This is a genomic window from Streptomyces sp. MMG1121 (assembly GCF_001280015.1).
Classification (GTDB): domain Bacteria; phylum Actinomycetota; class Actinomycetes; order Streptomycetales; family Streptomycetaceae; genus Streptomyces.
Genome location: NZ_LGDV01000118.1, coordinates 281,971 through 335,481 on the forward strand (window position 1 = coordinate 281,971; position 53,511 = coordinate 335,481).

Consider the following 53,511-nt stretch of genomic DNA (forward strand, 5'->3'; position numbering starts at 1 on the left):
TTGCGGACGCCCATGAAGTAGCGGGAGGTTGCCTTGGCCCCGCCGTAGGGCTTCTTGCCCTCGTCCACGGCCGGGCACATGAACGCCACCTGTGCCTCGTCCACGATGCCGATGAGCGGATCGAACACCGCACCGGGGTTGCTGCGGCGGACCTCGATCCGGCGGTTCATCTCCTCAACCAGACCCTCAACCATCTCGGTGGCCTCGATCACCTGCTCATCGGCCGGACCCTGAATGAGCACCGTGGCCAGGCCGTCGAACATGGCCCAGTCGCCGGCGCCCTTGAGGTCAGCGATCCGGAACTCGACGGTCTTGTCGAGAGCGGCCCACAGGGCGAGCGCACGCAGAGCGGCAGTCTTGCCCTGGTTCGACAGACCCGTCACCAGCAGGTGGCGCTGATACAGGCTCAGGCTCGCGGCGTCACCGCGCAGGTCCTGACCCCACGGGGCCTTGCCGGTCTTGTAGTTGGCGGTCATCGTCTCGTCGGTGACCAGCGGGGACGGGCCGATCGGCTCGTCCAGCGCTCCGGAGTCGGCGACCCACAGCCGCACCGTGCGGGCCGCCTGCGGGATGGTGATGAACACCTCGTGCTCGTGCCGGGAGAGGTTCTCGGCGAGCTTGCGGCGGCGCTGCTGCACCTCGTTCGTGGACACCCCGGAGGGCAGGGTGACGTCCACCTCGACCCCGCACCCGGCAATGGTGATCGGCCCGAGCATGGACGCGCCGGCGTCGCCCATCTCCGTGATGGCCTTCCGCAGCGCCGGGACACCGAGGTCGCGCAGGGCCTTGACCACGATGGACGGGGTGATCGGCTCGCCCTCACCGTTGCGGACGCTGGCGGGCAGCGCCCACTGAGGGGCGGCGTGCTGGTGGGCGCCGACCGACCACAGCGCGAGCAGCGCAAGGAGCGGGCCGATCGTGATCGCGGGCCCCCACACCACCTGGACGATGGTGATCATCAGGTTGATGAACTTGATGACCGCCATCAGCGGCGTGACCACCTCGGTGGCGTCCTTGGTGGCGATCGCCATCACGACACCGAGCAGCACCAGGCCACCGACGCCCATACCGGCGCTGACGGCCGCGCCCTTGGCGGCGTCGAGGGGGGAGTGGAGCAGGTCCATGCGGCGGCGGTGGCGTGCCTCGCGGAAGCGCTGCCCGCGCTCTTCCCACTCGGCAGCCCCCTCGTGGTTCCCCGCGGCTTCCGCCGCACGAAGCATCCGCTCATAGCGGGCGGCGGTACGGCCGTCCCAGGTACGGCGGGCCGCGATCCGGGCCCCGCCGGCCACGTAGAGGGTGTGCCGGGCGAGGGCGCGGGCGGTGGTCCGGGTGGTCTCGTGGGTGACAACCGTTTTGATGGCGCGGCCGGAGCGCACCCACAACGGCAGTACCTGCGCCGGGGGTTCGGCCGACGGGTCGGTGACGAGGGTTAGAGTCGACCCCTCACCAGCCACGGAACCGGCGGGCTCGCGGTCGGGGTCGGTGGCCTTGTAGAGGTGAACGACGTTCTCAGACATGCTGGGACTGCTCCAGACTGCCCCGATCGGGGCGGGAGTTGAGAGAGAAGCGCCGGGGTGGCCGGGACCTGGCAGGGACGGCCGCCCCGGCTGTCGAGGCGTACAGGCCGCGCGTCAGCCGGCGGGAAGAGCGCGCGGCGCGGGAGTCGTCACCACCAGCGGGACGGCTTCTTGGGCACGATGTACGGGCAGCCGTTGACCATGTGGTCCACGCACTGCGGGCAGTCCTCGCGGGGCCGCAGCTTGCGGTGAATGCTCCGGTCGTAGGCGTGCTGCCAGCACTGCGGGCACTGGCCCGGAGGCGTCGCCTTGGCGGCCATGGTCACCACCACCCCGAGGACTTCTTCGCAGCCTTGTCCCTGGCGGCCTCGGTCACCAGACGCTGACGCTCGGCCTTGAACGCGGCGATCTCCGTGATGAGCCGGGTCTCGGCCGAACTGAACAGGTTGTCGATTTTGTTGTCGGCGCGGGCGGTGCCGTTGCCCCGGTGCAGGCTGTAGGCGCCGCCGGCGGCGGCCCGCAGGACCGCGCGCCGCTCGTGACCCTCCAGCGGCCACATCTCCTGGTTGCGCACCGCCTGGAGCTTGCGTTCGGCGTTGTGGATCGCCTTGTCCAAGCGGCGGATGTCGGACTTGCTCACGGTCAGGCACTCCTTACGGCAGAGGAGGGTTCGGGGAAAGCACAGGGCGCACACGTGCCGAGCGAGGGCGGGATGACGTATCCGGCATCCGCGCGGCACTGCGGGCAGATGCGGCGGGCGGCGTTGGCCTTGGCCAGGGCCGCCCACTTCGCCGGCGTCATCGGCCGCACGGGCTTGGCCAGGTCGACCCGGTACAGGTAGGCGACCAGTGGTCCACGCCGACGCCGCGGGCGTTCGAGCTGAGCGGCCACCGGCTGACCGCCGGGGCGCAGTCCGCGCGCCCGAAGCTGGCGGGAGGTGGCGTATCCGTCCGGAGCCAGACGCCACCGGAACACCGGCAGCGCCGCCATCACACGACGCGCTTCCAGGCGGCCCGCAGGCGGACCTCGGACGCAGAGTGACCGGCGGCCCGGAAGCGGGAGGACATCTCCCGGTACGACAGGGCCGGGTCTTCGCTGTGACGGATGTCGTCCACCAGCGAGTCGAGCGCGTCATCAGTGAGCACGGGCCCTTCCAGCGCGGGCACCACAACTGGCTCCAGCGGGCCCCACACGGGCAGTTCCCAGTGAGGCGTGACACCGGGTGTGACGCAGGCCGTCACGCTGGTCAGCGCCCTGCCGGTCTCCTCACCAGCGCGGGCTGCCTCCAGCGTCGACCACGCCCCCGCGAGGGTCTTGGCGGTCTTGGCCGTGACGCGTGCGACGCGGGCCCCAGCTCCCGTCACGGCCTCAAGCCGGGTCGCCTCGGTGGCCGCTTCAGCCCGCAAGCGGGCGCGGGCCACGGCCGCCTCGTCGCGGGCTTCCTGCTGGATGCCCCGGATCGCGTCCAGCGCGGTCGGAGTGAGCGCGGTGCGCTCCCACAGCCCGTGGACCAGCCAGAGTGCCTTGGCCGCGATGGGGAGCCAGGACACGGCCAGCCACGCGGTGGCGGAGCCGTCGGCGGTGAGCGCGTGCGCCACCAGGACGCCGGCCGCGATGACGCCGAAGGACCAGCCGACGGCGGTCACGCCGTTGCTGTGGTCGCCCTGCGCGGCGAGACGGCGTTCGTAGGCGAGAGTGGCCAGCCATCCACCGTCGATCCCGAGACCGACGACGAGCGCGACCGGCCACGGCACCGTCCGGCCCAGCCACATCACAACCACGGCCAGCGTGAGGACCATCGAGACCGCCGTCATCGCGACGGCGGGCAGCACGGTCTTCGCCTTCACGCCGCGCCGCCCTGCGTGCTCGCCGTGGCCGTGCGGTTGGCCAGCGTCGCCCGCTCCGTCAGCACCCGGCGGCGGGCCCGGCGGATCCGGCGGACGTCCAACTCGTTCGGGGTGCGGTCCAGGGCGATGATCTGCGCGTCCAACAGGTCGACGTCCGCCAGGATCAGCGGCATCTCCTGCTCGATCGCGTCCAACTCCGCATCCGTCGGCTCGTTCCAGTCCGCGAACGCGGTAACAGCATCCTGAACAGTGACGATGTGGTTCATTGGGTTGTGGTTCCTCTCAGGTGGAACGGCCCGAAAAGCACCCCCGGAGTAGCCGCTCCGGGGGTGCGCGCCGTTTCGGTTGGATGGGTTGGTCTTGCCTGTCAGATCAGTTCGGCCGCCGCGCAGACGAGGCGGTCTGCCGCGCTGATCGCCGCTTCACGGCGGGCGGTCAGTACGTCGTTGTCGGCCACCGCCCGCAGGGCGTAGCAAGCACGTGCCGCGTCCTCGGCCGCCTCGGTGAGCGACGGAGCGAGGATCTTCACGGCAGTGAGCGGCGCCGTGATCGCGGCGCGTGTGGTATGGCTCTGTGCCCGCGCTTCCGCATAGGCGTCGGACGGAGCATCAGCGAGGCGTAAGTCTTCCCGGACCCACATCGCGCGGCGATGCTCGCTCAGCGCGGCGACCAGGCTCGTCACGGCCGAGAGCCGCTCACGGCGCAGTGCCTGATCCTGCGTGTCCCGCCGGTCCAGGCGGGAGACGCGGTGCTGAAGCAGCCCGGCGACCACCGCGCCAAGGAGTGTTCCGACTACAGCGATCACACTGCTCACCAGCGAATCCATGCTGACGTCTTCCTTTCGGTTAGCGGCCGTTGGTCTTGGCGGCCTTGTGCTTCTCGCCCATCTGCTTGGCGCGGGTGTAACTGCCGCTCACCCAGCCCGTGGCGCCGCAGCTGCACGAGTACTGGTAGCCACGGCCGCGCGGGCCGTGCATGACGACGATGCTGTGCCTGGTACCGAACATGCGGTGTCCCTTCCAAGGCGACCTGTGGAGTCGAGATCCGGCTCCCCGCACTCCCGCCCGTACAGCCCCGCTCACGGCAGGTCCGGACGGACGGGAGAGGCAACCGGCGCAGCAGACGAGCTGCGAAGAGGTCGATGCGCGGCGTAGCTGCGCGGTCCGCCTTTTCGACTCGGGGAGGCGGGGCCCACCTATGCAGTTCTCAAGCAACCACCAGCGCGGGGCCCCTAGTTGCGGGAGCCATCCCGATCCAGAACCACCCCTCACGAAGCAGGAGCGGCGTTGCATGTACAGACTGGACCGGTGGACCGGTCCAGTCAAGCGGTGAAAATGGAGTTGAGTGACGCACTGGATGATTTCCGCAGGTCAGATGACATGACGGGGCATCAAAAAAGCTGGACCGGCGGACCGGTCCAGCTTGAGATTTGAAGACCCTACATGGCGTAGGTGTCCACCTGCTCGAAGAGCGAGGACGGGGTTACGCCTTCCTCGCAAACCAAGGGGCGACCGTCCTCGTCGTATGCCGTGTGAAGGAGCACGGCGACCGCAGTGACAGGTGCCACCTGCAAGCGGTCCGCTTCCGCATCCGTAGCGAGCCGAACAGAGGTGACGTCTACGCCCTCGACCGGGAACCGACCGGTCTGCCTACGGACGTAGCGAGTCGTGCCCTCGGCGATGGGGGCGGTGTCGGCGAGGCGAGGTGCTGCCTCCGCGATCTCTGGAGGGAACCACGCCTCCACGCAGCTATTCGGGGTTCCGTCCGGAAGCTGGAGAACGCGTATGCGTCGGAGCGCCAGTACTCCGGGGGAGATCCCGAGCGCATTGGCGACCCGGGTGGGAGGTTCTGCCCAGTCGGGCGCACCGATCCGGAGGAACGGCATCCCGCCCAAGATGCGCGCCGACCCGGCTCGGCGGGCGCCGGCGGGGCGCGCCACGGGCGTCTCCGTGACGACGAAACCGGTACCTTGCTTGGCCACCACCACACCGTCGTTGCGCAGCACGTCCACGGCTTTGATGGCAGTGGCCCGCGAGACGTCCCACTGCTCGGCAAGATCGCGCCCGGATGGGATGGTGGCCCCAGGGGCGAACTCGCCAGCGGCGATGCGGGCGCGCAGAGACTCGGCGATCTCCTCGTACTTCAGAACGGCCATGGCTTCCCCTACTCCGCGCTGGACTGGTCCACCGGTACACAGGATACTGCGACCATGTCGAATCTCGAATTGGCTCCCTCCGTGATGCGGTTCTACGGCGAGACCGTGAACGAGGACAGCCGCCTGCGTAGCTCGGCAGACGGACGTATGGAGTTGGTCAGGACTCAAGAGCTTCTCCGACGGTTCTTGCCCCCCGCGCCGGCGCGCGTGCTCGACGTGGGAGGGGGAACCGGGATTCACGCTGAATGGCTCGTGAAGGACGGCTACGAGGTGACACTTGTGGACCCCGTGCCCCGTCATGTCGAGCGTGCAGAGGCCGTATGCTCAGCGATTTTGGGAGACGCCCGTGAGCTGCACGAGCCGGACGACAGCTTCGACGTGGTACAGCTTCTTGGGCCGCTGTACCACCTGCCCGACCTCGATGATCGACGCAAGGCGCTGGCGGAAGCTCAGCGAGTGGTGAAGCCGGGCGGATTGGTTGCGGCGGCAGCAATCAACCGTTATGCGTCGCTTTTTGAGCACGTCGCGTACGCCCACCTGCACACCGAGCGGATTCGTGACTCCGTCTCCAAGATTCTTGAGACGGCTGTCTATGACGGTGTACGAGGATTCACCTTGTCCTACTTCCACCGGGCAGAAGAACTTGCGGCAGAGATGGTGGCCTCGGGGTTGTCGGACGTGCAGGTCTTCGGGATCGAGGGGCCTGCATGGTCACTCGCGAAGGCGGCTGAGCAGCAGCCGGGCGAGGGGCCCACGGACGAGCTGATTGCCTCCGCCATGGAGGCGGCGCGCATGGCAGAGCCGTACCCGGAATTGCTTGCCGCCAGTTCGCATCTACTGGCCGTGGGCAGGGCTCCCGCTGACATCAAGGCCTGACATCAACGATGGCGAACGCTGACGTACGCGCCCAGCCATTCCACGGGCCGTAGGCGTCGTTACAGGTAAGCGGGGCAGGGTGCGCATCCTCAGCGCACCCGCCTACGGATCAGAAGATTGTCCGTTCGAATTCTGTCGAGTGACGCTGCTCCTCTTCGTCAGTGAGGGTCCGGGTGATACATCGCCGGGCCCCCACTGGGCCCTCCGAGCACGACCGACAACGACCAGCGACGACCGACAACGACCACCCGACCGCAGGTCAGTTGGGGTGCACGCCCCGCTGACCAGGACCGAAAAACGGGCCCCCCAGACCCAGGGCAAGAAGAAGTAACCCGGCACGATCAGGCCCCCTGCCGGCGGTTCGCCGCCGGCAGGGGGCCTGTTGCTGCGCCGGGCCGTCTCCGGGCCGCGCCGAGCGGAAGGAGAAGGTGGCGGCCGTCACACTCGGTCATGTCACATTCCGGCGGATCCCGCCGTCAGGAAGGTGAAGCAGCACCGAACGCACAGGAGCACATCATGGAAGCTCGTCTCAACCTCCACGCCAGCCCCCTCGCCGCCAAGGTGATCAAGCACTTCAACGCGGCGGGGCAGGCGATCGCCGAGGCGGGGGTGCCGGCCGCCACGCAGGAGCTGGTGAAGATCCGGGCCAGCCAGATCAACGGCTGCGGGTTCTGCACCGACATGCACACCAAGGACGCGGCCGCCGCCGGCGAGACCGGGCAGCGGCTGCACCTGGTGGCGGCCTGGCGGGAGGCCAAGGTGTTCACCGAGGCCGAGCGGGCCGCGCTGGAGCTGGCCGAGCAGGGCACCCGGATCGCCGACGCGGCCGGCGGCGTACCGGACGACGTGTGGGACAACGCCCGCAAGCACTACGACGACGACCAGCTCTTCGGGCTGGTGGCGCTGATCGCCCTCATCAACGCCTACAACCGCGCGAACGTCATCGTCCAGATGCCCGCCGGGGACTACCAGCCGGGCATGTTCCAGCACTGACCCGGCCGAGGGGGCGCGGTGTCCTCACGGGTGCATCCGCGCCCCCTTCAACACCTTGTCCACGCCGTTGCGGGGCCCGTACACGGCCAGCCCCACCAGATCCAGCTCGGCCGTCGGCACGGCGCGTACCGCCGCGCGGTTGTCGCGGTCGTTGCCCGTCGTGAAGAGGTCCGCGGTGAAGACCGCGCGGGGCAGGGCCCGGCTCAGGGTCCTGGTGTGTGCCGCCTTCAGGGTCTCCTTCGTGCCCTCGAAGATCAGCACCGGCTGGCGGAACATGGGCAGGTACGCCACCCCGTCCGCGTCCTCGTACGGGGCGCCGATCACCTCCGGCAGCTCACTGCCCAGGCCGCTGACCAGGAACGCCGTCACATTGAGGCGCTGCCAGGGCTCCAGGTCCTCGCGGAGCAGTACGGCGATCTTGGTGTCGAAACGCACCGGCTCGGTGTTCTCGCTGTTCATGGGGTGAGACTGCCGATCGCCGTACGCCGTCGTCTTGTACGTTTTTAGCGTGGCCGCCGCAGCTCAGCCGGAAGTCTCCGCCTGGCGCCCCCGTATCGCGGGGGTCGTGGAGGTATTCCACGCCCACTTCACCGAGTACGCGTATCCGATGCACGTGCACGACGCCTGGACGCTGCTCATCGTGGACGAAGGGGCCGTACGGTACGACCTCGACCGGCATGAGCACGGGACCCCGCACGACACCGTCTCGCTGCTGCCGCCCCACGTGCCGCACAACGGCTCCCCCGCCACTCCGCACGGCTTTCGCAAACGCGTGCTCTACCTCGACGGCAGCATCCTCGGGGACGAGCTGATCGGTCCGGCGGTCGACGGGCCCGACCTCAGGGATCCGGTGCTCAGGCTGCGGGTCGGGCAGGTGCACGGCGCGCTCGGGCGGCCCGGTGACGAACTGGAGGCGGAGAGCCGGCTGGCTCTCGTCGGGGAGCGGCTGCGGGACCATCTGCGGCGCCGGGAGAGCGGCGCCGGCCGCCCCGACCCGGACCTGGCGCGCTCGCTGCGCGAGCTGCTCGACGCACACGTCACCGAGGGGCTCGCGCTCGCCGACGCCGCGCGGCTGCTGCACGCCCATCCCGCCCATCTGGTCAGGGCGTTCAGCCGCGCGTACGGCATCCCGCCGCATCAGTACCTCATGTCGCGTCGGGTCGGGCGGGCCCGGCGGCTGCTGCTGGACGGGCTGGCGCCGGGCGAGGTGGCGGTCGCCACCGGGTTCTGCGATCAGGCCCATCTCACCCGGCACTTCAAGCGGCTGGTCGGGGTCACTCCGGGGCGTTACCGGCTCAGTTCGCGCTGAGCGTCGTACAGGTTGCGCGGGCGTACGACGTCCGTGGTGCCGTACAGCTCCAGGCGGGAGTGCAGGTCGCCGGTGAAGTCGGGCACGTCGATCTGGTCGAACTCCGTCACCGTGTTGAGGCCGACCGTCGCCGAGTACGGTGCCAGGCCGTCGATCCTCATCAGGCCGGCGCGGCCGTTGGTCACGCGGACGTTCCAGTGGGTGAAGCGGGCGCCGAAGAGCGGGCCGGCGTTGGCGTCGCCGCCGTGGCGGCCGTTGTTGTTCACCGTGATGTCGGTGCGGACGTTCGCGAACGGCAGGCCGCGGTGGCTGTCGAAGGTGCCCATCCGCATCTCGCCGCGCGACCAGACGTTGTGCGAGGACAGGCCCTCGACGTTGATGCCGTGCAGTTGGGTGTTCGCCGGGGCCGGGACCGTGCGCTGTTCGATCGTGAAGTCCTCGATCAGGTTGTCGTGCGAGCCCTCGCGGCAGAAGTACGGGTGGTGCGAGCCGCGACCTCCGACGCGGGTACGGCGCAGGGTGCAGGCGGAGGCGGCGACCAGGCCGAAGCCGTTGTCGACGTTGCGGACCGTCACGTCGTCCAGCCAGCAGTCGTACGCGCACTGGAGCACGACCCCGTTGTAGCCCTTGTCCAGGAGGTGCGGCGACATCGGGGTCTCCTGCACCTGAAGGGTCAGGCCCTCGACTCCCGATCCGGTCAACTCCGTTACATGTGTGGTCAGTTGAGGGTTCCACTCGGGGCGCAGATCGAGCGGGAGCGGGCGTTCGAGGGTGATGCGGCGGCCGTGGACGCGGGTGACGCGGACCGGCCACTCGTAGGGGACGTAGGACAGCAGCTTGGTCTTGTCGTCCCAGTAGTACGCCGCCGGGCCGGGGCCGCCGCCCGCCAGGTGCTGGAGGAGGGTGTGCCCCGCGTCGTCGGCGACGCGGAGGAGGACCAGCTGGCCGGGCCTCAGCCCGTGCGCGTCGGCCACGGTCACCGTCCGGTCGCCCCGGCGGGCCGGGCCGGCCACCGTGAGCGGGGTCCACTCGTCGCGCCTGTTGCCGGTCCAGCCCTCGAAGGGCCAGGCCCCTGCCTCGATGGCGGCGGTCAGGGAGTCCCAACGGGCCCGCGGGGCGAGCCAGATGAGGCCGCCGGCCCAGGACCAGGCCGACTTGTCGCCGCCGTAGCGGGAGCCGTAGACGCCGATCAGCTCCGTGAGGCTCTTCGTCGCGTAGAGGGTCGTACGGCCGCTGCCGGCGCCGCGCAGGACGACGTTCGAGTCGCCGATACGGATCAGTCCGTCGATGCGGAACGTGCCGGGCGGGATGGTGACCGTGCCACCGCCGGCCCTTCCGGCGGCGGCGATGGCACGGTTGATCGCGGGGGCGCAGTCCGTGCTGCCGTCGGGCACGGCGCCGTGGTCGGTGACGTCGGTGACGGTGCGGGGGCGGGGGAAACGCGTCGCTCCACCGCGGTAGCCGGCCCGGCCGACGTAGGGGATCTGCGGGTGGGTGAAGGGGGAGCGGGTGAACTCCCGCCAGAGGGAGGGGTCTTCGGCCGCACGGGCGGTGCCGGTCGCGGCGCCGAGGGCCACCGCCGTGGCACCGGCCAGCAGGGTCCGTCTCGTGAGGTGTGCGCTGCTCATCTCCACCCGCCCCTTCATATTCATGAATATGAACGTCGTTCAGGAATGCGTTGGCGGTGAGCATGCCACTGGTGGGATGTGGGCGGAAGGGGTTGTACCTGGGTCAGTCTGTCGGGCGGTCGATCAAGTGCCTGAACGCGTCCAGGTTCCGCGTCGACTCGCCCCGGGACACCCGCCAGGCGTACTCCTTGCGGATCGAGGAGGCGAAGCCCAGCTCCAGGAGGGTGTTGAAGGCGCCGTCGGCCGCTTCCAGGACCTGGCCGAGGAGGCGGTCGATCTCGTCGGGGGTGACCGAGGCGAGGGCCAGCCGGGCGGTGACGTAGACGTCGCCGAGGCGGTCGACGGCGTAACCGACGCCGTAGAGCTTGAGGTTGCGCTCCAGGAGCCAGCGGTGGACGCCCGCCTCGTTCTCGTCGGGGTGACGGATGACGAAGGCGTTCAGCGACAGGGAGTGGCGGCCGACGCGGAAGGAGACCGTCGTGGACAGCTTGCGGGTGCCGGGGAGCTTGACCACGTAGGAGCCGGGCTCGGGGCTCTCCCACTCCAGTTCGGTGTCCTTGAGGACGCCTTCGAGGATCCGCCCCGCCTTCTCCACATCACCCATGGGGGGAGCGTACGCGACGGCGGTGGGACTGGGTCGCGGCCGTGTAGACCTCGGCGGTGGCGGCGGCCGAGGCGTCCCAGCCGAAGGACTGCGCGTGCCGGGCGGCGGCCTCGCCCATGGTGTCCGCGAGGGCGGGCTCGTCGGCGAACCGGCGCAGCACGCGCGCGTAGTCGGCCGGGTCGTGGCCCTGGACCAGGAAGCCGGTGGAGCCGTCGCGCACGGCCACCGGCAGCCCGCCGACCGAGGCGGCGAGCACCGGCGTGCCGGCCGCCTGCGCCTCGATGGCGACCAGCCCGAAGGACTCGCTGTACGACGGCATGACGAGCAGGGACGCGGCCCGGAACCAGTCCGCGAGCTGTTCCTGGCCGACCGGCGGCCGGAACCGTACGACGTCCGCGATGCCGAGCCGCGCGGCGAGCTTCTGCAGCCCCTCCGGTTTGGCGAGCCCGCTGCCGCTGGGGCCGCCGACGACCGGGACGACGATGCGCGAGCGCAGCTCGGGGCGCTCGTCCAGCAGGACGGCGACGGAGCGCAGCAGCACGTCCGGGGCCTTCAGGGGCTGTATGCGGCCCGCGAAGAGCGGGATCAGGGCGTCCTGCGGCAGGCCCAGGCGGGCGCGGGCGGCGGCGCGGCCGTCCGCCGGGCGGAAGCGGTCGAGGTTGACGCCGGGGTGGACGACGGCGACCTTGGCCGGGTCGGCCGTGTAGTGCCGCACCAGTTCGTCGGCCTCCTCCGCCGTGTTGGCGATGAGCCGGTCGGCGGCGGCCACGATCTGGGTCTCGCCGATGACGCGGGCGGCGGGCTCGGGGGTGTCGCCGGCGGCCAGGCTGGCGTTCTTGACCTTGGCCATGGTGTGCATGGCGTGCACCAACGGCACGCCCCAGCGCTCGGCGGCGAGCCAGCCGACGTGGCCGGAGAGCCAGTAGTGGGAGTGGACGAGGTCGTAGTAGCCGGGGCGGTGGCCGGCCCAGGCCTGCATCACGCCGTGCGTGAAGGCGCACAGCTGGGCGGGCAGCTCCTCCTTGGCGAGGCCCTCGTAGGGACCCGCGTCGACGTGCCGGACGAGGACGCCGGGGGCCAGCTGGACGGTGGGCGCGAGGCCGCCGGAGGTGGCCCGGGTGAAGATCTCGACCTCGATGCCCAGCGCGGCGAGCCGCTGGGCCAGCTCCACGATGTAGACGTTCATGCCGCCGGCGTCACCGGTGCCGGGCTGGTGGAGCGGGGACGTGTGCACGGAGAGCATGGCGACCCGGCGGGGCCTGCGGTGCAGCCTGAGCCGGGGGGCGGCCGCCGGAGAGCGTCGCCCGAGCCTGCTGACGTACTGGCTCACGTGGCGGTCCTCCTCGCTGCGGGCATGCCGGACGGAGGACCTGCCTCGCCCTCCACGGGGGTCCAACAGCGACCGGGTGCCCTGCCATTTCCCGATCAAGCAGCTTTACTCAATCATGACCCTGACTCGATCAACCGTTCGGGTGGCTGTCGTGTCGCCGGACAGCCTCGCCCGGCGGGTCCGCGGGTGTGCTTGACCGGCCGCAGGGATCCCTTTGGGGCAGCCTTGGCCTGCGGTGATACAACCTTTGACAGCGCGCGCACGAGCCCTGTACACGCTTCTCGTCGGACCTCCCCGTCGAACCCGAGGACAAGCGTGCCCCGTTCCCGTCGCCTCACCAGGGCAGCTCGTGTCATAGGCACGTCAGCCGCCGCAGCCGCTCTCTCCGTCGCCGCCGCCCAGACGGCGCTCGCCTGCAGCATCGGCGACTTCTCCGCCGCGCCCGCCTGTGACAGCGCGGGCAAGCCCGTCATCCGCGTCACCGACAAGGACGGCTCCGGCACGCCGGCCACCGTCACCCTGCTGGTGCAGCTGAACACGCCCGGCCAGCAGCGGAACACCGACACCCAGAAGATCGACCACCCGACCGCGCAGGGCGTCGGCGTCGACCTGCACCCCCTGGACTGGTACGCCGGAGAGACCTTCGTGGTCCACGTCAAGGCGGGCGACCGCGTCGACGAGGACCTTCAGCCCGCGGTGGTCGTACCGGACGACTTCACCTGCGAGCCCGCCGGCAGCCCCTCCCCCTCGGTTTCCGCGACGCCGTCCGCCCACCCGTCCTCGACGCCGTCCGCCGTCCCGAGCCCGGCCGCGAGCGGCAGCGCGGCCCCCACGCCGGCCGCGAGCAGCGCTCCCTCGCCCGCGGGCGGCGGCACCCGCCTCGCCGAGACCGGCGCCTCGTCGGACACCCCGGTGCTCGCGGGCGCGGCGGTGGCGCTGGTCGTCGTGGGCGGCGGCCTCGTCGTCGCGCTGCGCCGCAGGTCGGCGCAGCGCTCCCGCTGACCTGCGGAACACGGCCCGGCCGCCCTCCAGCGACCGGGCCGATACCGGACTGTCGCCCGCTTACCCTCGTAGACATGACAGCCCGCGCCGCCTCCCTCCCCCGCTCTCGGCTTCGCTCGAGCGGGGGGACCCCCATCGTGGGAACGGTGACGCGCGGGACGACCAACCCCAACCGGCTGCGTCGCATGGACCGCTGGATCGCCGCCACGCACGGCGTCGAACTGCGCCGCGCCGCCGACCCGCTGGCGATCGACCTCGGCTACGGCGCCGCGCCCTGGACCGCCGTCGAACTGCTCGGCCGGCTGCGGACCGTCGCGCCACACGCGCGCGTGGTCGGCATCGAGATCGAACCGGAGCGGGTCGCGGCGGCCCGGCCGTACGAGCGGGACGGGCTGGTCTTCCGGCACGGCGGGTTCGAGATCCCCGTCGCCGGGCGCCCGCTGCTCATCCGGGCCGCCAACGTGCTGCGCCAGTACGACGAGGACCAGGTCGCCGCCGTCTGGGAGCGGCTGTGCGCGCGGCTCGCCCCGGAAGGCGCCGGTTCGCGCGGCGGACTGCTGGTCGAGGGGACGTGCGACGAGATCGGGCGGCGGCACGTATGGGTGGCGCTCGGTCCGCAGGGGCCGCGCACCGTGACCTTCGCCACCCGGCTGGGCTCGCTGGAGCGGCCCTCCGATCTCGCCGAGCGGTTGCCGAAGGCACTCATCCACCGCAACGTACCCGGCGAGCCGGTGCACTCCTTCCTGCGCGACTTCGACCGCGCCTGGGCCGCCGCCGCGCCCTACGCCTCCTACGGCGCCCGCCAGCGCTGGCTGCGCGCGGTACGGGACCTGACGGCCGACTGGCCGGTGACGGACTCCCCGGCGCGCTGGCGGCAGGGCGAAGTGACGGTGGCGTGGAGGGCGTTGGCCCCGCGCGGCTGAGAACACCCCTTCTGGGGCCGCCGGGACGGAACGATCTCGCTGCGTCGTTCGTCACACCGATGGGGAGATCGTCTTGCGGGGCGGGTGCGGGGGGACCAATGAGTGCGGGGGGACTGACACCTGTGGCTGTGTCATTTTCCGCGCCTCTGTCGCTTTGCGCCGTGACGTGGCACGATCCCCCAGGCGCGTAAGTTACTGACGGTAAATCAGTTTGGGGGACGTGTGATGGGCTGGGGCAAGCGCGGCATCCTGACAGCCGCCGTGACCGTGGTCTGCGCGGCGACCGTGCTGACGGCACCCGGCACGGCGTTCGCCGACCCGGCACCCACGACGAGCGCGTCCCCGACGCCGTCCACGACTCCCGTGCCCGGCAAGGACCTTGAGAAGGTCCGCGAGAAGCTGGACAAGCTCTACCACGACGCGGCCGTCGCCACCGACGCCTACAACGCGGCCGAGGAGAAGGCCAAGCAGCAGTCCGCCGAGATCGTCTCGCTGGCGAAGAAGATCGCCGAGGGGCAGTCGAGGCTCGACCGGCTCAAGGACCAGGCGGGCGCGGCGGCCCGGCAGCAGTACCGCACCGGCGGCCTGCCGCCCACCGCCCAGTTCCTGCTCAGCGACGACCCGGGCCAGTTCCTGGACGGCGCCGGGCTGGTGCTCCAGGGCCAGCGGGCGACGAACAAGCTGATCGGCGAAGTGAGCGGCACCCAGAAGGACTTGCAGGCGTACGCCGCAGACGCCGCCGATCAGTGGCAGAGACTGGACACCGAGCGCAAGGCCAAGGCCACCGCCAAGAAGAGGATCGAGCAGCAGATCTCCGCCGCCGAGAAGCTCGAGTCCGAGCTGGCGAAGAAGGACAAGGAGCGGCTCGCGAAGCTGGAGGAGCAGGCCGCGCTGAAGGCGCAGACCTCCTGGCTGGACACCGGCATACTCAAGGAGATCAACGGCAGGGCCACCGCGCAGGACAAGAAGGCCGTCGCGTTCGCCACCGCCCAGCTCGGCAAGCCGTACGTGTGGGGTGCCGAGGGCCCCGACTCCTTCGACTGCTCCGGCCTGACCTCCCAGGCCTGGGCGGCGGCCGGCCACCCCATCCCGCGCACCTCGCAGGAGCAGTGGCAGCAGCTCAAGCACATCGACGTCAAGGACATGCGGCCCGGCGACCTCATCATCTACTTCTCCGACGCCAGCCACGTCGCCCTCTACGTGGGCGACGGCGCGATCATCCAGGCCCCGCGCCCCGGGCGGGACGTGACGATCGCGGGCGCCGGTTCGATGCCGATCCTGGGCGTCGTACGACCGGACGCGTGAGGCGGGCCGTTTCGGCCAGGTCCCGTGGCGCGGCCCACGTCCCCGTGACAGGGGTCACGTGACCCACCGCACGCCCCCAACCCCCGCTCGCATCGGGGCAGGACGTGAGCTTCGTCATCCCGGGCGCCCGGTCGGCCTGTCCAACTGCGGTACGGAACGCGGCATATGACAGTGGCCTGCGTGCGAGCGACGCGGCTCACACCATTCCATCGGGGCGGGCAATGCCGCTATGGTCACCCGTCGGTGGCCTCGAGACCCTCGACGCCGCCGTGCCCTCGGGGGGAGGGAAGGAAACCGAGACGATGCCCGTACCCGTACCGCGGCAGAGAGCGATCCCGGCCGTGGAGAGTGGTCAGGCGCAGGCCGCCACCGCAGTCGGCGGCCCCCTCAAGGAAGAGGCCCACCGCGACGCCACGCCCACCAGCGGCACCGGCGCCACTCTCACCCTGCTGCTGATCGAGGACGATCCGGCCGGCTCGCCGATCGTGCCCGAACTGCTGGACCCGTCCGGCAAGCCGATCCGTGTGCGCACCGCCCGTAACCTCACCGAGGCCGAGCGGCTGCTCACCGACGACGTCCACTGCATCCTGCTGGACCTCGCGCTGCCCGCACCCGGCGCCGCCGACGAGGACGAGCTGGCCGTGCTCAAGCACGTGCTCCGGCTCGCGCCCCGGCACGCCGTGCTCGCGCTGACCGCCTCCGCCGACGCCGAGCGCGGCGCCGAGGCCGTGCGCGTGGGCGCCCAGGACTATCTCTTCCGCGACGAGCTGGACGGCCGGCTGCTCAGCCGCGCCATCCGGTACGCGGTGGAGCGGAAACGCTCCGACACGGCCGAGCGGCGCCTCGCCGAGGGCCGGCTGCGCGCGCAGGAGAACCGCCGGCTGGAGCGCGGGCTGCTGCCCACGCCCCTGCTGGACGGCTCCTCGCTGCGCTTCGCCGCCCGCTACCGCCCCGGCCGCTCGCGGGCCCTGCTCGGCGGCGACTTCTACGACGCCGTGCGCACACCCGACGGCACGGTGCACGCCATGATCGGTGACGTCTGCGGCCACGGCCCGGACGAGGCCGCGCTCGGCGTGGAGCTGCGCATCGCCTGGCGGGCGCTGACGCTGGCCGGGCTGTGCGGGGACGAGCTGCTGGGCACGCTCCAGCAGGTGCTGGAGCACGAGCGCGCCGACGAGGAGATCTTCGCGACGCTGTGCACGGTGGACATTGCGCCCGACGGCCGCCGGGCGGGCCTGTGCCTGGCGGGACATCCGGCCCCGCTGCTCGCCCGCCCCGGCCGGATCGCGCGACTGCTGCCCTACGACAACAACGGCCCCGCCCTCGGGCTGCTGCCCGGCGCCCGCTGGCCGCGGATGCAGGTGGAGCTGGGCTCCGAGTGGAGCCTGATGCTCTACACCGACGGGCTGATCGAGGGGCGGGTCGGCGCGAGTGGTGAGCGTCTGGGGCAGGACGGGATGGTGTCGATGATCCGTCGGCAGCTGTCCGAAGGACTGCGGGGGGAGCATCTGCTGCGCGCCGCCGTCAGTGAGGTGCGGGATCTCAACGGAGGCGAGCTGACGGACGACGTGGCCGTGGTGTTGCTGGACCGGACGTCATAGGCCGGCTCTCGCCATGGGTGACCGGGTGACGTCGCCGGGTGCGGGCGCGTGAGGGCCGCGACCAGCCACGACGCACCCGCGCACCCGGGAACCGGCTAGCGGCCCCCGTTCCACGGCCCGTAGGGGCCGTCGCTGCTGCTTCCGCCCTTTCTCCTGCGGAAGCCCTTGCCGCCGCCGACCTGCTGGAGTGCGGGGCGTACGTCCACGAAGAAGACGATCGTGGCGACCAGACCCGCGAGCTGGAGGAACAGCATGGGCACGAACAGGTTCACGGCCACCGCGATGCCCAGGATGATCAGCCAGAAGCCCTTGTTCTGCTTGTCCGCGGCGCGGTAGGCGTCCTCGCGGAAGATCGCGGCCATCACGAACGCCACGATGGCGAGCGCCAGCATGGCGGTGAAGATCAGCCACATCACTCCGCCCACTGCCGTCATCAGCACAGTACCCACCACCCGAGTCGAGTCGTCCGTACACCCACCGTACCCATACAACGGGCCGGACACCCCGAAGGTGCCCGGCCCGATACCGCTTCGTCGCCCGCGCTCACTTCGTCGGCGGGGTGGTCTTCTTCGCGGTGGTGCTCTTGCGCGGGGCCGGAGTCTTCTTGGCCGCCGGCTTCTTGTCGGCGGCGGGCTCGGCCTCGGCCCTGTCCTCGGCCGGCTTCGGCTCGTCCTTGACCTCGACGGGCTCGGCCCTGCCCTCGACGACGACGGCCAGCTCCTCGATGTCCTCGGCGGCTTCGCCGCGCCAGGTCTTCACGGCCTGCTCGCCGTGCTCGGCGACCTTCTCGTAGGTCTCGCGGGCCCGGACGGCGTACTCGGCGGCGACGCCGACACCGCGCAGGGCGAAGTCCTGGGCCTGCTCGCCGAGCTTCTTCAGGTCCACGTCGAGGGTGCCGAGGAACTCGTTGACCTTGGTCTGGAGGGTCTCCTGCGCCTCCTTGGCGCGGGCGGTGGCCTTCTCCTGCACGGCCTTCGGGTCGGTGTTGCGCACGGCCTCGATGCGGGCCGGGGCCTCGGCGCGCAGCTGCTCGACCAGGCCGGGCACCTTCTTGGCCTGCTGGAGGGCGAGGTCGGCGGTGCCGGCGGCGAAGTAGAGCGGAGTCGGGTCGCTGAGGGTCTTGCGCAGGTCGTCGGTGATGGCCATGGTGATCTGGTCCTCCCGGATTCGCGTTCGGCTGGGGTTGGTGTGGTCCGCGGTGGAAGCCGGCGCCCTGGTCCGGTTATCCGGCCGTCCGCCGCGGGCCTGCATCGGCATCGTGTCCGCCGGCCGTGCCGGTGCCGCCGGTGTCGTACTCCGTACGCCCCGCGCCGTCCGCGTCGACCGCGTCGTCCTCGGACCCGGCGGGCTCGCCGATCCCGAATCCGTTCTCCTTGCGGAAGGACTCGTAGATCTGGAGCAGCACCTGCTTCTGCCGCTCGTTGAGCGAAGGATCGGCGAGGATCACCGCCCGGGTCTCCACTTCGTCCCGGTCCCGCTCGGCGTCGAGAATCCCGGCGCGGACGTAGAGCGTCTCGGCGGAGATGCGCAGGGCCTTGGCGACCTGCTGGAGCACCTCCGCGCTGGGCTTGCGCAGCCCGCGCTCGATCTGACTGAGGTACGGATTGGACACCCCGGCGGCATCGGCGAGCTGCCGCAGCGACAGCTGGGCGTTCCGCCGCTGCTCGCGCAGGTACTCACCGAGATTGCCGACGTTCAGCGATGCCATGTCTCCACCTTGCCCCACCCCTGCTAACAATTGCAAGCACCCGCTTGCAAAAGTGTGCCGAGCGGGTGGGCCGCACCGGCCGGGCCGCGAACGTGACACCTCGCCCGGTCAGTCGGCGACCAGGTCCTCCGGGGCCGAGCGGGCGAGGCCGGCGAGGGTGGTGAGCGCCTGGGCGAGGACGTCCGGCCCGGGAGTGGCGAGGCCCAGGCGGACGGCGGGAGGTGCGTGGTGGGCGGCGACGGTGAAGGCGGCCGCGGGCACCACCGCGATGCCGTGCCGCGCGGCGGCGGCGACGAACGTGTCCGCGCGCCAGGGGCGGGGCAGCTCCCACCAGCAGTGGTAGGAGCGGCCGTCGCCGCGCACCGCGAACCCGGCCAGGTGCCGGGCCGCGATCTCCTGCCGCACCGCCGCCTCCCGCTGCTTGGCGGCCACCAGCCTGCGCACCGTGCCCTCCTGCTGCCAGCGGTGGGCGGCCTCCAGGGCGAAGCGCATCGGGGTCCAGCCGCCCGCGCGCAGGGAGGCGGAGACGACGGCCGTCAGGGCGGGCGGGGTGACCGCGAAGCCGAGCGTCAGCCCGGGGGCGATCCGCTTGGAGAGGCTGTCGATCAGGACGGTCCGCTCGGGAGCGCAGGCGGCGAGCGGCGGCAGTTCGTCGCGCAGGAACGCCCAGACCGCGTCCTCCACGGCGGGCAGCCCGAGCCGCAGCAGCACCTCGGCCAGCCGCTCGATCCGCGGCTCCGGCATGGTGAGCGAGAGGGGGTTGTGCACCCTCGGCTGGACGTAGACGGCGTGCAGCGGGGCGGTCGCGTGGGCGTCGGCCACGGCCTGCGGGACCAGGCCGTCCTCGTCCATGGCCAGGGGTACGAGGGTGACGCCGAGCCGGGCCGCCACCGCCTTGATCACCGGGTAGGTCAGTTCCTCGACGCCGAGGCGCCCGCCCGGCGGCACCAGGGCGGCGACGACGGCCGAGAGGGCCTGCCGGCCGTTGCCGGCGAACAGGATCCGCTCGGGGTCGGGCCGCCAGCCGCCGCGGGCGAGGATGCCGGCGGCGGACTCCTGTACGGCGGGCAGGCCGAAGGTGCCGACCGGTCGCAGCGCCTGCCCGAGGGCGTCGGGACGCAGCAGTCCGCCGAGCCCCTCGGCGAGCAGTTCGCTCTGCCCGGGCACGGCCGGGTAGTTCAGCTCAAGGTCGATCCGGCCGACGGCCGCCGGTTCGGTGAGCGCGGGAGCCGGGCCGTCGGCCGCCGCGCGTACGAACGTGCCGCGCCCCACCTCGCCCACGGTCAGGCCCCGGCGGGCCAGTTCGCGGTACACGCGCGTGGCGGTGGAGTCGGCGATGCCGTGCCGCTTCGCGAACGCGCGCTGCGGGGGCAGCCGGTCGCCGGGCCGCAGGACGCCGGAGCGGATCTCCTCGGCGACCGCGTCGGCGACGCTCCGGTAGTCCTCGTTGTCCTTCACGGCGCGCCATCCCACCACAAAATTGCACCGAGCGCAATCTTTTGGTTGCACTGAGCTATTGCCCTGCCCTACGCTCGCCGCAATGCACTGGCACAAGGGGGCTTCCATGATCGGTACGAGCGGGATCCTCGGTGTGGGCGTGGTGGCACTCGGCATGGTGCTCACGCCCGGACCGAACATGATCTATCTCGTCTCGCGCAGCATCACCCAGGGCAGGCGCGCCGGGATGATCTCCCTCGGCGGGGTGGTCCTGGGCTTCGTGGTGTACCTGCTCGCCGCGAACCTGGGCCTGTCGGTCGTCTTCACCGCCGTACCCGAGCTGTACGTCGCGGTGAAGCTGGCCGGCGCCGCCTACCTCGCCCACCTGGCCTGGAAGGCCCTGAAGCCGGGCGGCATCTCGGTCTTCGCCCCGCAGGACGTGCCGCACGACTCGCCGCGCAGGCTGTTCACCATGGGCCTGATGACGAATCTGCTGAACCCGAAGATCGCCGTCATGTACGTCTCCCTGATCCCCCAGTTCATCGACCTGGACCGGGGCCACGTCCTGCTCCAGGGCCTGTTCCTCGGCTCGGTGCAGATCGTGGTCAGCATCGCGGTGAACCTGGCCATCGTGCTCGCCGCCGGTACGATCGCCGTCTTCCTCGCCCGCCGCCCCTCCTGGCTCAAGGTGCAGCGCTGTCTGATGGGCACCGTTCTCGGCGCCCTCGCCCTCTCCCTGGCCGTCGACACCTCGGGCCCGGCCTAGCCGACAGGCTCGTCAGGATTCGAGAAGCGCCGGCGCCGGGGCCCGCGTTAGCGTGACCGGCATGGAGCTCACCGCAGCGCACGCCGCCGACAGCCACGATCTGATCCGGGTGCACGGCGCCCGCGAGAACAATCTCAAGGACGTCGACGTCGAGCTGCCCAAGCGTCGGCTGACGGTGTTCACCGGCGTCTCCGGCTCGGGCAAGAGCTCGCTGGTGTTCGACACGATCGCCGCCGAGTCACAGCGGCTGATCAACGAGACCTACAGCGCGTTCGTGCAGGGTTTCATGCCGAATCTGGCGCGGCCCGAGGTCGACGTCCTCGACGGGCTGACGACCGTGATCACCGTCGACCAGCAGCGGATGGGTGCCGACCCCCGGTCCACCGTCGGCACCGCCACCGACGCCAACGCCATGCTGCGCATCCTCTTCAGCCGGCTCGGCACGCCGCACATCGGCTCGCCCAAGGCGTTCTCCTTCAACGTGGCCTCGATCAGCGGCGCCGGCGCGGTCACCGTGGAGCGCGGCGGACAGAAGGTGAAGGAGCGGCGCAGCTTCAGCATCACCGGCGGCATGTGCCCGCGCTGCGAGGGCCGGGGCGCGGTCACCGACCTCGACCTGACCCAGCTCTTCGACGACTCCCTGTCCCTCAACGAGGGCGCGCTGATGGTCCCCGGCTACAAGACCGGCGGCTGGAACTACCGGCTCTACACCGAGTCCGGCCTGGTCGACCCGGACAAGCCGATCCGCAGGTACACCAAGCGGGAGCTGCAGGACTTCCTGCACAAGGAACCGACCCGGATGAAGATCGCGGGCATCAACATGACCTACGAAGGTCTGATCCCGCGGATCCAGAAGTCGATGCTCGCCAAGGACAAGGAGGGCATGCAGCCGCACATCCGGGCCTTCGTGGACCGCGCGGTCACCTTCACCGTCTGCCCCGAGTGCGAGGGCACCCGGCTCACCGAGGCGGCCCGGTCCTCGAAGATCGCGGGCGTGAGCATCGCGGACGCGTGCGCGATGCAGATCAGCGATCTCGCCCTGTGGGTGCGGGGGCTGGCCGAGCCGTCGGTGGCCCCGCTGCTCGCCTCGCTGCGGCACAGCCTCGACTCGTTCGTGGAGATCGGCCTCGGCTATCTCTCGCTGGACCGGCCGGCGGGCACGCTCTCGGGCGGCGAGGCACAGCGCGTGAAGATGATCCGCCACCTGGGGTCTTCCCTGACCGACGTGACGTACGTCTTCGACGAGCCCACCACCGGCCTGCACCCGCACGACATCCAGCGGATGAACGAGCTGCTGCTGCGGCTGCGCGACAAGGGCAACACGGTGCTCGTCGTGGAGCACAAGCCGGAGGTCATCGCGATCGCCGACCACGTCGTGGACCTCGGCCCCGGCGCCGGTACGGCGGGCGGCACGGTGTGCTTCGAGGGCACCGTCACGGAGCTGCGGGCGAGCGACACCCTCACCGGCCGGCATCTGGACGACCGGGCCGCCGTCAAGGACGAGGCCGCGGTGCGCGAACCGACCGGCGCGCTGGAGATCCGCGGCGCGAGCACGCACAACCTCCAGGACGTGGACGTCGACATCCCGCTCGGCGTGCTGTGCGTGGTCACCGGCGTCGCGGGCTCCGGCAAGAGCTCACTCGTGCACGGCTCGGTGCCGCCCGGCGCGGAGGTCGTATCGATCGACCAGACCCCGATCCGCGGCTCCCGGCGCAGCAACCCGGCGACGTACACCGGACTGCTGGAGCCGATCCGCAAGGCCTTCGCCAAGGCCAACGGCGTCAAGCCGGCGCTGTTCAGCCCCAACTCCGAGGGCGCCTGCCCCACCTGCAACGGCGCCGGCGTCATCTACACCGACCTGGCGATCATGGCCGGTGTCGCCACCCCCTGCGAGGAGTGCGAGGGCAAGCGGTTCGAGGCGTCGGTGCTGGAGTACACGCTCGGCGGGCGGGACATCGCGGAGGTGCTGGCGATGTCGGTGACCGAGGCCGAGGAGTTCTTCGCCGCGGACGAGGCGCACATCCCGGCCGCCCACAAGATCCTCCAGCGGATGGCCGACGTCGGCCTCGGCTACCTCACCCTGGGCCAGCCGCTGACCACGCTGTCGGGCGGCGAACGCCAGCGCCTGAAGCTGGCCACGCACATGGCCGACAAGGGGGGCGTCTACGTCCTGGACGAGCCGACGACCGGTCTCCACCTGGCCGACGTGGAACACCTCCTCGCCCTCCTCGACCGTCTGGTCGACTCCGGCAAGTCGGTCATCGTGGTCGAGCACCACCAGGCCGTGATGGCCCACGCCGACTGGATCATCGACCTGGGGCCGGGGGCCGGGCACGACGGCGGGCGGGTGGTGTTCGAGGGGACTCCGGCGGAGTTGGTCGCCGCGAGGTCCACGTTGACCGGGCAGCACCTGGCGGCGTACGTCGGTTCGGCCGGGCGGTGAGCGCGCCCCCTTTCGGGCGCTAACCCTCAGCCATGAGGATCTCGTCGATCCGCGCCCGGTGAGCCCTCTCCCAGTCGTCCAGGGTCTCCTCGGCCTCCTTCGCGAGCTTCGCCCGAGCGGCCCTCACCACCTCCTCCGCGCGCCCGCCCGGCACCACGACCACGCCCTCCTCGTCGGCCACGACCACGTCCCCGGACTCCACTCGCACGCCCCCGCAGCGCACGGTCTCGTTCAGCGGTCGTACGGCCTTCTTGGCGCCCGGGACCGGGATGATTCCCCGGGCGAAGACGGGGAAGCCGAGGGCGCGGACCTCGGCGAGGTCGCGGATCAGGCCGTCGGCGACGAACGCCGTCACTCCGCGGCGCCGGGCGACGGCGCACACGTTGCCGCCGGCCAGCGCGTGGTCGAGGTCGCCGGACTCGACCACGATCACCGAGCCGGGGCCGGCGCGGTGGATGGCCGCGTGCAGCATGAGGTTGTCGCCGGGCGGGCAGCTGACGGTGAAAGCCGGTCCGGCGACGCGCGGTACGGGTTCCCACAGCGGCCGTATCCCGATGTCCATGACCTGCTCCCGGCCGAGGAGGTCGGCGAGGGTGGTGGTGGGGATGTCCCGGAAGGCGGCGAAGTCCCTGGCGTCGGTCATGGCCGCACGCTATCGCCTGCGGAAAGGCAACGGGCGGGGCCGGGTGACAGCGTGCCGCCAGCATACCGTTACTGAGTTAGATTTTTAACCCGGCCTCGCGAAGACTCACCCGTCGCCCCTCAGGCCCGCCAGGCCCACCGCCAGTCGCGCGAAGGCCCGCTCGGCCGCCCGTACGGCGTCCGGCGCCACCTTCTCGACCGGCTCCCCCGCCGCGATCCGCCGCCAGTTCTCCAGGGCGAGGATCCGCTGGACGGCGATGAGCTGCCCCGCCGCCAGCCGGGCGTCCAGGTCCCCGCCGAGCATCTCGGCGAGCGCCGCCTCCGAGCGCTCCTGATGCCGGTACGCCCGCGCCACCAGGGCCGGGGTGCCGTAGAGCAGCCGGTGGAAGGCGAGCACCCCCGGGTGGTCGTTCAGCCCGGTGACCGGATCGTGGCGCTCCAGCCCGGCGAGGAAGTTGCGGCGCAGCGCGTCCACCGGGTCGTCCGTGCCGGCGACCACCCGTGCGGCCTCCGTCTCGTGGTCGGCGATCCGGTGGAGGACCAGGTCCTCCTTGGCGGGGAAGTACCGGAAGAGGGTCGGCTTGGAGATCCCGGCCGCGGCGGCGACCTCCGCCACGGACACCGCGTCGAAGCCCCGCTCCAGGAACAGCCGCACGGCGATGTCCGACACGTCCTGGTACATCCGCTGCCTCTTGCGCTCACGCAGGCCCATCTCACCCATGGGGCCGAGCCTATGCGGGACCACCCGGGCGAGTGGGCCAGGCGAGGGCGGGCGGCAACCGCGGGTCGTGTCGCCGCCGGGACGACAGGCCCAGGGAGGCGGTGGCGGCGGCGAGGGTCATGGCGTACGAGTCGAGCGCGCGGCGGACGTTGGGGGCGTCCAGGCTGGCGCCGGTGACCAGGCGGTCGAGGTCGACGTAGGCCGAGCGGACGATCTCGGTCCACCGGTACACGCGCCAGTCCGCCTGCCAGTCCTTCGTGAACCGTGCGGGCAGCCGCGCCTCCCAGCGGCGGAACATGCGGTCGCGGATCTCCGGCCGGGTCGGGGTGAGGTGCATGTGCCGGACCAGCTCGTACAGCGGGTCGCCGACCAGAGCCATCTCCCAGTCGATCAGCGTGAGCACCGGGCCGTCGTCCCGGCGGACCAGGTTCCAGGGGTTCAGGTCGCCGTGCAGCAGGGCGGGGTCGCGGTCGGTGACCCGGTGCCGGGCGAGGATCTCGCGCAGCCGGGGGGCGTCGGGCAGGCCGAGGAAGCGGGCCAGTTGCTGGGACTCCTTCGGCAGAGCGGCGACCAGCGCCACGAGCTGCTCGCTGAGCCAGTCGTAGAAGCCGGGCCGGCCGGCCACCGGGTCGACCGGCGCGTAGTCCACCGTCGTCAGCTGGGCCAACTGGTCGACCAGGCAGTCCGCCTCGTGCGGGCGCAGCCCGTGCACCGGATGCTCGGGTCTGCGTCCCGGATCCCGCCCGGCCTCGTAGGTGTGCACGGCGAACCGGTCGCCGCGGTAGCGATGGGCGGGATCGGTGGCGTGGCTCTCGCCGAGCGCCAGCACCCGGGGCGCGGCCACGGCGGCCCCGGACCGCTCGATCGCCGCGAGGACGGCGTGCTCGCTGAGGAAGCTGCGCTCGCGCCGCAGGACGACGGTCACCTCGCGGCGGACGACGACGGGGAAGGCGGTGCCGGGCACCCGGATCACGGTGTTGAGATGGGCGGCCCCCTTGAACACCCGCTCGGCCGGCGCCGCCCCTTCGAGAAGGAGCGCCTCCCCGACGGCGGCATGCGAAAACCCGGGATGCTCAGGCACCCGCCGGTCAGCAGCCCACGCGATCCCCCCGCCGACACCACCGGGGCCGCCCGCACCCGGCGACGGAAGGCGCACGGGCGGGGCGGGCGGGAAGCCAGACCCCGTCAACGCACCCGAAACCCCCCGCCGGAACAGCACCCGCTCGATCTCCCCCCGCTCCGGCACCCGCCCGAGCCGCAGCACAGCGGCGGCACGGCGCAGGGCCGTGTGGACGGCGGCCGTGGCCGCGTCCAAGGCCGCCTGCCCGAAACGGCCCTCAGCGCCCTCCAGGGAACGCGCGGCCCGGATCACCGTGGCGTACAGGCACTGCGCGTACTCGAAGGCGACGTAATGGCGCAGGTCCTTGGCCAGACCGGCCACCGCGGCCGGCCGCACCCCGCGCACCGCCCGCTCCCAGGCGTCGACCACCTCACGCCACTGCCGCTCGGGGTAGCGCATCCGCACGAGGTGGACGGCGAGGTCGTGCAACGGGTCGCCGTAACCGGCCAGTTCCCAGTCCACGCACGTCAGCGGCACGGCACCGGCCGACGGCACGACCAGCGTGCCGCCGTGCAGATCGCCGTGGAGCAGACCGTACGGCCGCCGGGTCATCGCCGGGACCCGGTCGGCGAACCGGAGCAGGGCGTCCTCGGGCACACCGAGCGCCACGAACAGGCCGCCGTAGCGGCGCCAGTTGGGCCGGCGGATCTGCTGGTCGGCCTGGTGGGCGAGGGCGCGCAGGAAGCCCTGGGAGTCGGTGTGGTTGCCGGGCCGGCCCGCCGGCAGCGGCGGCAGTGCCGCACCGCGCACCTGGACGACGGCGGCGAGCAGTTCGGCCACGTCCGTCAGCAGGGCGGCGTCGACCGGTTCGCCGGGTGCGCGCGGCCCGGCCGGCGAGGTGCCGTCGACATGGCCGAGCACGGCGAAGCCGTCGCCCTCCAGCAGGACTTCCGGCGTGTGCGGCAGCACGGCGCGGACCGCTCGCAGGATCTCCGGCTCGCTCGGCCAGGTCCGGATCACCACCGGCGGTGCGTCGGCCCGCCGTACCCGTACGGTCACCAGGGTGCCCGGCGCCCGGCCGAGGAGGCGGGCCGGCGGTCCGGTCAGCGGCAGGACGTGGTCGTCGTGTCCGTGGCCGGTGCGCGTCGGGGGCGTCGCGAGCGCGCGGGCCAAGAACGTCCGGACGACGGCGTCCGCGCCGACGCGGCCGGCGTGCCCCCCGGCCGCGGCTCGGGGAACAGGCGGTACGCCCACGGGCCGCTCCAGGGTCGGTCACGCGAAAGGGAAGGGCGAAAGGGATGGGCCGGGCCGTTCGAGCGGCCGGGCGGTGGTCCGCCACTCGGCTGTGTGCCAGGCCGGCGGCCGGGGTCCGGCGCGTCGCCGTTCCCCGTCGTTCCCTGCGCGCGCGTACGCACGATGTCCGGGCGGTGGCCCGGATGTGTCGGCATGCTAGCCCACCGGACGACCGCTCCGGAGCAGCCTCAACAGGGGTTCGAGCGACTGTACGACCAACTCGGCGCCCGCCGCCCGCAGGTCGTGCTCCTTGCGTTCGTTGCGCGCGTAGCCGAGGAACGGCACGCCCGCCTCCCGGGCCGCGGCCAGATCCGAGGGGGCGTCGCCGATCATCAGCGCGGCCTCGGGCGGGGCGCCCATCGCGCTCAGGGCCCGGTGCACACAGTGCGGGTGTGGCTTGAGGTGGTGCAGTTGCTCGGTACGGCCGTACAGGTGAGGGGTGAAGCAGCCGGTGAGGCCGCGGGTGTCCAGGTAGGTGCGGGCCACGCGGGGCGAGTTGTTGGTGGTGACGGCGAGCCGGGCGCCGACGGCCGACCAGGTGCGGATCAGCGGATCGGCGTACGCGGTGGGCAGGGCGGAGGCGGCGGCCCGCAGCTCCTCCTGGGTGAGCCGTTCCTCCAGCCCGGCGACGAGGTCGCTGCCCGGGCGCCGACGGCCCACGGCGCGCAGGACCACCTGCGGGTCCAGGGTGTCCCGTTCGGCGTCCGTGAGCAGTCCGTGCAGACCCTGCCGCTCCAGCCACTCCACCAGGTCGGCGGCCACCCGCTCCGCCCGGTGCCCGGCGAACAGCCGGCAGATCGGCCCGTCGAAGTCCCACAGTACGAACCGCGCAGATGTGATCAGGTCCCGAAGCTTCTCGATCTCGTTCGCATCAGAAGTCACTAGGAGAGTGTCAGGTCCGTGGTGATGGTTTCCCAGAGGGCGTCGAACCACTTCCGCGATTGCTCCACGAACGCCGCGTCCCGCTGTCCGGCCCGCTGCTCGAAGGAGAACAGCAGGGACTCGGAGCCCAGCGTGTCCCACATCTCCAGCGTCCCGCTGTCGGTCGGCTCCGCGCGGCGCGTGATCATGTAGTGCGCGAACAGCGCCTCCGCCTCGTTGAGCAGGTACAGCTTGACCGGCGGGGTGAACGGCAGCGCCCGGAAGGTGACGTGGACGTCGATGCCGTGGGTGCCGCGCAGCGCCTGGAGGTTGTACTGGAGCACCTGCCCCTGGGCGTTGCGCATCGCCAGCCAGCGCTGGTGCACCGCGTCGTCCTCCTCGCTCCCGGCGTCCACCGAGACCGGGAAGGCGAGGTTGATGTCCCGGCTGGGCAGCAGGATGCGGGCGTCGATCCTGGCCGGTCTCAGCCGGCCCTCGTGGATCAGCCGCAGCGGCTCGCCGAGCGCGGGGATCAGGCTCTGCGCGGTCAGGCAGACGGCGTCGATGCGCACGTGCGGCGCCGAGAACGCCTCGGTCAGCCGGGGCGCGAGCGCCACCATGGTGGGCTGCGGCCCCTCGCGGGCGGGCCGCTGCTCGGCGACCCGCGGCGGACTGCCCTTGCTGACGTCGCTGAGCAGCCCGTCCTCCTGGAGCACGCGCAGCGCCTGGCGCACGGCACCCCGCTCGACCCCGAACTCCCCCGCCAGCTCGGCCTGGGTCGGCAGCCGCGCGCCGGGGCGCAGCGTGCCGGCGCGGATGCGTTCGCGCAGGGTGTCGGCGATCTCCTGGGGCGTGCGTCTTCTGCTGCCGTTCACTGCCACATGCTCCTGAGTCACGACCAAACGCTACAACTCTGATCCATCCATGGAGAGTTGCCCAGAAGTTGTTCACGCATAGCTGCCAAGCACGGCCAACTTGGCCGGAGTTGGCTGCCACACACGTGCCCGGCGACTATGCGCCGAACCGCAGCTCCGAGCTGATCGTCCCCCACAGCGCGTCGAACCACCGGCGCGACTGCTCCACGAACGCGGCGTCCCGCGGCCCGGCCTGCCCCTCGAAGGCGAACAGCATCGAGCGGGTGCCGTCGGCGTCGTACAGCTCCAGGTGCTCGTGCTCGATCTCCCGCTCGCCCCGCTTGAGCGTGTAGTAGGCGAACAGCGCCTCCGAGCCGTTCAGCAGATACAGCTTGACCGGCGGGGTGAACGGCAGCGCCCGGAAGGAGACGCGGACGTCGATGCCGTGCGTGGTCAGCAGGGCCAGCAGGTTCTGCCGCAGCACCTGGCCCTGGGCGTTGCGCTGGGCCAGCCAGCGGCGGTGCAGCAGACCGCGGTCGTCGGCGGCCACCGGCGCCGGGAAGGCGAGGGCGATGTCACGGCTGGGCAGCAGCACCCGGACGTCGATCTTGGCCGGTTTCAGCCGTCCCTCGTGGATCAGCCGCAGCGGCTCGCCGACGGCCAGCGTGAGCGAGACCGAGGTCAGACAGAGCGCGTCGATCCGCACGTGCGGCGCGGCGAAGGCGGCGGCGATGCGGGGCGCGAGCCCGACCATGGTGGGCTGCGGCACGGCGCCCGGACCGGCCGGGAGAGACGCGGGCCCCGGCACCGCCGCCACCGTGGCCGGGCTGCCTTTGGACACGTTGGTGAGCAGCCGCTCGGCCTGAAGGATGCGCAAGGCCTGCCGTACGGCCGCGCGCTCGACGCCGAACTCGTCGGCCAGCCTGGCCTGGGTGGGCATGCGCTGCCCCGGCCGCAGCACCCCGGACCTGATCCGGCTGCGCAGTTCGTCGGCTATGTCGAGATGGGACGAGCGGGACTGCTGTGACCTCGTCCGCCCATTGACGGAGACGTGCTCCGGGTCCACGGAGAAACACTACAACTTCCCGCCAACTTACGGCAGTTCGCCGGTAGCTGGTTATGAGCCGCTTCCGCGCGGAGATAAGTACAGTGAAGTTGGCTGCCAACTTGCACGACATGGTCGAGCTTCCCAGTGGTTGGCCGATCGGGCTTCCTTCCGGAGGGGAGCCGGGAGCCCGGGCAGGGGACGGCCACCGAAGCGCACAGTCACAACTGAACACGACATGGCACAGCCACAACTGAACACCGCACAGCACAGTCACAACTGAACAGCTCGCTACGGATGAAAGTCAGGGCAGCCGGGAGAAGGGAACCTCAGAAGAGGTCCGGGCACCACGGGAGCCCGGGCGAGCGGAACAGGGCGTCGGCCTTCCGGGCGGCGCCCTCTCGTTCTTCCCGGACCCGCCCGAGCGCCGCGAGCCGTACGAACGACTCACCGCCGAGCCACACGGTGCCCAACTCCCCCACACCGAGGGCGAGATCGGCGCTCTCGGAGGTCGGCGTACAGGACGCGCCCGCCTCGGAGGCCTCCAGCCGGAACCGTCCGCCGGCCGGCCCGTCCCGGTCGGAGACCTCCAGCACCACCGCTCCCGCCGCCTCGTACGTCCGCGCCTCCAGGGCCCGTACGACGTCCAGGATCCGCAGCCACAGCCAGTCCGTGTGCTCGGTGACGCGGGCCGCGCGGGGGTCGGGCAGGAGGTGGGGCAGCAGGTCGTCCGGGGCACGTCCGTCGCTGCGCACCTCGGTCACCCAGTCGATCGAGCACAGGAAGTGCCACAGGGCGCGCTCGGCCGCCGGGGTGACGGCGAGCAGCCAGTCCACGACGATCGTGTCGCCCGGCTGGTTGCCGGGCCAGGCGTGCTCGCACCGGTACGACACCAGACCCTCGACCTCGCCGGAGGCGGAGCGGTAGACGGCCTGGAACGGCTCGGTCCAGTCCGGACGGGCGGGCAGGGCACCGGTCGCCACCTCCCACCACGCCGCGGTACGGCTGACCGCGCCGGGCCGGCCGGCCCGGAACCGCTCGTGCAGCTCGGGGCCCAGCTTGCGCACCTCGGCGCCGTCCACCAGCTCGATCCGGCCCCCGTCCACGGGACCGGCCCAGCGCGGGTCGAGGCCCGTCCGGGGCACCTCGACGGTCCACTTGGCGGCCCAGGTCGCCGGGCCGAAGCCGTAGCGGCCGTAGATCGGGTACTCGGCGGCGATCAGCGTGGCCACGACGTCACCGCGCTCTTTCGCCGCCGCGAGGTCCCGGCTCAGCATGCGGGTGAGCAGGCCCTGGCGGCGGTGCGTGGGGCTGACGGTGGCACCGGAGACGGCGTTCGCGGGGACGAACGCGCCGCCCACCGCGGTGACTTCCTGCGGGAAGGAGCGCAGGGTCGCCACGCACCGCTCGCCGTCGAAGGCACCGATCAGCCGGGAGGACCCCTCGGTGTCCAGCCGACGGTTGCGCTGCACCTGCGCATCGCGCGGAGTGGGCGGGCTCAGGAAGCCGATGTTCACGGCCCGCAGCCAGTTCTCGTACTCGGAGTCGCCGACAGCCCGCACGTCCAGGTCGCTCATCGGCCCACGATAGGCAGGCGTCCGCGCGGGTGTCGCCCCGTTTTCCGCCCTCAGCCCAGCAGGTCGTCCACCTGCGCCTCGCCCACCCGGTACCGGCGCGCGATCTCCCCGCTGCACTCGTCGGTCGTGTGCTGGAGCCGCTGGCGGCGCCGCGAGACCTCCTGCTCGTAGCCGACCAACCGCCCCATGGCGCTGTTCAGCTCAAGATCCGTACGGGCCTCCAGATCGCTCAGCTCGACCTCGCCCAGCATCTCGGTGGCCAGCTGCCGGTACTCCTCGTTGTGCGGGGTACCGAGCGTGACGTGGCGGGCCGACGAGCGGTGCCGGGCCGGGGCGTCCTGGAGGATCTCCGGGAGCCGGTCGACCACGGAACCGTCCGCGGGTGCCGGCACGGAGGTCCGGCCGCGCCGGGTCAGCTCCGCGCGCAGGATGTCGATCCGGCCCTGGAGCAGCCGCCGCACATAGCTGAGGTCCGCCTCGTCGCGCTGGGCGTCCCGGCGCAGCGTGCGCAGCTCGGGCAGGCTCAGCCGGGCGAGATCGTGCTCGGGAGGCTGCGTGGGCAGGGCCGGGCCGTCGGCGCGTTGCGTGGGCGGCCGGTACGTCCCCTGCGCCCCCAGCCGCCCACTGGTACTCGGTGTGCTCATGTGTCCCAACCGTCCCCTCGACCGGCGTGTGGAAGCATCGTGCCACCCCAACCGACCGCTATGTGACCGAGTGCCCCCGAACGGCCCTAGATGGGGGGTAAGGGATCAATAATGGACCCCCTGTGAGCGCGCGCCGGGCACCCGGCATGATGGTCCGCATGCGAGCGGTGGTACAGCGGGTGGACGGCGCGAGCGTCGTCGTGGACGGCGAGACGGTGGGCGCGATCGAGGGCGAGGGGCTGTGCGTCCTCGTCGGGGTGACCCACGAGGACACCAAGGAGAAGGCGGCCCAGCTCGCCCGCAAGCTGTGGTCGGTCCGCATGCTCCAGGACGAGCGGTCGTGCAGCGACATCGACGCCCCGCTCCTGGTCATCAGCCAGTTCACCCTCTACGGGGACGCCCGCAAGGGCCGCCGCCCCACCTGGAACGCGGCGGCCCCGGGAGAGGTGGCGGAGCCGCTGGTGGACGAGGTGGTGGCCCAGCTGCGCTCACTCGGGGCAACGGTGGCGACGGGCCGGTTCGGCGCGCAGATGCGGGTGTCCCTGACGAACGACGGCCCGTTCACGGTGCTGCTGGAGATGTAGGCGTACGGCACCGCGGCTGCCCAGCGGCGCTACGGCTCGACCACGACCTCCTGCGCAGCCGCCGTCTCTCCGGCCAGGAGCCGCGCGTCCACCGGCACGTTCCGCTTCACCAGCGCCAGAGCGATCGGCCCCAGCTCATGGTGGCGTACGGACGTGGTGATGAAACCGATCTTGCGCCCGTCGGGCCCCTCGTCCGCGACGCGGATCTCCGTGCCCGCCACCGGCAGGTGCACGTCGCTGCCGTCCAGGTGCAGAAAGACCAGCCGGCGCGGCGGCTTGCCCAGGTTCTGGACGCGGGCGACCGTCTCCTGCCCCCGGTAACAGCCCTTCTGCAGATGCACCGCCGTACCGATCCAGCCCAGCTCGTGCGGAATGGTCCGGTGGTCGGTCTCGAAACCGAGCCGGGGCCGGTGGTGCTCGACGCGCAGCGCCTCGTGGGCGAGGAGGCCGACGGCGGGCCCGTGCGTGGCCGCGAAGGACTCCAGGTCCTCGCGCGGCAGGAACAGATCACGGCCGTACGCCGTCTCGCGTACGACGACGCCCTCCGGGACCTCGCCGATGGACCCGGCGGGCAGGTGGACGACCGCGAAGTCGGCGGTCCGGTCGGCGACCTCGACCCGGTAGAAGAACTTCATCGACTCCAGGTAGGCGAGCAGCGCGTCCTGCGTGCCCGGCTCGATGTGCGCCCACACCGTCGTACCGTCGTCCACCAGGTACAGCGCGTGCTCGATGTGCCCGTGCGCGGACAGGATCAGCGCCTCGGTCGCCTCGCCGACGGGCAGCTCGCTGACGTGCTGGGTGAGGAGCAGATGCAGCCAGCTCAGCCGGTCGTCACCGGTGACCGCGATGACCCCGCGATGGGAGAGGTCGACGAATCCGGTGCCGTCGGCGAGGGCGCGCTGCTCGCGGAACAGGTCGCCGTAGTGGGCGGCGACGCCTTCGTCCACCCCCTCGGCGGGAACGGCGCCGGGCAGGGACAGCAGGGGGCTCTTCATACCGCCAGCCTACGACGTGGTAGTTGAAGTCTTCAGTGAGCAGTCCTTGCACCGGCCGAAGATCGCGAAGTGCTTCATGTCGGTGTCGAAGCCGAACTGCCCGCGCAGCTTCGCCGTGAACTCGGCGGCGACCGCCACATCGGCCTCGATCACGTTCTCGCAGTCCCGGCACACCAGGTGCAGATGGTGGTGGCGGTCGGCGAGGTGGTACGTGGGCGCACCGTGCCCGAGGTGGGCGTGGCTGACCAGGCCCAGCTCCTCCAGCAGCTCCAGGGTCCGGTAGACCGTGGAAATGTTGACCCCCGACGCCGTCTTCCTCACTTCCACGAGGATGTCGTCGGGGGTCGCGTGTTCCAGGGTGTCCACGGCTTCGAGCACAAGCTGCCGTTGCGGCGTCAGCCGGTAGCCGCGCTGCCTGAGGTCACTCTTCCAGTCGGTGCTCACCACACCGAAAGTCTAGGGCGACCGGACCCCTTACTGCATCGCCCGGCCCACCCAGTCGCCGGTGAGGGCCTGAACGGCGGACCCGTCGAGGTCGGAGAGCTTGGCGCCGACGAAGTCCCGGGCCCACTCGGAGGTCTGCACGCGGAACGGCGGCCGGTCGGCGGTCAGCGCCTCGATGATCGGCGCGGCGGCCTCGGCCGGGCTCTGCGCGCCGCCGAAGGAGGTCTGCGTCCGCTCGATGTAGGACTGCAGCGCGGGCGCGTACGGCCCCGCCGCCTCCAGCATCGCCGGGACGTCCAGGCGGACGTTGGCCACGAACTCGCTCGCGACCGCGCCCGGCTCGACCACGGTGACGTCCACACCGACGGTGGCGGCGGCCGGGGCGAGGGACTCCATGAAGCCCTCGACAGCGAACTTGGCGGCGCAGTACGCCTCGTTGAAGGGCTGGCCGATCACCCCGCCGACGCTGGTGACCGTGATCAGGCGGCCCCGACCGGCGCGCAGGTGCGGCAGCGCGGCCCGGCTGACCAGCACGACCCCGAAGAAGTTGACCTCCATCACGGCCCGGACGTCGTCCACGGTGCCCTGCTCGATCGTGCCGACGTGCCCGGCGCCGGCGTTGTTGACGACCGCGTCCAGCCGCCCGTGCTCGGCGATCACCTCGTCGAGACAGGCACCGACCGACTCGGGGTCCACGACGTCCAGGCGCTTGATCTGCACCCGCTCCGCCACCCCGGCGTCGGCGGCGGCCTCGCGCAGCGGCTCGGCCTTGCCCGGGTCCCGCATGGTGGCCACGACGTGCCACCCCGCACGGGCGGCGGCCACGGCGGCGGCCAGCCCGATACCGGAGGAGGTCCCGGTGATGACGACGGTCTTGTAGCTCATGGCGGAGCCCGCTTCCCTGTTCCGTGTGGCAACTTGTGTGCGTGTACACACACCATACATTGCGTGCGTGCGCACACAACCAGCCGCGCCGACTAAGCTGCCCCCATGGACCGCGCCGACCTCACCCTGGGCGAACTCGCCGCCCGCGACCACGCCTTCTACGGCCTAGTCTGGGCCGGCACCACCCTCACCGCCCGGGTCGACCAGGCCCTGGTCCACGCCCACGACCTGCCGCTGTCGTGGTTCGAGGTGATGCTGTGGCTGCACGGGCAGAGCGCACCGGTCGCCGCCTCGGATCTCGGCGCGAAGACCCTGCTCAGCCGCAGTCAGGTCTCCCGCGTGATCAACTCGCTCCAGACCCGGGGCCTGGTGACCCGCGCGGCCTCCCCCACCGACGCCCGCTCGGTCCGCATCACCCTCACGGACGCCGGCCGCCGGGCCTTCGCCGAGGCGGACGCGACCCGCAGGGCAGCCCTCGCCGAGGTCTTCGACGACCGCCTCGACGAGCGGGACGTCGAAGACCTGGAGCGGATCTGGCAGAAGCTGAAGCACAAGCCCGCATAAGAAGCGAAGGCCCGCATGAAGCGGGCCTTGTGCTGTCCGTGTACTGCGGGGGTCCTACTTGAAGAAGGCGATGCCGTCGTCCGGCATGTCGTCCGGCAGGGCCTTGGCCCAGCGCTCGACGTCCTCCGGGGTGACGACCTTCTTGAGGTGGGCCGACATGTAGGGGCGCAGCTCGACGTCGGGCGTCTGCTTCTCGCCGACCCACATCAGATCACTCTTGACGTAGCCGTAGAGCCGCTTGCCACCGGTGTACGGCTGGGCGCCGGCGATCCGCGCGACGGCGTCGGTGACGATGTCGATCTGCGGCTTCTTGTCGGCCATCTCGCCGTACCAGATCTCGATGACACCGTCGTCGCGGGTCATCGTCACCTCGACCTTGCGGTCGCCGTCGATCCGCCAGTAGCCGGACTCCGACTCCAGCGGGCGGACCTTGTTGCCGTCGTTGTCCAGCACCCAGGTGTGGGAGCGGTACTCCAGGAAGTCCCGGCCGTCGTGGCTGAAGCTGACCTCCTGCCCGAAGTTGCACTTCTCCGAGCCGGGGAAGTCGTGCACGCCCGCGCCGGCCCAGTTGCCGAGCAGGAAGGCGAGCGGGACGAGGTCCTTGTGCAGGTCGGACGGGATCTCGATCATGAGCAGAAGCTTTCCTAGGTATGGATCAGCGCTGGCCCTGGTACAGCTTCTTCACTGCCAGAGCGGCGAAGGCGAGCACGCCGACGCAGACCAGGACCAGCAGGGTTTCGAAGAAGATCTCCACGGGTGCTCCTTGAGCGAGGGTGGGCATACGACAGAGCCGGGGCCCAGCTTACGCGGCCGGGGCCCGGCCCTCTTGGCGAGGGCTCGGTCGAGCAGTTCCGTCTGGGGACCACCGTCCGCCGGAACGGGATCTCCGGCGCGGCGCCCTTGCGGGACCGCACGACGAGCGCGATGACGTCACCGGCGGCGAGGCAGGCCTGCCGGACCTGCTGCCGCCGTCCTGGATGACGGCGGCGGGGCACGAGTCGTCCGACGCGTTCGAGCCTGAGGCCGTGGTCGACGAGATCACCCCGGAGGGTGTCCCGTTCGCCCTTGTGCGCGTACTCCGCGAGGAGCACCTCCGGCTTCACCCACCCCGGGTCACCGGCGAACGCCGGGCCGACCTTGGCATGGCCATGAAGTCGTGCGGAGTCTGATTCAGAATGCAGCGCGCTTGACGTCGTCGACGAACGCCGCCCAGGCGCCCGCGCCGATCAGCAGGGGGGTGCGGGTGGTGTCCTTGCTGTCCCGGACGGGGACGAGGGGGAGGTTGTCGGCGACCTCCAGGCACTCGCCGCCGCCCTGGTTGCTGTAGCTGCTCTTGCGCCAGTCGGCGGTGCGGAGGAGGTCGTCGGAGACCTCGACGCACTGACCGCCGTCCTGGTTGCTGTAGCTGCTCTTGCGCCAGCCCGCAGTGCGGAGGAGGTCGTCCGAGACCTCGACGCAATTACCGCCGTCCTGGTTGCTGTAGCTGCTCTTGCGCCACGTGATGGTGCTCAGATCGACGGCTCGCATCACGCTTCCTCCAGCATCCGCTCGATGAACTCCCGCGATTCGTCCGGCGTCAGGGCCAAATCGCGTACTCGATCGTATCGGAGCTGGAGCTGCTGAACAGCTGTACTTTCCTGGACCAGCTCGCCCGAGTAACCCGTTTCCACCCAGGCGACGACTCCTCTGGCACCCTGCAGGAACATGACGTCGGTGTCGGTCAGCCCGTGCAGGCCCTTCGCGCCGGGCAGCACGTGAACGGTGACATTGGCGCGTCCCCCCATCGCCAGAAGATGGCGCAATTGCACCTGCCACGCCTCCGGATCGCGGAGCGGAGTGCGCAGAACAGCCTCGGAGAGAATCGCGCGGAACTGCGGCCCGCCTTCCGCGAGCAGCAATTCCCGGCGCCCCATACGGGCAGCCACCTGCTCCTCCAACTCCGCACCCGTCAGCCCGCCCTGCTGGAGCAACTCAGCGGCGTACTCAGGCGTTTGCAACAGGCCAGGCGCGATGCCGGGCGAGTACTGCCACATACTCACCGCCTCGGCCTCCAGCCGCATGTACTGCCGGTACCGCTCCTTGAACTGCGTCGGGTCGGCCACGGCCAACTCCCACAGCGTGAGCAGCAGCTCGCCCGATCCGTAGTACTGGTCCAGCGCCTCCACCACCTCCGGCCCGCCCAGCGTCTGGACCTTCTCCATCTTCCCGAACAGGGACGCGTCCCAGCCCACCGCGTCGGCCAGCGCCCGCAGGGTCACCCCCCGCTTCGCCCGCAGTATCCGCAGCTCCTCGGCGAAGCGTGCCCTCGGCTCCTGACTACGACCCGTGATCGCCCTTCGCTGCGGCACCGCGCCCTCCCCGGCTGCGGAATTTGTGGAATTTGGAGCGCCCGCCGTCGCACTAGCGGCAATTCCGCTCGTATCCGCCTCCGTCCTGGGCCATCCTCGTACCAGCCCAGGAGCACGCAGAGTAGTGCAACTGTCGCATTTCGTATAGATGTTGAGAAAGGGATCAAATCCTATGGGAACGGATCTGGCCAAACCGCTGGAGGACTGGGAGGACCTCAGCCGGCCGCCCCGGCCGGTGCCGGGCTGCCCGGCGTGCGTGAGGCTCGGGGAGCGGCGGGAGGCGGCGCGGGCCGCGTACGACCGGAGCGCGGAGACCGATGCCAACGTGTTGCTGCGGCAGCACCAGCGACAGGAGCACCGCGCATGACCGGGCTGCCCTACGAGGAGTGCAGGCGGTCATGGGAGGAGGGGCGGGCGTTACCCGGGGACGGGCCCGCCGTCACGCCCGCTTACGCCCTGCCGCCCTTCCATCCCGGCCATCCGCCCCGGTCCCGGCACCGACGCGGGCGGCGGGCGGTCGACGGGGCCCTCGTCAGCGGCGTACTCGGCGTTCTCTGTGTCGCCACGCTGATCGTCACCGTCGTCGTCGCGGCTACGCTTCCGGTATGACCAAGAAGCTCGTGATCAAGGTGACGGCCGGGGCGGACGCCCCCGAGCGCTGCTCGCAGGCGTTCACCGTGGCGGCGGTGGCGGTGGCCAGCGGCGTCGGCGTGTCGCTGTGGCTGACCGGCGAGTCGTCCTGGTTCGCGCTGCCGGGGCGGGCGGCGGAGTTCGAGCTGCCGCACGCCGCCCCGCTGCCGGATCTGATCGAGTCCATCCTCGCGGCGGGCCGCATCACGCTGTGCACGCAGTGTGCCGCCCGCCGGGAGATCACCGAGAAGGACGTCATCGAGGGCGTACGGATCGCGGGCGCACAGGTCTTCGTGCAGGAGGCGGTCGCCGACGACACGCAGGCGCTCGTGTACTAGTCCAACGGCCGGCGCTCACTGGCCCATGACGTACTTCACCGTCGGGCCGGTGGTCCAGCCGCCGTCCACCGCCAGCTCGGCGCCGGTGACGTACGAGGCCGCGTCCGACAGCAGGAAGACGACCGCGCCGGCGATCTCGTGGGGCTCGCCGACCCGGCCCATCGGGGTGTTCGGGTAGTTGCCCTCGCCCTGCCGGATGCCCACGGCCGCCGTCATGGGGGTGTACGTCATCCCCGGGTGCACGGAGTTCACGCGGATCCGGGACGTGCCCAGTTCCACCGCGCCGATCTTCGTCAGGCCGCGTACGCCCCACTTGGAGGCGCCGTAGCCGGCCGTGAGCGCGAGGCCCATCAGGCCGGCGGCGGAGGAGATGTTGACGATCGACCCGCCGCCGTTCTCCTTCATCGCGGGGATCACGGTCCTCATGCCGATGAAGACGCCCGTGAGATTGATGTCGAGCACCTTCCGGAAGTGCTCCACCGATTCCGCCTCCAGCAACTGACCGGTGGAGATACCGGCGTTGTTCACCAGGCCGTGGATCGCGCCGAACTCGGCCAGCGCGTGGTCGGCGACCCGCCGCCAGTCCTCCTCCGAGGTCACGTCGTGGTGCAGGAAACGGGCACTGGCGCCCAGCTCGCGGGCGGTGGCCTCGCCTTCCTGGTCCAGGACGTCGGTGACCACCACGTGCGCACCGGCCGCGACCGCCTGCCGGGCCGCCTCCGCCCCGAGACCCCGGGCGCCGCCGGTGATGATCACGCTCTTGCCGGTCAAGTCGTGCATGGTCCGTTTCCTCGCCTTTGAGTGCCTGCCCTTGGTTTCACGTTACGCCTAAGTGGCATGTTTTGCCATGACGTCACAACGCGCCAAAGTGAGGTCACGGGGCAGCGGGGACCAGCACGGAACAGGAGAGGCGGTGAGAGGCGACGGACGGTCCAGCAGGGCATGTCCGACGAGTCGGACCCACAGCCCTCGGTCGGGTGGTTTCGGAACCGATCCTTCGCCTGCACGCCGAGCCGACCGGAAGGATCAGGTCCGCTGATGCCGTCGGCGGGGACGTCCGACCCGGCGGGACCAAGGGAGGAAAATGGGATGGGAACGAAACGGTCTGCCGCTCCATGGGGCGTGGGGTTGGCCCTGGTTGCCGTCATGGCATCCGCGGCAACGCCGGCGGCTGCGCACAGCCAGGCACCGCACCAGACGGCCGTGCACGTGGTCCTCACGAACGCGGACAACGGCAGGACCGTGCCCGCGCGGACCGGTGACGACATCGACGTAACCCTCACCGGCTACCGCGAAGACGGGCTCACCTACTCCTGGAGCCGACCGGTGAGCGACTCCACCGGCCTCCGGCGGACCGCAGGCGGCACGAACCCCAGGGGCGGCGCCACGGCGCGCTTCCACGTCGAGAAGGACGGCGTCGCCACCCTCAGCGCGGGGCGACACTGCCGTCCCGACGCCGGTCACCTCTGCCCTCTCGTCGTCACGCCGTGGAAGGTGCGGGTGGAGGTGAAGTGACCGATTGACGGGGGCCCGGCCTTCGCCGTCACCTGACCCACCGGACACGGTCTAGCGGGGCGGGCGCTTCTTGCCGTCCAGCTCGTCCCACCACTCGTCGGACTTCGGGTCACCGGACGGGTCGTCCCACCAGCGGTCCTCAGGGCCCCGCCGGTTCGCGATCATCGCGGCCACCGGCGGGATGACCATGGCTACGACACACATGCCGACGGCCGCCGGCACGGACCAGATGCGTACAACTCCCCAGGCCAGAACGAAGAGCCCGATACAGGCTCCCATCATGGCGAAGTAGACGTGACGCCGCCGCGCGTACATACGTCCAGGGTAGGGCGACAGGCGGATCCGAGGGAGCTGTCACAACTGATCGACAATCGCCGCCCGCCCTTCCCCCGCAGGGTTACCGTGACGTAGCCGTACACCGACCACGCCGACCGCCGACCTGGGGGAACCACCACATGCGCGCCCTGCGAATAACTCTGATCCTCGTCGTGATCCTGGGCGGGCTGTTCGTGATCGCGGACCGGGTCGCCGTGCACTTCGCCGAGGGGCAGGCGGCCGACAAGCTGAAGTCGACCGAGAACCTGGCCTCGACGCCGGACGTGAACATCAAGGGGTTCCCGTTCCTCACCCAGGTCGCGGGCGGGTCGCTCGACGACGTCGAGGTCGGGATCGCGGACTACCAGGCCGCCACGGGCACCGCCGGCCAGACGATCCGGATCGACCACCTGAAGGCCGACATGAAGGGCGTCTCCTTCTCCGGCGACTACAGCTCCGCCACCGCGTCCACCGCCACCGGCACCGCGACCGTCTCCTACGCCGAGCTGCTGAAGACCGCCAAGTCCGAGCCGACCGAGGTCGCCCCCGGGATCACCGCCCGGGTGGTCGGCCTCTCCGACGGCGGCAACGGCAAGATCAAGGTCAAGGTCGAGGGCACCGTCTCCGCGCTCGGGATCACACAGACCGTCTCCGTGCTCAGCTCCGTGACCGTCGAGAACGACAAGGTGCAGGTGCACGCCGACTCGCTGCCCAAGCTGGGCGCCGGTGCGATCGCCGAGGACCGCATCCGCCGGATCACCGACTTCCAGCAGGCCATCGACCAACTGCCCGGCGGCATCAAGCTGGACAAGGTGCAGGCGGCGCCGGACGGCGTGGAGATCAGCGTGAAGGGTTCGGACGTCAAGCTGGCCGGGTAGGGACACCCGCGGCACACCGGCGGTGGACGTACGGCGTCCGACTGGCGAGACGGCCGCGTCCGTACCGTAGATGGGTCACCCGCGCGAGCGCCCGGAGGTCGTACGACGACGCCCCGTGCGCTCTTGCAGTCCCACCATTCGGACGATCGCATCTCGTCATATGACACCCCGGTGACACGCCCGCCCAGACGTCCCTACGATCGGGGCCATGAGGCGACAGGCGGATCTCACCAAGCGGCGGGCAGTGGACCTGTGCCGCGTTGCCGCCATGCTCTGTCGCCCCTTCTGAGTGGAAGTCGCCCGCTTCCGCATCCCTCAGCCGCCCTGCTGGTAAGGGCACCCGTGCGCCCCGGCCCCCGAGCGCGCACCCTCTCTACTTCTGCACGCCCCGCCGCGACTGCCCCGGAGGAGAAAGAGCATGAGCCGCAGCGACGTCCTCGTAGACGCCGACTGGGTCCAGGACAACCTGGACAACCCCACCATCGCACTGGTGGAGGTGGACGAGGACACGTCCGCCTACGAGAAGAACCACATCAGGAACGCGATCCGCATCGACTGGACCAAGGACCTGCAGGACCCGGTCCGCCGCGACTTCATCGACCAGGCCGGCTTCGAGAAGCTGCTGTCGGAGAAGGGCATCGCCAACGACACCCTGGTGATCCTCTACGGCGGCAACAACAACTGGTTCGCCTCGTACGCCTACTGGTACTTCAAGCTGTACGGCCACGAGAACGTCAAGCTCCTCGACGGCGGCCGCAAGAAGTGGGAGCTGGACGCCCGCGAGCTGGTCCCCGGCGACGAGATCCCCGAGCGCGCCAAGACGGACTACAAGGCCAAGGCCCAGGACACCTCGATCCGCGCCTTCCGTGACGACGTCGTCGCCGCGATCGGCGCGCAGAACCTGGTCGACGTGCGCTCGCCCGACGAGTTCAGCGGCAAGCTGCTCGCCCCGGCCCACCTGCCGCAGGAGCAGTCGCAGCGTCCGGGCCACGTCCCGAGCGCGCGCAACATCCCGTGGTCCAAGAACGCCAACGACGACGGCACGTTCAAGTCGGACGACGAGCTGAAGGAGCTCTACGCCGAGGAGAGCGTGGACCTGGCCAAGGACACGATCGCCTACTGCCGCATCGGTGAGCGCTCGGCCCTGACCTGGTTCGTGCTCCACGAGCTGCTCGGTGTGCAGAACGTCAAGAACTACGACGGCTCCTGGACCGAGTACGGCTCCCTCGTCGGCGTGCCGATCGAGCTCGGCGCCGGCAAGTAATCCCACCCGACCGACCTTCTGGTCAGACCCCTCTGGAGAAACAGCATGTGCGGAGCGAAGGCCGGCGGCCCGGACGCCTCGGCGATCAAGCCCGGTGAGACCACGATCCAGGGTCAGGTGACCCGCGACGGCGAGCCGGTGACGGGCTACGTCCGGCTGCTGGACTCGACCGGCGAGTTCACGGCCGAGGTGCCGACCTCGGCGACCGGCCAGTTCCGGTTCTACGCGGCCGAGGGCACGTGGACGGTGCGCGCGCTGGTGCCGGGCGGCTCCGCCGACCGCACGGTTGTCGCCCAGAAGGGCGGGCTCGCGGAGGTCGCCATCGCGGTCTGAGCGAGCCGAACGGGCTCAGTGACGGGCCGAAGGGCCGTACCCCTGGGGTTGGACGCCAGTGGGGGTACGGCCCTTCGGCTTCCCGGGCCGCCGTCAGCCGAGCGCACGCCCCAGTGCCCAGACGACCGGTGCCGCCGCCGACAGCGGCAAGGCCACGCCCGCCGTGAAATGAACGAAGCGGGACGGGTAGTCGTAGCTGGCCACGCGATGACCGATCAGCGCGCACACGCCCGCCGCCCCGCCCAGGGCGGCGCCCTTCGTGCCGAAGCCCGTCATCCCGCCCACCGCGATTCCCGCGCCGGCGGCGGCCACCACGGCGACCAGGGCCGATGCCACGGTCGGCAGGGGCAGGGCCCGGGCCAGGACGGCGACCGCGACCGCCGCCGCGCCCACCGACACCGCGTGCGGGTCGGCGGCCAGGTAGCCGGTGGCCAGGACGGACAGCGACGCCGAGGCGACCGTCGCCATCAGGCCGTACATCCGCTCGTCCGGCGAGGCGTGCGAGCGCAGCTGGAGGACCAGCGACAGCAGGACCCAGATGCCGAGCGGGCCGAGGATCGCGACCGGGGCGTGGTCACGGCCCGCGGCGAGCACCGCCACGTCGGCCGTCAGCCCGCCCGCGAAGGCCAGCGCGATGCCCTGTCGGGCGGGCCACATGCCGTTCAGCCGGAACCAGCCCGCCGCCGTCACCGCCTGGAGCACCACCAGCGGGACGACCAGCGCGTACGAGGCGATCGGCGCGGTCGCGGCCAGCAGCAGGCCCAGCACCGCGGTCAGCAGCGCCGGCTGCATGCCGGGCTCTATGACCGGCGAACGGCCCTCCAGGCGCGCCCGCTGGGCGTCCGTGATCCGGGAGTTGCCGGCGAGGGTCGCGGGGCCGTACTCCGGTCCCGGCTCGGCGTTCTGCTCCGCCTCGGGCTCCGGTACGACTGCCGGTGCCGGGGCGGGTGCCTGTGCGTACTGCTGCTGGTACGGCTGCTGATAGGGCTGCTGCTGGTACTGCCCCTCGTACGGCTGCGGCGGCATGTACGCCGTCTCCGCCGCCTGCACCGGCGCGTGCGTCTGTGTCTCCCAGGTCTGGCCCTGCCACTGCTGGGTCGCCTGGGCGTCGTAGCCGGGCTGCTGCCCGTACTGGTCGTACTGCTCGTACCCGGACCACTGCTGCTGTTGTTGCTGCTGCTGGTACGGGTCGTAGCCGTCGTAGCCCTCGTACGGCTGTCTGCCGTGCTGATACGGCTGGTCGCTCATCGCCTCATCCTCCTGCGAACGGCGGGAGCACCTCGACCGTGCCGCCCTCGGCCAGCCGTACCGTCTCATGCGCGCGGGTCCCGACGGGGTCGCCGTCTATGAGGAAGGAGCATCGCTGCAGCACGCGCGTGAGTTCACCGGGGTGCCGCACGCGCACCGCGGCCAGCGCGTCGGCCAGCGTGTCCGCGTCGTACGGCTCCTCGGCTACGCCGGACGCGGCCTTGGCGGCGGCCCAGTAGCGCACCGTGACCTTGGGCATCTCGTTCCTCAATCGACGGCAAGAAAAGAACAAAGACAAAACACAGATGGTGTCAGGCTAGCCCGCCGCGCTGACGGCCCAGTCCGCGATCCGGGCGAGCAGCGCGTCGTCCGCCGCGTGCTCGGCGTGGCCCATGCCCGGCTCCACCCAGAGTTCCGCGTGGTCACCGGCCGCCTCGGCGAGCATCCGGGGGTGGTCGAGGGGGAAATAGCCGTCCTGGTCGCCGTGGACGATCAACAAGGGGGTCGGGGCGATCTCCGGTACCGCCTCCACCGGGGAGAGCGGGACCGGATCCCAGTCGCGGTGGTGGATGCGGGTGCGCAGGCCGTAGCGGCCGACCAGGCGGCCCTCGGGACGGGTGACCAGCCAGTGCAGCCGGCGCATGGGGGCCGTGCCCCGGTAGTACCAGCGGGCGGGGGCGCTGACCGAGACCACCGCGTCGGCCGCGCCCGGGTGCAGGGCCGCGTGCCGCAGGACCACCGAGCCGCCCATGGAGAAGCCGACGGTCACCACGCGCGCGTGCCCGAGGCCGCGGGCCCGCTGCACGGCCGCGTCGAGGTCCAGCACCTCCTTGTCGCCGACCGTGGAGCGGCCGCCGGAGCGTCCGTGGCCCCGGAAGGAGAAGGTGACGACCGCGCCGTAACGGGCGAGCGCGCCCGCCACCCTTCGTACGTGCGGCCGGTCCACGTCCCCGGTGAAGCCGTGGGCGATCACGAACACCGGGTCACGGGCGGGCGGACATGAGGTGCCGGGGAGGGATTCCGCCGTTTCGTATACGAAGGTGCCCGGGTCGTATACGGAATCGACCGGAATTCCATCGGCAGTGCGCAGGAACGTCCGCAAAGCTTCCCGTCTGTGCGTCTCGGGATTCGGACGAACGGTGGAATGCGCCACTTGACCTGCCCGACGGTTGCTCATGTGGGCTATTCTGCTGGGCAGAGGACTCGGGCAGCGAAGCCCCCGGGTCCTTTCGTGCTTTCGGAAGCGTTGTATACGAAGCGGGAAACCTGAGGTGACCGCGGGTGTGTACGGGGCCTTCGGGATCGCGGAGGAGTGCCGTATCGCACACGTCCTCGCGGGGACCGAGGAGGAACCAGACATATGAGTTCTCTGCTGCTCCTGACCAACGCCCTCCAGCCGTCGACGGAGGTGCTCCCCGCCCTCGGCCTGCTCCTGCACAACGTGCGGGTGGCCCCGGCGGAGGGGCCCGCCCTCGTCGACACGCCGGGCGCCGACGTCATCCTCGTCGACGGCCGCCGCGACCTGCCGCAGGTGCGCAGCCTGTGCCAGCTCCTGCGGTCCACCGGCCCCGGCTGTCCGCTCGTCCTCGTCGTCACCGAGGGCGGTCTCGCCGCCGTCACCGCCGACTGGGGCATCGACGACGTGCTCCTCGACACCGCCGGCCCCGCCGAGGTGGAGGCCCGCCTGCGGCTCGCGATGGGACGCCAGCAGATCGTCAACGACGACTCCCCCATGGAGATCCGCAACGGCGACCTGTCGGTGGACGAGGCCACCTACTCCGCCAAGCTCAAGGGCCGCGTGCTCGACCTCACCTTCAAGGAGTTCGAGCTGCTGAAATACCTCGCCCAGCACCCGGGCCGCGTCTTCACCCGCGCCCAGCTGCTCCAGGAGGTGTGGGGCTACGACTATTTCGGCGGCACCCGGACGGTGGACGTGCACGTACGGCGGCTGCGCGCCAAGCTCGGCCCCGAGCACGAGTCGCTGATCGGCACCGTACGGAATGTCGGTTATCGGTTCGTCACGCCCGAGAAGGGCGACCGTGGCGCCGACAAGGCCGAGCGGGCCGCCGGGGACGCCAAGGCCGCGGCGGGGCGGGCAAAGGCGGAAGATGCGGACGCATCGGCCGTCCTCGGCGACGCCGACGTCCACGCGGACGTCTAGCCGCACGTCCAGGCGCTGATACGCCCTGCCCAGGGCGGGTCAATCCGCGTAGACTCCGCGCGTGGCCAAGGTGACTCGGGATGACGTGGCACGGCTGGCGGGGACCTCCACCGCCGTCGTCAGTTATGTCATCAACAACGGACCCCGGCCGGTCGCCCCGGCCACGCGCGAGCGTGTCCTCGCCGCGATCAAGGAACTGGGGTACCGCCCCGACCGGGTCGCCCAGGCCATGGCCTCCCGGCGCACCGACCTGATAGGCCTGATCATCCCGGACGCCCGTCAGCCGTTCTTCGGCGAGATGGCGCACGCGGTCGAACAGGCCGCCTCGGAGCGCGGAAAGATGGTCCTGGTCGGCAACACCGACTACATCAGCGAGCGCGAGGTCCACTATCTGCGCGCCTTCCTGGGCATGCGCGTGTCCGGACTGATTCTGGTGAGTCACGCCCTGAACGACCTGGCCGCCGCCGAGATCGACGCCTGGGACGCCCGGGTGGTGCTGCTGCACGAGCGCCCCGAGGCCATCGACGACGTCGCCGTGGTCACGGACGACCTGGGCGGCGCCCAGCTCGCCGTACGCCACCTGCTGGAGCACGGCTACGAGTACGTCGCCTGTATGGGCGGTACCGCGGAGACGCCGGCGGTCGGCGACCCGGTCTCCGACCACGTCGAGGGCTGGAAGCGGGCCATGGCCGAGGCGGGGCTGCCCACCGAGGGCCGGCTGTTCGAGGCGCCGTACAACCGCTACGACGCCTATCGCGTCGCCCTGGACGTCCTCTCCGGGCCCCACCGCCCGCCGGCGGTCTTCTGCTCCACCGACGACCAGGCGATCGGCCTGCTGCGGGCCGCGCGCGAGCTGCGCATCGACGTGCCCGGCGAGCTGGCGGTGGCCGGCTTCGACGACATCAAGGAGGCCGCGCTCGCCGACCCGCCGCTGACCACGGTCGCCTCGGACCGCTCGGCGATGGCCCGGGCGGCGGTGGACCTGGTCCTGGACGACGGGCTGCGGGTGGCCGGGTCGCGGCGGGAGCGGCTGAAGACGTTCCCGTCCCGGCTGGTGCTGCGGACGAGCTGCGGCTGCCAGTAGCTCCATCAGCTGCGAGAAGCGTCCTTATATCGGGCAAACGAGGTTCTGCCGGGCTTCTCAGCAAGCACTCAGGAAGCTCTCACGTTCGCGGGGGACCCTCTATGACATGACCGAGAGCCAGGGCAACGACGCGCAGCACTACTCCTCCGCTCCTTACTCCGCTCCCGTGCACCCCGAGTGGCCGCCCCCGCCGCCGTACCAGCCGGTGACGGCCACGACAGGTCCGGAGCCCGAGCCGACGAAGAAGCGCACCCGCGGGCCGGTCGCCCTCCTCGCGGCGGTCGCGATCGTCGCGGCGGCGGTAGGCGGCGGCACGGCGTACGCCTTCCAGGAGCTGACCGGCAAGGACTCGGTCGCCTCCGCCGGCACGTCCACCAACGTGGTGCCCTCCAGCAAGAAGGGCGACGTCGCCGCGATCGCCGCCGCGGTCAGCCCGAGCGTGGTCGAGATCAACGCCACCCTCGACAGCGGCTCCTCCACCGGCTCCGGCGTGGTCATCACGTCGTCCGGCGAGATAGTCACAAACAACCACGTGATCTCCGGCGCTCAGTCGATCAAGGTGCGCACCAGCGACGGCAAGAGCTACACCGCCCAGGTCGTCGGCACCGACAGCTCCAAGGACCTGGCGCTGATCAAGCTCCAGGGCGCCTCCGGTCTGAAGCCCGCCTCCCTCGGCAACTCGTCGAACGTCCAGGTCGGTGACTCGGTCGTGGCGATCGGCTCCCCCGAGGGCCTGACCGGCACCGTCACCAGCGGCATCGTCTCCGCGCTCAACCGGGACGTCACCGTCTCGACGGACGAGAGCCAGGGTCAGGGCCAGGGCGGCGGCGACGGCAACTGGCCGTTCCAGTTCGGCGGCCGTCAGTTCAACGGCGACACGGGTTCGTCCACGACGACCTACAAGGCCATCCAGACCGACGCGTCCCTGAACCCCGGCAACTCCGGCGGTGCGCTGATCGACGCGGGCGGCAACATCGTCGGCATCAACTCCGCGATGTACTCGTCGAGTCAGCAGTCCTCGTCGTCCTCCGACGCGGGCAGCATCGGCCTCGGCTTCGCGATCCCCATCAACACCGTCAAGTCCGACCTGGCCAAGCTGCGAGCGGGTTCCACCAGCTAGCCGCTTGACCGGCACAGCACCAGTCAGCAGGGAGTACGTCATGATCATGCACATCTCGCACCGGATCACCGGCCTCGACCCCGCCGACGTCAACCTGGCCCTCGTGGTCGCCCGCGATCTGCACCTGCCGATCCCGAAGCCCCGCGCCCCCGAGGTCGTCGCGACGCCGGTCCCCGAGCTGATGGGGCTGCGCACCTCCGCCGTCCGCACCCACCGCCGCAAGGTGCCGCTGAACCGCCTGTCCGCGGTCCGGGCCTGAGCGTGGCAGTCTGAGAGACACCCGTAGTCCCCCGCCCACCGCACCCCGAGGAACCGCGAGCGATGAGTCCCGCCGAAGGCGACCGTGACCCCCAGCGCATCCTGATCGTCGACGACGAGCCGGCGGTACGCGAGGCGCTCCAGCGCAGCCTCGCGTTCGACGGGTACGACACGGAGGTGGCCGTCGACGGCGCGGACGCGCTGGAGAAGGCCACCGCCTACCGGCCCGACCTGGTCGTCCTCGACATCCAGATGCCGCGCATGGACGGCCTGACGGCGGCCCGCCGGATCAGGGGGGCCGGCGACACCACCCCGATCCTCATGCTCACGGCCCGTGACACCGTCGGCGACCGGGTGACCGGCCTGGACGCGGGCGCCGACGACTACCTGGTCAAGCCCTTCGAACTGGACGAACTCTTCGCCCGCATCCGCGCCCTCCTGCGCCGCAGCTCCTACGCGGCCGCCGTGTCGGCCGAGGCCCAGGAGGACGAGGCCCTCACCTTCGGCGACCTGCGCATGGACCTCGCGACCCGCGAGGTCACCCGCCGCGGGCGCCAGGTCGAACTGACCCGCACGGAATTCACCCTGCTGGAGATGTTCATGGCGCACCCGCGCCAGGTCCTCACCCGCGAGCAGATCCTGAAGGCGGTGTGGGGCTTCGACTTCGAGCCCTCGTCCAACTCCCTCGACGTCTACGTCATGTACCTGCGCCGCAAGACCGAGGCCGGCGGCGAGCCGCGCCTGGTGCACACGGTCCGGGGCGTGGGGTACGTCCTGCGGCAGGGCGGCGCCGAGTGAGGAGGCTGGTCCGCCGGTACCGGTCCCTGCCCATCAGGGCCCGGCTGGCGATGCTGGTCGCGGCGGCAGTGGCGTTCGCCGTGGCGGCGGTCTCGGTGACCTGCTGGTTCATCGTGCAGGGGAAGCTGTACGACCAGCTCGACAACGATCTGACCAAGTCGTTGCGCGGCGCGGGTCAGTTCGATCAGCTGGACTTCACCCTCAAGACCTGCACCGACACACCGGCTGCCAACGGCTTCTTCCAGGACCGGTACTCCCAGCTGATCACCGAGGACGGCAAGATCTGCCTCATCGCGGGCGCGTCGGGCCGGATCAAGGTCACCCAGGCCGACAAGGCCGAGGTCAAAACCCTCGACAACAAGATCTACTTCCGTAACGGGATGGACGACAAGGGCAACGAGCTGCGCGTGCTCACCCGCCCCTACCTCCCCACCACGACCACCAGCGGTGCACGCGGACCGAACATCGGCGTGCAGGTCGCCGCTCCGCTCAGGAGCACCCAGAAGACCCTCAACGACCTGGCCCTCGTCCTCCTCCTCGTCTCCGGCATCGGCGTCATAGGAGCCGGCGCCGCAGGCCTCGCCGTGGCCCGCGCAGGCCTGCGCCCGGTGGACAAACTCACCGAGGCCGTGGAGCACGTGGCGCGGACCGACGACCTGGCCATCCGCATCCCGGTGGAGGACGACAGCGAGGACGAGATCGCGCGCCTGTCGCGCGCCTTCAACTCGATGACCGCCTCGCTGGCCAGCTCCCGCGACCTCCAGCAGCAGCTGATCGCCGACGCCGGCCATGAGCTGCGCACGCCCCTGACGTCGCTGCGCACGAACATCGAACTGCTCACCCGCAGCGAGGAGACCGGCCGGCCGATCCCGCCGGCGGACCGCATGGCCCTGCTCGCCTCGGTGAAGGCCCAGATGACCGAACTGGCCTCGCTGATCGGCGACCTGCAGGAGCTGTCCCGCTCGGAGGGGCAGCAGGGCGAACGGGTCCAGGTGGTGCCGCTGCTGGACACCGTCGAGGCGGCCCTGCGCCGCGCCCGCCTGCGCGGCCCGGAGCTGACGATCACGGCGGACCTGAAGCCCTGGTACGTCCGGGCGGAGCCGTCCGCGCTGGAGCGGGCGGTGGTCAACATCCTGGACAACGCGGTGAAGTTCAGCCCCGAGGGCGGCACGGTCGAGGTCGGGCTGGGCGACGGCGTCCTGACCGTCCGCGACCACGGCCCCGGCATCCCCGAGGACGAACTCCCGCACGTCTTCGACCGCTTCTGGCGCTCCCCCAGCGCCCGCGCCCTGCCCGGCTCGGGCCTCGGCCTGTCCATCGTGGCCCGCACGGTCCAGCAGGCGGGCGGCGAGGTCACCCTGACCCCCGCGACGGGCGGCGGCACGGTGGCGACGGTACGACTGCCCGGGGCACCGACGCCCCCGCCGGAACCTCCGGAGACACCGGCCGACTGAGCGCTCACGGACCGGCCGGGCGGCTGGGCGCCGGCCGTGTCCTGAGGCCCCGCCAGGGGATTCGTCGGCGGGGGCTCCGTAGGGTGGCCCCATGCCGGAAGACTCTCCCCTGATACGCAGCCTGCGTGCCGCCGTGGCCGCCGCGCCCGCCGATGTGCCGCTCCGTCTTCATCTGGCCGAACTTCTGCTGGGCGAGGGGCAGTCGGAGGCCGCCGTCGCCGAGGTGGCCGTCGCCTTGCAGCACGCGCCGGGTGACGAGCAGGCGCGGCAGCTCATGACGCGGGCCATGGGTCTGCCGGCCCGGCAGCCGGCCCCGGCCCCGGCGTCGGCCCCGGCCGCCCGGCCCGGTTTCGACTGGAGGGCCGCCGAGGCGCAGGTCGGGGACGCCGTGCCGCCGCGGTTCGTCGCGGAAGAGGTCGCGGCGGAGGTGGAGGCAGCGGATCCGTTGCGGGCGGACGGGGGAGGCGAACCCGACGCCGGTGCCTGGGACGTGGAGCGGCCCGGCAGCGTGCGGCTCGCCGATGTCGGCGGGATGCAGGAGGTCAAGGAGCGGCTGGAGGCCGCCTTTCTCGCGCCGCTCAAGAATCCCGAGTTGCGCAAGTTGTACGGGAAGAGTCTGCGGGGCGGGCTGCTGCTCTACGGGCCGCCCGGGTGCGGGAAGACCTTCATCGCCCGCGCCGTCGCCGGAGAGCTCGGGGCGTCGTTCCTGTCCGTGTCCGTCAACGACGTGCTCGACATGTGGACCGGCAACTCCGAGCGCAATATGCACGAGATCTTTCAGACCGCCCGTCGGCAGGCTCCCTGTGTCGTCTTCCTCGACGAACTGGACGCGCTCGGCGGCAAGCGCAGCCGTAGCGCGCACAACGGGATGCGCAACACCGTCAACCAGCTGCTGACCGAGCTGGACGGGATCGACGCGGTCGCCAACGAGGGGGTGTTCGTGCTCGCCGCCACCAACGTGCCCTGGGACGTGGACAACGCGCTGCGGCGGCCGGGACGGCTGGACCGGACTCTGCTCGTGCTGCCTCCCGACGCGCCGGCGCGGGAGGCGATCCTCCGCTACCACCTGCGGGACCGGCCCATCGAGAACATCGACCTGACCAAGCTCGCCAAGGTCACCGACGGGCTCTCCGGGGCCGACCTCGCGCATGTCTGCGAGGCCGCCGCCGAGCGGGCCCTGCTCGACTCCGCCCGGACCGGGACCGTGCGGATGATCGGGATGAAGGACCTGCTGGGCGCGGCGAAAGAGGTCGTACCGTCCACCGAGCCCTGGTTCGCCGCCGCCCGGAACGTGGCGATGTTCGCCAACGAGGGCGGCATGTACGACGACCTCATCGCCTACCTGAAGAAACGGCGGAAGCTGTGAGCACCGGACTGCATCCCGCCCTGGAGCGGGCCGACGCACTGCACGGACTGCGGCGCTACGACGAGGCGAAGGCGCTGCTCGGGCAGCGGCTCGCACAGGATCCGGAGGACATCGACGCCTGGGTGCGGCTCGCCAACTGCCACCTGGCCGTCGAGGACGAGGCGGCCCAGGCGCTGGAGGCGACCGAGCGGGCGCTGGCCCTCGATCCCTCGCACATCGGCGCGCTCATCCAACACGCCCGCGCGCTGCAGGGCGTGGGCGGCCGCTTCCCGGAGACCGAGGACGTCCTGCGCGAGGTCATCCGGCTCGCCCCCGACTACTGGTACGGGTACGCGCTGCTCGGCCACTGGCTGTACCGCATCCGCTCCATCCGGTTCGCTCGGACCAACGGTGCGAACACCATCACCCAGGAGCAACTGCACTCCTTCCTCCGGGAGTCGGACGAACTGGCCCTGGAAGCCGTCCGGCTGGCGCCCGAGGAGGTGTTCCCCTACGAGGTGCGCTGGTTGATAGCCGACCTGGGCGGCGACCGGGCCCTCGCCGCCGAGATGGACCGGGCCATCCTCCGGCTCGATCCACAGCACCCGCAGGCCCTCGCCCGGCGGACGCAGCAGGCCGCCGCCGCGCCCGGCGTGAAGGCCGCCGAGGCCGCCACCCTCTACGCCGACGCGCTCGCCGCCACCCCGGACTCCACACACCTCCAGCAGGGTCTCGATCACGCCTCCTACCGGCTGCTGCGCGGAGTGCGCTGGCTCGCCCTGCTGTGCGTGGGCCTCGCCGGCACCATG

General features: G+C 71.3%; 63 protein-coding genes (2 of these 63 cut by a window edge). 27 read left to right on the forward strand and 36 right to left on the reverse strand.

Annotation, left to right across the window (positions count from 1 at the left end; translation table 11 throughout):
- From ADK64_RS12370 to ADK64_RS12400, 9 genes are all read right to left on the reverse strand, one after another.
- Positions 1-1,517, reverse strand: the 5' portion of a protein-coding gene (locus ADK64_RS12370) for an FtsK/SpoIIIE domain-containing protein (RefSeq protein ID WP_053658074.1). It extends 631 nt beyond the left edge of the window; the window shows 1,517 of its 2,148 coding nt (coding positions 1-1,517); it begins with the start codon at positions 1,515-1,517; the stop codon falls past the left edge of the window.
- Positions 1,518-1,666: 149 nt separating this feature from the next.
- A complete protein-coding gene (locus tag ADK64_RS12375; protein WP_199829588.1) occupies positions 1,667-1,837 on the reverse strand; it encodes a pRL2-8 in 171 nt (56 codons plus the stop codon).
- A gap of 2 nt (positions 1,838-1,839) precedes the next feature.
- The gene (locus ADK64_RS12380; RefSeq protein ID WP_053658076.1) at positions 1,840-2,157 is read right to left on the reverse strand and encodes a hypothetical protein; all 318 of its coding nucleotides are present in this window, start codon (positions 2,155-2,157) and stop codon (positions 1,840-1,842) included.
- A 2-nt stretch (positions 2,158-2,159) separates the two neighbouring features.
- Complete coding sequence (locus tag ADK64_RS42790; RefSeq protein ID WP_078992621.1) at positions 2,160-2,507, reverse strand: RRQRL motif-containing zinc-binding protein; 348 nt, start codon at positions 2,505-2,507, stop codon at positions 2,160-2,162.
- On the reverse strand, positions 2,507-3,364 hold the full coding sequence (locus ADK64_RS12385; protein ID WP_053658078.1) for a hypothetical protein: 858 nt from the start codon (positions 3,362-3,364) through the stop codon (positions 2,507-2,509). Before ADK64_RS12385 ends, ADK64_RS42790 begins: the two co-directional genes overlap by 1 nt.
- Positions 3,361-3,630: a DUF6284 family protein gene (locus ADK64_RS12390; protein ID WP_053658080.1), complete on the reverse strand. Its 270-nt coding sequence runs from the start codon at positions 3,628-3,630 to the stop codon at positions 3,361-3,363. Before ADK64_RS12390 ends, ADK64_RS12385 begins: the two co-directional genes overlap by 4 nt.
- 101 nt (positions 3,631-3,731) lie before the next feature.
- Positions 3,732-4,190: a protein kilB gene (locus ADK64_RS12395; protein ID WP_324614391.1), complete on the reverse strand. Its 459-nt coding sequence runs from the start codon at positions 4,188-4,190 to the stop codon at positions 3,732-3,734.
- A 19-nt stretch (positions 4,191-4,209) separates the two neighbouring features.
- Positions 4,210-4,371 carry a hypothetical protein gene (locus tag ADK64_RS45865; protein ID WP_159046222.1) on the reverse strand — a complete coding sequence of 54 codons (162 nt, stop codon included), beginning with the start codon at positions 4,369-4,371 and terminating at the stop codon, positions 4,210-4,212.
- A 431-nt stretch (positions 4,372-4,802) separates the two neighbouring features.
- A complete protein-coding gene (locus tag ADK64_RS12400; protein ID WP_053658082.1) occupies positions 4,803-5,519 on the reverse strand; it encodes a GntR family transcriptional regulator in 717 nt (238 codons plus the stop codon).
- Positions 5,520-5,573: 54 nt separating this feature from the next.
- On the opposite strand from ADK64_RS12400, the gene ADK64_RS12405 reads away from it, so the two are divergent.
- Together ADK64_RS12405 and ADK64_RS12410 are read left to right on the forward strand one after the other, a co-directional pair.
- A complete protein-coding gene (locus ADK64_RS12405) occupies positions 5,574-6,395 on the forward strand; it encodes a class I SAM-dependent methyltransferase (protein ID WP_053658084.1) in 822 nt (273 codons plus the stop codon).
- A 516-nt stretch (positions 6,396-6,911) separates the two neighbouring features.
- Complete coding sequence (locus ADK64_RS12410; RefSeq protein ID WP_053658086.1) at positions 6,912-7,388, forward strand: carboxymuconolactone decarboxylase family protein; 477 nt, start codon at positions 6,912-6,914, stop codon at positions 7,386-7,388.
- Between the two features lie 24 nt (positions 7,389-7,412).
- Here ADK64_RS12410 and ADK64_RS12415 read toward each other — a convergent pair whose 3' ends face one another.
- Positions 7,413-7,847 (reverse strand): DUF2000 domain-containing protein, encoded by a 435-nt coding sequence (locus ADK64_RS12415; RefSeq protein WP_053658088.1) that lies wholly within the window; start codon positions 7,845-7,847, stop codon positions 7,413-7,415.
- Positions 7,848-7,896: 49 nt separating this feature from the next.
- Between ADK64_RS12415 and ADK64_RS12420 the strand changes: the two genes are divergently transcribed.
- Positions 7,897-8,697 (forward strand): AraC family transcriptional regulator, encoded by an 801-nt coding sequence (locus ADK64_RS12420; RefSeq protein WP_053658090.1) that lies wholly within the window; start codon positions 7,897-7,899, stop codon positions 8,695-8,697.
- On the opposite strand, the gene ADK64_RS12425 is transcribed toward ADK64_RS12420, so the two are convergent.
- From ADK64_RS12425 to mshA, 3 genes are all read right to left on the reverse strand, one after another.
- Positions 8,676-10,325: a glycosyl hydrolase family 28-related protein gene (locus tag ADK64_RS12425; protein WP_199829584.1), complete on the reverse strand. Its 1,650-nt coding sequence runs from the start codon at positions 10,323-10,325 to the stop codon at positions 8,676-8,678. The two genes, ADK64_RS12420 and ADK64_RS12425, sit on opposite strands and share 22 nt — an antisense overlap.
- Positions 10,326-10,428: 103 nt before the next feature.
- A complete protein-coding gene (locus ADK64_RS12430; protein ID WP_053658092.1) occupies positions 10,429-10,929 on the reverse strand; it encodes a YbjN domain-containing protein in 501 nt (166 codons plus the stop codon).
- Entirely contained in the window at positions 10,922-12,259 is a 1,338-nt protein-coding gene (gene mshA, locus ADK64_RS12435) for a D-inositol-3-phosphate glycosyltransferase (protein ID WP_053658096.1), read from the reverse strand. Before mshA ends, ADK64_RS12430 begins: the two co-directional genes overlap by 8 nt.
- A gap of 315 nt (positions 12,260-12,574) precedes the next feature.
- Here mshA and ADK64_RS12440 point away from each other — a divergent pair, with 315 nt between their 5' ends.
- The 4 genes from ADK64_RS12440 (at position 12,575) to ADK64_RS12455 (ending at position 17,090) form a co-directional block, all read left to right on the forward strand.
- Positions 12,575-13,261 (forward strand): LAETG motif-containing sortase-dependent surface protein, encoded by a 687-nt coding sequence (locus tag ADK64_RS12440; protein WP_053658098.1) that lies wholly within the window; start codon positions 12,575-12,577, stop codon positions 13,259-13,261.
- A 137-nt stretch (positions 13,262-13,398) separates the two neighbouring features.
- On the forward strand, positions 13,399-14,184 hold the full coding sequence (locus ADK64_RS12445) for an SAM-dependent methyltransferase (protein ID WP_078992623.1): 786 nt from the start codon (positions 13,399-13,401) through the stop codon (positions 14,182-14,184).
- Positions 14,185-14,409: 225 nt separating this feature from the next.
- Positions 14,410-15,489: a C40 family peptidase gene (locus tag ADK64_RS12450; protein ID WP_053658100.1), complete on the forward strand. Its 1,080-nt coding sequence runs from the start codon at positions 14,410-14,412 to the stop codon at positions 15,487-15,489.
- Positions 15,490-15,791: 302 nt separating this feature from the next.
- On the forward strand, positions 15,792-17,090 hold the full coding sequence (locus ADK64_RS12455; protein WP_053658101.1) for a PP2C family protein-serine/threonine phosphatase: 1,299 nt from the start codon (positions 15,792-15,794) through the stop codon (positions 17,088-17,090).
- Between the two features lie 95 nt (positions 17,091-17,185).
- On the opposite strand, the gene ADK64_RS12460 is transcribed toward ADK64_RS12455, so the two are convergent.
- The 4 genes from ADK64_RS12460 to ADK64_RS12475 form a co-directional block, all read right to left on the reverse strand.
- Entirely contained in the window at positions 17,186-17,524 is a 339-nt protein-coding gene (locus tag ADK64_RS12460) for a DUF2516 family protein (RefSeq protein ID WP_420712963.1), read from the reverse strand.
- 109 nt (positions 17,525-17,633) lie between these two features.
- On the reverse strand, positions 17,634-18,236 hold the full coding sequence (locus tag ADK64_RS12465) for a hypothetical protein (RefSeq protein WP_053658106.1): 603 nt from the start codon (positions 18,234-18,236) through the stop codon (positions 17,634-17,636).
- 76 nt (positions 18,237-18,312) lie between these two features.
- A complete protein-coding gene (locus ADK64_RS12470; protein WP_053658108.1) occupies positions 18,313-18,798 on the reverse strand; it encodes a helix-turn-helix domain-containing protein in 486 nt (161 codons plus the stop codon).
- Between the two features lie 108 nt (positions 18,799-18,906).
- A complete protein-coding gene (locus ADK64_RS12475; protein ID WP_234384544.1) occupies positions 18,907-20,271 on the reverse strand; it encodes a PLP-dependent aminotransferase family protein in 1,365 nt (454 codons plus the stop codon).
- Positions 20,272-20,362: 91 nt separating this feature from the next.
- Between ADK64_RS12475 and ADK64_RS12480 the strand changes: the two genes are divergently transcribed.
- Both ADK64_RS12480 and ADK64_RS12485 read left to right on the forward strand, forming a co-directional pair.
- Positions 20,363-21,001 carry a LysE family translocator gene (locus ADK64_RS12480; RefSeq protein WP_053658261.1) on the forward strand — a complete coding sequence of 213 codons (639 nt, stop codon included), beginning with the start codon at positions 20,363-20,365 and terminating at the stop codon, positions 20,999-21,001.
- 61 nt (positions 21,002-21,062) lie between these two features.
- A complete protein-coding gene (locus ADK64_RS12485) occupies positions 21,063-23,444 on the forward strand; it encodes an ATP-binding cassette domain-containing protein (protein WP_053658264.1) in 2,382 nt (793 codons plus the stop codon).
- 19 nt (positions 23,445-23,463) lie between these two features.
- Here the strand turns inward: ADK64_RS12485 and ADK64_RS12490 are convergent, their stop codons facing one another.
- The 8 genes from ADK64_RS12490 to ADK64_RS12525 form a co-directional block, all read right to left on the reverse strand.
- Complete coding sequence (locus tag ADK64_RS12490; protein WP_053658112.1) at positions 23,464-24,087, reverse strand: RraA family protein; 624 nt, start codon at positions 24,085-24,087, stop codon at positions 23,464-23,466.
- Between the two features lie 105 nt (positions 24,088-24,192).
- Positions 24,193-24,807, reverse strand: a complete 615-nt coding sequence (locus ADK64_RS12495) for a TetR family transcriptional regulator (protein ID WP_053658114.1) — start codon at positions 24,805-24,807, stop codon at positions 24,193-24,195.
- 10 nt (positions 24,808-24,817) lie between these two features.
- The gene (locus tag ADK64_RS12500; protein WP_053658116.1) at positions 24,818-27,121 is read right to left on the reverse strand and encodes a phosphotransferase family protein; all 2,304 of its coding nucleotides are present in this window, start codon (positions 27,119-27,121) and stop codon (positions 24,818-24,820) included.
- 195 nt (positions 27,122-27,316) lie between these two features.
- Positions 27,317-28,042: an HAD family hydrolase gene (locus tag ADK64_RS12505; RefSeq protein WP_234384545.1), complete on the reverse strand. Its 726-nt coding sequence runs from the start codon at positions 28,040-28,042 to the stop codon at positions 27,317-27,319.
- A complete protein-coding gene (locus ADK64_RS12510) occupies positions 28,042-28,923 on the reverse strand; it encodes a FadR/GntR family transcriptional regulator (protein WP_199829585.1) in 882 nt (293 codons plus the stop codon). The genes ADK64_RS12505 and ADK64_RS12510 overlap by 1 nt, the downstream gene beginning before the upstream one ends.
- Before the next feature lie 109 nt (positions 28,924-29,032).
- Positions 29,033-29,941: a winged helix-turn-helix domain-containing protein gene (locus tag ADK64_RS12515; protein WP_053658121.1), complete on the reverse strand. Its 909-nt coding sequence runs from the start codon at positions 29,939-29,941 to the stop codon at positions 29,033-29,035.
- A 308-nt stretch (positions 29,942-30,249) separates the two neighbouring features.
- Positions 30,250-31,497, reverse strand: coding sequence for a GNAT family N-acetyltransferase (locus ADK64_RS12520; RefSeq protein WP_053658123.1), 1,248 nt, complete (start codon positions 31,495-31,497; stop codon positions 30,250-30,252).
- Between the two features lie 50 nt (positions 31,498-31,547).
- Positions 31,548-32,141 (reverse strand): hypothetical protein, encoded by a 594-nt coding sequence (locus ADK64_RS12525; RefSeq protein WP_053658125.1) that lies wholly within the window; start codon positions 32,139-32,141, stop codon positions 31,548-31,550.
- 158 nt (positions 32,142-32,299) lie between these two features.
- Here ADK64_RS12525 and dtd point away from each other — a divergent pair, with 158 nt between their 5' ends.
- Entirely contained in the window at positions 32,300-32,725 is a 426-nt protein-coding gene (gene dtd / locus ADK64_RS12530) for a D-aminoacyl-tRNA deacylase (protein ID WP_053658268.1), read from the forward strand.
- A gap of 29 nt (positions 32,726-32,754) precedes the next feature.
- Here dtd and ADK64_RS12535 read toward each other — a convergent pair whose 3' ends face one another.
- From ADK64_RS12535 to ADK64_RS12545, 3 genes are read right to left on the reverse strand one after another with little or no spacing between them, the layout of a single operon-like run.
- The gene (locus ADK64_RS12535; protein WP_053658127.1) at positions 32,755-33,720 is read right to left on the reverse strand and encodes a YgfZ/GcvT domain-containing protein; all 966 of its coding nucleotides are present in this window, start codon (positions 33,718-33,720) and stop codon (positions 32,755-32,757) included.
- 9 nt (positions 33,721-33,729) lie between these two features.
- Entirely contained in the window at positions 33,730-34,167 is a 438-nt protein-coding gene (locus ADK64_RS12540) for a Fur family transcriptional regulator (protein WP_053658129.1), read from the reverse strand.
- Positions 34,168-34,194: 27 nt separating this feature from the next.
- Positions 34,195-35,049, reverse strand: coding sequence for an SDR family NAD(P)-dependent oxidoreductase (locus tag ADK64_RS12545; RefSeq protein WP_053658131.1), 855 nt, complete (start codon positions 35,047-35,049; stop codon positions 34,195-34,197).
- 105 nt (positions 35,050-35,154) lie between these two features.
- On the opposite strand from ADK64_RS12545, the gene ADK64_RS12550 reads away from it, so the two are divergent.
- On the forward strand, positions 35,155-35,613 hold the full coding sequence (locus ADK64_RS12550; RefSeq protein ID WP_053658133.1) for a MarR family winged helix-turn-helix transcriptional regulator: 459 nt from the start codon (positions 35,155-35,157) through the stop codon (positions 35,611-35,613).
- Between the two features lie 54 nt (positions 35,614-35,667).
- Here the strand turns inward: ADK64_RS12550 and ADK64_RS12555 are convergent, their stop codons facing one another.
- The 3 genes from ADK64_RS12555 to ADK64_RS12570 all read right to left on the reverse strand — a co-directional run bounded on the left by ADK64_RS12555 (position 35,668) and on the right by ADK64_RS12570 (position 37,961).
- Positions 35,668-36,243 carry an FABP family protein gene (locus tag ADK64_RS12555; protein ID WP_053658135.1) on the reverse strand — a complete coding sequence of 192 codons (576 nt, stop codon included), beginning with the start codon at positions 36,241-36,243 and terminating at the stop codon, positions 35,668-35,670.
- A gap of 540 nt (positions 36,244-36,783) precedes the next feature.
- Positions 36,784-37,140 (reverse strand): DUF397 domain-containing protein, encoded by a 357-nt coding sequence (locus ADK64_RS12565; protein ID WP_053658139.1) that lies wholly within the window; start codon positions 37,138-37,140, stop codon positions 36,784-36,786.
- Positions 37,140-37,961, reverse strand: coding sequence for a helix-turn-helix domain-containing protein (locus ADK64_RS12570; protein WP_053658141.1), 822 nt, complete (start codon positions 37,959-37,961; stop codon positions 37,140-37,142). Before ADK64_RS12570 ends, ADK64_RS12565 begins: the two co-directional genes overlap by 1 nt.
- Before the next feature lie 172 nt (positions 37,962-38,133).
- Between ADK64_RS12570 and ADK64_RS12575 the strand changes: the two genes are divergently transcribed.
- The 3 genes from ADK64_RS12575 to ADK64_RS12585 are packed head-to-tail and all read left to right on the forward strand — an operon-like array spanning position 38,134 to position 38,929.
- On the forward strand, positions 38,134-38,328 hold the full coding sequence (locus tag ADK64_RS12575; RefSeq protein WP_053658143.1) for a hypothetical protein: 195 nt from the start codon (positions 38,134-38,136) through the stop codon (positions 38,326-38,328).
- Positions 38,325-38,570 carry a hypothetical protein gene (locus ADK64_RS12580; RefSeq protein ID WP_053658145.1) on the forward strand — a complete coding sequence of 82 codons (246 nt, stop codon included), beginning with the start codon at positions 38,325-38,327 and terminating at the stop codon, positions 38,568-38,570. The genes ADK64_RS12575 and ADK64_RS12580 overlap by 4 nt, the downstream gene beginning before the upstream one ends.
- Positions 38,567-38,929 carry a DsrE family protein gene (locus ADK64_RS12585; protein ID WP_053658147.1) on the forward strand — a complete coding sequence of 121 codons (363 nt, stop codon included), beginning with the start codon at positions 38,567-38,569 and terminating at the stop codon, positions 38,927-38,929. The genes ADK64_RS12580 and ADK64_RS12585 overlap by 4 nt, the downstream gene beginning before the upstream one ends.
- 15 nt (positions 38,930-38,944) lie before the next feature.
- On the opposite strand, the gene ADK64_RS12590 is transcribed toward ADK64_RS12585, so the two are convergent.
- Positions 38,945-39,709, reverse strand: a complete 765-nt coding sequence (locus ADK64_RS12590; protein WP_053658149.1) for a glucose 1-dehydrogenase — start codon at positions 39,707-39,709, stop codon at positions 38,945-38,947.
- Positions 39,710-40,075: 366 nt separating this feature from the next.
- Between ADK64_RS12590 and ADK64_RS12595 the strand changes: the two genes are divergently transcribed.
- On the forward strand, positions 40,076-40,444 hold the full coding sequence (locus ADK64_RS12595; protein ID WP_053658151.1) for a hypothetical protein: 369 nt from the start codon (positions 40,076-40,078) through the stop codon (positions 40,442-40,444).
- Positions 40,445-40,495: 51 nt separating this feature from the next.
- On the opposite strand, the gene ADK64_RS12600 is transcribed toward ADK64_RS12595, so the two are convergent.
- On the reverse strand, positions 40,496-40,759 hold the full coding sequence (locus ADK64_RS12600; protein WP_053658153.1) for a DUF3099 domain-containing protein: 264 nt from the start codon (positions 40,757-40,759) through the stop codon (positions 40,496-40,498).
- A 140-nt stretch (positions 40,760-40,899) separates the two neighbouring features.
- On the opposite strand from ADK64_RS12600, the gene ADK64_RS12605 reads away from it, so the two are divergent.
- The 4 genes from ADK64_RS12605 (at position 40,900) to ADK64_RS12615 (ending at position 43,234) form a co-directional block, all read left to right on the forward strand.
- Positions 40,900-41,637: a DUF2993 domain-containing protein gene (locus ADK64_RS12605; RefSeq protein ID WP_053658155.1), complete on the forward strand. Its 738-nt coding sequence runs from the start codon at positions 40,900-40,902 to the stop codon at positions 41,635-41,637.
- A 208-nt stretch (positions 41,638-41,845) separates the two neighbouring features.
- Positions 41,846-41,926 (forward strand): Ms5788A family Cys-rich leader peptide, encoded by an 81-nt coding sequence (locus ADK64_RS48940; protein WP_351055874.1) that lies wholly within the window; start codon positions 41,846-41,848, stop codon positions 41,924-41,926.
- A gap of 129 nt (positions 41,927-42,055) precedes the next feature.
- Positions 42,056-42,901, forward strand: coding sequence for a sulfurtransferase (locus ADK64_RS12610; RefSeq protein WP_053658157.1), 846 nt, complete (start codon positions 42,056-42,058; stop codon positions 42,899-42,901).
- Between the two features lie 45 nt (positions 42,902-42,946).
- On the forward strand, positions 42,947-43,234 hold the full coding sequence (locus ADK64_RS12615; protein WP_053658159.1) for a DUF1416 domain-containing protein: 288 nt from the start codon (positions 42,947-42,949) through the stop codon (positions 43,232-43,234).
- 93 nt (positions 43,235-43,327) lie between these two features.
- Here ADK64_RS12615 and ADK64_RS12620 read toward each other — a convergent pair whose 3' ends face one another.
- The 3 genes from ADK64_RS12620 to ADK64_RS12630 are packed head-to-tail and all read right to left on the reverse strand — an operon-like array spanning position 43,328 to position 45,659.
- The gene (locus ADK64_RS12620) at positions 43,328-44,482 is read right to left on the reverse strand and encodes a hypothetical protein (RefSeq protein ID WP_053658161.1); all 1,155 of its coding nucleotides are present in this window, start codon (positions 44,480-44,482) and stop codon (positions 43,328-43,330) included.
- Between the two features lie 4 nt (positions 44,483-44,486).
- The gene (locus tag ADK64_RS12625) at positions 44,487-44,741 is read right to left on the reverse strand and encodes a MoaD/ThiS family protein (RefSeq protein ID WP_053658162.1); all 255 of its coding nucleotides are present in this window, start codon (positions 44,739-44,741) and stop codon (positions 44,487-44,489) included.
- A 57-nt stretch (positions 44,742-44,798) separates the two neighbouring features.
- A complete protein-coding gene (locus tag ADK64_RS12630) occupies positions 44,799-45,659 on the reverse strand; it encodes an alpha/beta hydrolase (RefSeq protein ID WP_107092970.1) in 861 nt (286 codons plus the stop codon).
- Between the two features lie 183 nt (positions 45,660-45,842).
- On the opposite strand from ADK64_RS12630, the gene ADK64_RS12635 reads away from it, so the two are divergent.
- The 8 genes from ADK64_RS12635 to ADK64_RS12670 all read left to right on the forward strand — a co-directional run.
- Positions 45,843-46,643 carry a winged helix-turn-helix transcriptional regulator gene (locus ADK64_RS12635; protein WP_053658166.1) on the forward strand — a complete coding sequence of 267 codons (801 nt, stop codon included), beginning with the start codon at positions 45,843-45,845 and terminating at the stop codon, positions 46,641-46,643.
- 61 nt (positions 46,644-46,704) lie between these two features.
- Positions 46,705-47,727, forward strand: coding sequence for a LacI family DNA-binding transcriptional regulator (locus ADK64_RS12640; RefSeq protein ID WP_053658168.1), 1,023 nt, complete (start codon positions 46,705-46,707; stop codon positions 47,725-47,727).
- Between the two features lie 106 nt (positions 47,728-47,833).
- Positions 47,834-48,847: a S1C family serine protease gene (locus ADK64_RS12645; protein WP_053658170.1), complete on the forward strand. Its 1,014-nt coding sequence runs from the start codon at positions 47,834-47,836 to the stop codon at positions 48,845-48,847.
- 40 nt (positions 48,848-48,887) lie between these two features.
- Positions 48,888-49,106: a hypothetical protein gene (locus ADK64_RS12650; RefSeq protein WP_053658172.1), complete on the forward strand. Its 219-nt coding sequence runs from the start codon at positions 48,888-48,890 to the stop codon at positions 49,104-49,106.
- A 62-nt stretch (positions 49,107-49,168) separates the two neighbouring features.
- Complete coding sequence (locus tag ADK64_RS12655) at positions 49,169-49,903, forward strand: response regulator transcription factor (RefSeq protein ID WP_053658174.1); 735 nt, start codon at positions 49,169-49,171, stop codon at positions 49,901-49,903.
- Positions 49,900-51,357, forward strand: coding sequence for a sensor histidine kinase (locus tag ADK64_RS12660; protein WP_053658176.1), 1,458 nt, complete (start codon positions 49,900-49,902; stop codon positions 51,355-51,357). Before ADK64_RS12655 ends, ADK64_RS12660 begins: the two co-directional genes overlap by 4 nt.
- Positions 51,358-51,448: 91 nt before the next feature.
- Positions 51,449-52,723, forward strand: a complete 1,275-nt coding sequence (locus tag ADK64_RS12665; protein WP_053658178.1) for an ATP-binding protein — start codon at positions 51,449-51,451, stop codon at positions 52,721-52,723.
- Positions 52,720-53,511, forward strand: partial view of a tetratricopeptide repeat protein gene (locus ADK64_RS12670; protein WP_053658179.1) — the 5' portion only. 339 nt of this gene lie beyond the right edge of the window; the window shows 792 of its 1,131 coding nt (coding positions 1-792); the start codon lies at positions 52,720-52,722; its stop codon lies off the right edge, out of view. Before ADK64_RS12665 ends, ADK64_RS12670 begins: the two co-directional genes overlap by 4 nt.

Coding starts and splice junctions, on each gene's coding strand:
- ADK64_RS12375 (WP_199829588.1), bottom strand. CDS start 1,837: ATGGCCGCCAAGGCGACGCCTCCGGGCCAGTGCCCGCAGTGCTGGCAG.
- ADK64_RS42790 (WP_078992621.1), bottom strand. CDS start 2,507: ATGGCGGCGCTGCCGGTGTTCCGGTGGCGTCTGGCTCCGGACGGATAC.
- ADK64_RS12390 (WP_053658080.1), bottom strand. CDS start 3,630: ATGAACCACATCGTCACTGTTCAGGATGCTGTTACCGCGTTCGCGGAC.
- ADK64_RS12395 (WP_324614391.1), bottom strand. CDS start 4,190: ATGGATTCGCTGGTGAGCAGTGTGATCGCTGTAGTCGGAACACTCCTT.
- ADK64_RS45865 (WP_159046222.1), bottom strand. CDS start 4,371: ATGTTCGGTACCAGGCACAGCATCGTCGTCATGCACGGCCCGCGCGGC.
- ADK64_RS12400 (WP_053658082.1), bottom strand. CDS start 5,519: ATGGCCGTTCTGAAGTACGAGGAGATCGCCGAGTCTCTGCGCGCCCGC.
- ADK64_RS12405 (WP_053658084.1), top strand. CDS start 5,574: ATGTCGAATCTCGAATTGGCTCCCTCCGTGATGCGGTTCTACGGCGAG.
- ADK64_RS12410 (WP_053658086.1), top strand. CDS start 6,912: ATGGAAGCTCGTCTCAACCTCCACGCCAGCCCCCTCGCCGCCAAGGTG.
- ADK64_RS12415 (WP_053658088.1), bottom strand. CDS start 7,847: ATGAACAGCGAGAACACCGAGCCGGTGCGTTTCGACACCAAGATCGCC.
- ADK64_RS12425 (WP_199829584.1), bottom strand. CDS start 10,325: ATGAGCAGCGCACACCTCACGAGACGGACCCTGCTGGCCGGTGCCACG.
- ADK64_RS12430 (WP_053658092.1), bottom strand. CDS start 10,929: ATGGGTGATGTGGAGAAGGCGGGGCGGATCCTCGAAGGCGTCCTCAAG.
- ADK64_RS12450 (WP_053658100.1), top strand. CDS start 14,410: ATGGGCTGGGGCAAGCGCGGCATCCTGACAGCCGCCGTGACCGTGGTC.
- ADK64_RS12455 (WP_053658101.1), top strand. CDS start 15,792: ATGCCCGTACCCGTACCGCGGCAGAGAGCGATCCCGGCCGTGGAGAGT.
- ADK64_RS12460 (WP_420712963.1), bottom strand. CDS start 17,524: ATGACGGCAGTGGGCGGAGTGATGTGGCTGATCTTCACCGCCATGCTG.
- ADK64_RS12465 (WP_053658106.1), bottom strand. CDS start 18,236: ATGGCCATCACCGACGACCTGCGCAAGACCCTCAGCGACCCGACTCCG.
- ADK64_RS12470 (WP_053658108.1), bottom strand. CDS start 18,798: ATGGCATCGCTGAACGTCGGCAATCTCGGTGAGTACCTGCGCGAGCAG.
- ADK64_RS12480 (WP_053658261.1), top strand. CDS start 20,363: ATGATCGGTACGAGCGGGATCCTCGGTGTGGGCGTGGTGGCACTCGGC.
- ADK64_RS12485 (WP_053658264.1), top strand. CDS start 21,063: ATGGAGCTCACCGCAGCGCACGCCGCCGACAGCCACGATCTGATCCGG.
- ADK64_RS12490 (WP_053658112.1), bottom strand. CDS start 24,087: ATGACCGACGCCAGGGACTTCGCCGCCTTCCGGGACATCCCCACCACC.
- ADK64_RS12495 (WP_053658114.1), bottom strand. CDS start 24,807: ATGGGTGAGATGGGCCTGCGTGAGCGCAAGAGGCAGCGGATGTACCAG.
- ADK64_RS12520 (WP_053658123.1), bottom strand. CDS start 31,497: ATGAGCGACCTGGACGTGCGGGCTGTCGGCGACTCCGAGTACGAGAAC.
- ADK64_RS12525 (WP_053658125.1), bottom strand. CDS start 32,141: ATGAGCACACCGAGTACCAGTGGGCGGCTGGGGGCGCAGGGGACGTAC.
- dtd (WP_053658268.1), top strand. CDS start 32,300: ATGCGAGCGGTGGTACAGCGGGTGGACGGCGCGAGCGTCGTCGTGGAC.
- ADK64_RS12535 (WP_053658127.1), bottom strand. CDS start 33,720: ATGAAGAGCCCCCTGCTGTCCCTGCCCGGCGCCGTTCCCGCCGAGGGG.
- ADK64_RS12545 (WP_053658131.1), bottom strand. CDS start 35,049: ATGAGCTACAAGACCGTCGTCATCACCGGGACCTCCTCCGGTATCGGG.
- ADK64_RS12550 (WP_053658133.1), top strand. CDS start 35,155: ATGGACCGCGCCGACCTCACCCTGGGCGAACTCGCCGCCCGCGACCAC.
- ADK64_RS12555 (WP_053658135.1), bottom strand. CDS start 36,243: ATGATCGAGATCCCGTCCGACCTGCACAAGGACCTCGTCCCGCTCGCC.
- ADK64_RS12565 (WP_053658139.1), bottom strand. CDS start 37,140: ATGCGAGCCGTCGATCTGAGCACCATCACGTGGCGCAAGAGCAGCTAC.
- ADK64_RS12575 (WP_053658143.1), top strand. CDS start 38,134: ATGGGAACGGATCTGGCCAAACCGCTGGAGGACTGGGAGGACCTCAGC.
- ADK64_RS12580 (WP_053658145.1), top strand. CDS start 38,325: ATGACCGGGCTGCCCTACGAGGAGTGCAGGCGGTCATGGGAGGAGGGG.
- ADK64_RS12585 (WP_053658147.1), top strand. CDS start 38,567: ATGACCAAGAAGCTCGTGATCAAGGTGACGGCCGGGGCGGACGCCCCC.
- ADK64_RS12590 (WP_053658149.1), bottom strand. CDS start 39,709: ATGCACGACTTGACCGGCAAGAGCGTGATCATCACCGGCGGCGCCCGG.
- ADK64_RS12595 (WP_053658151.1), top strand. CDS start 40,076: ATGGCATCCGCGGCAACGCCGGCGGCTGCGCACAGCCAGGCACCGCAC.
- ADK64_RS12600 (WP_053658153.1), bottom strand. CDS start 40,759: ATGTACGCGCGGCGGCGTCACGTCTACTTCGCCATGATGGGAGCCTGT.
- ADK64_RS12605 (WP_053658155.1), top strand. CDS start 40,900: ATGCGCGCCCTGCGAATAACTCTGATCCTCGTCGTGATCCTGGGCGGG.
- ADK64_RS48940 (WP_351055874.1), top strand. CDS start 41,846: ATGAGGCGACAGGCGGATCTCACCAAGCGGCGGGCAGTGGACCTGTGC.
- ADK64_RS12610 (WP_053658157.1), top strand. CDS start 42,056: ATGAGCCGCAGCGACGTCCTCGTAGACGCCGACTGGGTCCAGGACAAC.
- ADK64_RS12615 (WP_053658159.1), top strand. CDS start 42,947: ATGTGCGGAGCGAAGGCCGGCGGCCCGGACGCCTCGGCGATCAAGCCC.
- ADK64_RS12620 (WP_053658161.1), bottom strand. CDS start 44,482: ATGAGCGACCAGCCGTATCAGCACGGCAGACAGCCGTACGAGGGCTAC.
- ADK64_RS12625 (WP_053658162.1), bottom strand. CDS start 44,741: ATGCCCAAGGTCACGGTGCGCTACTGGGCCGCCGCCAAGGCCGCGTCC.
- ADK64_RS12630 (WP_107092970.1), bottom strand. CDS start 45,659: ATGAGCAACCGTCGGGCAGGTCAAGTGGCGCATTCCACCGTTCGTCCG.
- ADK64_RS12635 (WP_053658166.1), top strand. CDS start 45,843: ATGAGTTCTCTGCTGCTCCTGACCAACGCCCTCCAGCCGTCGACGGAG.
- ADK64_RS12645 (WP_053658170.1), top strand. CDS start 47,834: ATGACCGAGAGCCAGGGCAACGACGCGCAGCACTACTCCTCCGCTCCT.
- ADK64_RS12650 (WP_053658172.1), top strand. CDS start 48,888: ATGATCATGCACATCTCGCACCGGATCACCGGCCTCGACCCCGCCGAC.
- ADK64_RS12655 (WP_053658174.1), top strand. CDS start 49,169: ATGAGTCCCGCCGAAGGCGACCGTGACCCCCAGCGCATCCTGATCGTC.
- ADK64_RS12665 (WP_053658178.1), top strand. CDS start 51,449: ATGCCGGAAGACTCTCCCCTGATACGCAGCCTGCGTGCCGCCGTGGCC.